At 60.5% G+C, this 57,261-nt stretch carries 57 protein-coding genes, 2 pseudogenes and 2 riboswitches (1 of these 61 only partly in view); of the genes and pseudogenes, 20 read left to right on the top strand and 39 right to left on the bottom strand.

Features of this window, described 5'->3' with window-relative positions; all coding sequences use genetic code 11:
- A protein-coding gene (locus tag CXY72_RS05995) for a hypothetical protein (RefSeq protein WP_146071086.1) crosses the window boundary here: on the top strand, positions 1-795 show its 3' portion. Its footprint begins 282 nt before the window's first position; the window shows 795 of its 1,077 coding nt (coding positions 283-1,077); the start codon falls outside the window, past its left edge; it ends in the stop codon at positions 793-795.
- A 32-nt stretch (positions 796-827) separates the two neighbouring features.
- Here the strand turns inward: CXY72_RS05995 and CXY72_RS05990 are convergent, their stop codons facing one another.
- From CXY72_RS05990 to CXY72_RS05930, 13 genes are all read right to left on the bottom strand, one after another.
- Positions 828-1,454 carry an HAD family hydrolase gene (locus CXY72_RS05990; RefSeq protein WP_158252501.1) on the bottom strand — a complete coding sequence of 209 codons (627 nt, stop codon included), beginning with the start codon at positions 1,452-1,454 and terminating at the stop codon, positions 828-830.
- A gap of 26 nt (positions 1,455-1,480) precedes the next feature.
- Positions 1,481-2,584: an ABC transporter ATP-binding protein gene (locus tag CXY72_RS05985; RefSeq protein ID WP_104126778.1), complete on the bottom strand. Its 1,104-nt coding sequence runs from the start codon at positions 2,582-2,584 to the stop codon at positions 1,481-1,483.
- Between the two features lie 4 nt (positions 2,585-2,588).
- Positions 2,589-3,893 (bottom strand): extracellular solute-binding protein, encoded by a 1,305-nt coding sequence (locus CXY72_RS05980; RefSeq protein WP_104126777.1) that lies wholly within the window; start codon positions 3,891-3,893, stop codon positions 2,589-2,591.
- An 87-nt stretch (positions 3,894-3,980) separates the two neighbouring features.
- Positions 3,981-4,802, bottom strand: coding sequence for a carbohydrate ABC transporter permease (locus CXY72_RS05975; protein WP_233197676.1), 822 nt, complete (start codon positions 4,800-4,802; stop codon positions 3,981-3,983).
- Entirely contained in the window at positions 4,799-5,728 is a 930-nt protein-coding gene (locus CXY72_RS05970; protein ID WP_233197675.1) for a carbohydrate ABC transporter permease, read from the bottom strand. Before CXY72_RS05970 ends, CXY72_RS05975 begins: the two co-directional genes overlap by 4 nt.
- On the bottom strand, positions 5,725-7,866 hold the full coding sequence (locus CXY72_RS05965; protein WP_104126776.1) for a PQQ-binding-like beta-propeller repeat protein: 2,142 nt from the start codon (positions 7,864-7,866) through the stop codon (positions 5,725-5,727). The genes CXY72_RS05970 and CXY72_RS05965 overlap by 4 nt, the downstream gene beginning before the upstream one ends.
- A gap of 83 nt (positions 7,867-7,949) precedes the next feature.
- Positions 7,950-8,837, bottom strand: coding sequence for a MurR/RpiR family transcriptional regulator (locus CXY72_RS05960; protein ID WP_199183967.1), 888 nt, complete (start codon positions 8,835-8,837; stop codon positions 7,950-7,952).
- 351 nt (positions 8,838-9,188) lie between these two features.
- Positions 9,189-9,500, bottom strand: coding sequence for a hypothetical protein (locus CXY72_RS05955; protein WP_104126775.1), 312 nt, complete (start codon positions 9,498-9,500; stop codon positions 9,189-9,191).
- 104 nt (positions 9,501-9,604) lie between these two features.
- Positions 9,605-10,258, bottom strand: coding sequence for a DedA family protein (locus tag CXY72_RS05950; RefSeq protein WP_158252500.1), 654 nt, complete (start codon positions 10,256-10,258; stop codon positions 9,605-9,607).
- 72 nt (positions 10,259-10,330) lie between these two features.
- Entirely contained in the window at positions 10,331-11,134 is an 804-nt protein-coding gene (locus CXY72_RS05945; protein ID WP_199183966.1) for a hypothetical protein, read from the bottom strand.
- A gap of 143 nt (positions 11,135-11,277) precedes the next feature.
- Positions 11,278-12,285, bottom strand: a complete 1,008-nt coding sequence (locus tag CXY72_RS05940) for a sensor histidine kinase KdpD (protein WP_104126772.1) — start codon at positions 12,283-12,285, stop codon at positions 11,278-11,280.
- A complete protein-coding gene (locus CXY72_RS05935) occupies positions 12,282-12,956 on the bottom strand; it encodes a response regulator transcription factor (RefSeq protein ID WP_104126771.1) in 675 nt (224 codons plus the stop codon). The genes CXY72_RS05940 and CXY72_RS05935 overlap by 4 nt, the downstream gene beginning before the upstream one ends.
- Complete coding sequence (locus CXY72_RS05930; RefSeq protein ID WP_104126770.1) at positions 12,940-13,659, bottom strand: phosphatase PAP2 family protein; 720 nt, start codon at positions 13,657-13,659, stop codon at positions 12,940-12,942. Before CXY72_RS05930 ends, CXY72_RS05935 begins: the two co-directional genes overlap by 17 nt.
- Positions 13,660-13,923: 264 nt before the next feature.
- Here CXY72_RS05930 and CXY72_RS05925 point away from each other — a divergent pair, with 264 nt between their 5' ends.
- A complete protein-coding gene (locus CXY72_RS05925) occupies positions 13,924-15,351 on the top strand; it encodes an amidase (protein WP_104126769.1) in 1,428 nt (475 codons plus the stop codon).
- A 16-nt stretch (positions 15,352-15,367) separates the two neighbouring features.
- Here CXY72_RS05925 and CXY72_RS05920 read toward each other — a convergent pair whose 3' ends face one another.
- Positions 15,368-16,327, bottom strand: coding sequence for an Lrp/AsnC family transcriptional regulator (locus tag CXY72_RS05920; protein WP_104126768.1), 960 nt, complete (start codon positions 16,325-16,327; stop codon positions 15,368-15,370).
- Positions 16,328-16,432: 105 nt separating this feature from the next.
- Here CXY72_RS05920 and CXY72_RS05915 point away from each other — a divergent pair, with 105 nt between their 5' ends.
- The 8 genes from CXY72_RS05915 to CXY72_RS05880 all read left to right on the top strand — a co-directional run bounded on the left by CXY72_RS05915 (position 16,433) and on the right by CXY72_RS05880 (position 24,032).
- The gene (locus tag CXY72_RS05915) at positions 16,433-17,188 is read left to right on the top strand and encodes a DUF5058 family protein (RefSeq protein WP_104126767.1); all 756 of its coding nucleotides are present in this window, start codon (positions 16,433-16,435) and stop codon (positions 17,186-17,188) included.
- Between the two features lie 22 nt (positions 17,189-17,210).
- Entirely contained in the window at positions 17,211-17,936 is a 726-nt protein-coding gene (locus CXY72_RS05910) for a hypothetical protein (RefSeq protein WP_104126766.1), read from the top strand.
- Entirely contained in the window at positions 17,933-19,171 is a 1,239-nt protein-coding gene (locus tag CXY72_RS05905) for an amidohydrolase (RefSeq protein ID WP_104126765.1), read from the top strand. The genes CXY72_RS05910 and CXY72_RS05905 overlap by 4 nt, the downstream gene beginning before the upstream one ends.
- Entirely contained in the window at positions 19,168-20,424 is a 1,257-nt protein-coding gene (locus CXY72_RS05900; protein ID WP_104126764.1) for a Zn-dependent hydrolase, read from the top strand. Before CXY72_RS05905 ends, CXY72_RS05900 begins: the two co-directional genes overlap by 4 nt.
- An 89-nt stretch (positions 20,425-20,513) precedes the next feature.
- On the top strand, positions 20,514-21,092 hold the full coding sequence (locus tag CXY72_RS05895; protein ID WP_104126763.1) for a carbonic anhydrase: 579 nt from the start codon (positions 20,514-20,516) through the stop codon (positions 21,090-21,092).
- 140 nt (positions 21,093-21,232) lie between these two features.
- A riboswitch (TPP riboswitch) is annotated at positions 21,233-21,342 on the top strand.
- A 39-nt stretch (positions 21,343-21,381) separates the two neighbouring features.
- Positions 21,382-22,443 carry an ABC transporter substrate-binding protein gene (locus tag CXY72_RS05890; RefSeq protein ID WP_104126762.1) on the top strand — a complete coding sequence of 354 codons (1,062 nt, stop codon included), beginning with the start codon at positions 21,382-21,384 and terminating at the stop codon, positions 22,441-22,443.
- The gene (locus tag CXY72_RS05885) at positions 22,433-23,245 is read left to right on the top strand and encodes an ABC transporter permease (protein WP_233197674.1); all 813 of its coding nucleotides are present in this window, start codon (positions 22,433-22,435) and stop codon (positions 23,243-23,245) included. The genes CXY72_RS05890 and CXY72_RS05885 overlap by 11 nt, the downstream gene beginning before the upstream one ends.
- Positions 23,238-24,032, top strand: a complete 795-nt coding sequence (locus CXY72_RS05880) for an ABC transporter ATP-binding protein (protein ID WP_104126760.1) — start codon at positions 23,238-23,240, stop codon at positions 24,030-24,032. Before CXY72_RS05885 ends, CXY72_RS05880 begins: the two co-directional genes overlap by 8 nt.
- Here CXY72_RS05880 and CXY72_RS05875 read toward each other — a convergent pair.
- The 4 genes and pseudogenes from CXY72_RS05875 to CXY72_RS05865 form a co-directional block, all read right to left on the bottom strand.
- Positions 24,029-25,345: an LLM class flavin-dependent oxidoreductase gene (locus tag CXY72_RS05875; protein ID WP_104126759.1), complete on the bottom strand. Its 1,317-nt coding sequence runs from the start codon at positions 25,343-25,345 to the stop codon at positions 24,029-24,031. The two genes, CXY72_RS05880 and CXY72_RS05875, sit on opposite strands and share 4 nt — an antisense overlap.
- A 13-nt stretch (positions 25,346-25,358) precedes the next feature.
- The gene (locus CXY72_RS05870; protein ID WP_104126758.1) at positions 25,359-26,123 is read right to left on the bottom strand and encodes a 3-oxoacyl-ACP reductase; all 765 of its coding nucleotides are present in this window, start codon (positions 26,121-26,123) and stop codon (positions 25,359-25,361) included.
- Positions 26,124-26,179: 56 nt separating this feature from the next.
- Positions 26,180-26,280, bottom strand: a riboswitch (TPP riboswitch).
- Positions 26,281-26,373: 93 nt separating this feature from the next.
- Positions 26,374-26,484 (bottom strand): annotated as a pseudogene (locus tag CXY72_RS20620) (Tn3 family transposase); the annotation flags it as partial.
- 33 nt (positions 26,485-26,517) lie between these two features.
- Positions 26,518-26,985 carry a MarR family winged helix-turn-helix transcriptional regulator gene (locus tag CXY72_RS05865; RefSeq protein ID WP_104126757.1) on the bottom strand — a complete coding sequence of 156 codons (468 nt, stop codon included), beginning with the start codon at positions 26,983-26,985 and terminating at the stop codon, positions 26,518-26,520.
- Between the two features lie 99 nt (positions 26,986-27,084).
- Here CXY72_RS05865 and CXY72_RS05860 point away from each other — a divergent pair, with 99 nt between their 5' ends.
- Positions 27,085-28,179 carry a substrate-binding domain-containing protein gene (locus tag CXY72_RS05860; protein WP_233197673.1) on the top strand — a complete coding sequence of 365 codons (1,095 nt, stop codon included), beginning with the start codon at positions 27,085-27,087 and terminating at the stop codon, positions 28,177-28,179.
- Between the two features lie 80 nt (positions 28,180-28,259).
- Here CXY72_RS05860 and fmdA (CXY72_RS05855) read toward each other — a convergent pair whose 3' ends face one another.
- The 9 genes from fmdA (CXY72_RS05855) to CXY72_RS05815 form a co-directional block, all read right to left on the bottom strand.
- The gene (gene fmdA / locus CXY72_RS05855) at positions 28,260-29,510 is read right to left on the bottom strand and encodes a formamidase (protein ID WP_104126756.1); all 1,251 of its coding nucleotides are present in this window, start codon (positions 29,508-29,510) and stop codon (positions 28,260-28,262) included.
- Between the two features lie 47 nt (positions 29,511-29,557).
- On the bottom strand, positions 29,558-29,842 hold the full coding sequence (locus tag CXY72_RS20615; protein ID WP_370446221.1) for an FmdB family zinc ribbon protein: 285 nt from the start codon (positions 29,840-29,842) through the stop codon (positions 29,558-29,560).
- 166 nt (positions 29,843-30,008) lie between these two features.
- Positions 30,009-31,265, bottom strand: coding sequence for a formamidase (fmdA, locus tag CXY72_RS05845; protein WP_104126755.1), 1,257 nt, complete (start codon positions 31,263-31,265; stop codon positions 30,009-30,011).
- 36 nt (positions 31,266-31,301) lie between these two features.
- Positions 31,302-31,592, bottom strand: a complete 291-nt coding sequence (locus CXY72_RS05840) for an FmdB family zinc ribbon protein (protein ID WP_104126754.1) — start codon at positions 31,590-31,592, stop codon at positions 31,302-31,304.
- 9 nt (positions 31,593-31,601) lie between these two features.
- A complete protein-coding gene (locus tag CXY72_RS05835) occupies positions 31,602-32,234 on the bottom strand; it encodes an AmiS/UreI family transporter (protein WP_104126753.1) in 633 nt (210 codons plus the stop codon).
- A gap of 434 nt (positions 32,235-32,668) precedes the next feature.
- Positions 32,669-33,580: a carbohydrate ABC transporter permease gene (locus CXY72_RS05830; protein ID WP_233197672.1), complete on the bottom strand. Its 912-nt coding sequence runs from the start codon at positions 33,578-33,580 to the stop codon at positions 32,669-32,671.
- A gap of 9 nt (positions 33,581-33,589) precedes the next feature.
- Positions 33,590-34,531 (bottom strand): carbohydrate ABC transporter permease, encoded by a 942-nt coding sequence (locus CXY72_RS05825; protein WP_104126752.1) that lies wholly within the window; start codon positions 34,529-34,531, stop codon positions 33,590-33,592.
- On the bottom strand, positions 34,531-35,835 hold the full coding sequence (locus tag CXY72_RS05820) for a sugar ABC transporter substrate-binding protein (RefSeq protein ID WP_104126751.1): 1,305 nt from the start codon (positions 35,833-35,835) through the stop codon (positions 34,531-34,533). The genes CXY72_RS05825 and CXY72_RS05820 overlap by 1 nt, the downstream gene beginning before the upstream one ends.
- 440 nt (positions 35,836-36,275) lie before the next feature.
- The gene (locus CXY72_RS05815) at positions 36,276-37,325 is read right to left on the bottom strand and encodes a tartrate dehydrogenase (protein ID WP_104126750.1); all 1,050 of its coding nucleotides are present in this window, start codon (positions 37,323-37,325) and stop codon (positions 36,276-36,278) included.
- Positions 37,326-37,438: 113 nt separating this feature from the next.
- Here CXY72_RS05815 and CXY72_RS05810 point away from each other — a divergent pair, with 113 nt between their 5' ends.
- On the top strand, positions 37,439-38,218 hold the full coding sequence (locus CXY72_RS05810) for an IclR family transcriptional regulator (RefSeq protein WP_104126749.1): 780 nt from the start codon (positions 37,439-37,441) through the stop codon (positions 38,216-38,218).
- Here CXY72_RS05810 and CXY72_RS05805 read toward each other — a convergent pair.
- The gene (locus CXY72_RS05805; protein ID WP_104126748.1) at positions 38,202-39,626 is read right to left on the bottom strand and encodes a GntP family permease; all 1,425 of its coding nucleotides are present in this window, start codon (positions 39,624-39,626) and stop codon (positions 38,202-38,204) included. The two genes, CXY72_RS05810 and CXY72_RS05805, sit on opposite strands and share 17 nt — an antisense overlap.
- A gap of 314 nt (positions 39,627-39,940) precedes the next feature.
- On the opposite strand from CXY72_RS05805, the gene CXY72_RS05800 reads away from it, so the two are divergent.
- The 3 genes and pseudogenes from CXY72_RS05800 (at position 39,941) to CXY72_RS05790 (ending at position 42,947) form a co-directional block, all read left to right on the top strand.
- Positions 39,941-40,642: an RNA polymerase sigma factor gene (locus CXY72_RS05800; protein WP_370446218.1), complete on the top strand. Its 702-nt coding sequence runs from the start codon at positions 39,941-39,943 to the stop codon at positions 40,640-40,642.
- Positions 40,639-41,184 (top strand): hypothetical protein, encoded by a 546-nt coding sequence (locus CXY72_RS05795; protein ID WP_158252498.1) that lies wholly within the window; start codon positions 40,639-40,641, stop codon positions 41,182-41,184. Before CXY72_RS05800 ends, CXY72_RS05795 begins: the two co-directional genes overlap by 4 nt.
- Before the next feature lie 672 nt (positions 41,185-41,856).
- Positions 41,857-42,947 (top strand): annotated as a pseudogene (locus tag CXY72_RS05790) (IS110 family transposase).
- Positions 42,948-43,080: 133 nt separating this feature from the next.
- Here CXY72_RS05790 and CXY72_RS05785 read toward each other — a convergent pair.
- From CXY72_RS05785 to CXY72_RS05765, 3 genes are all read right to left on the bottom strand, one after another.
- Entirely contained in the window at positions 43,081-44,082 is a 1,002-nt protein-coding gene (locus tag CXY72_RS05785) for an alcohol dehydrogenase catalytic domain-containing protein (RefSeq protein ID WP_104126793.1), read from the bottom strand.
- Between the two features lie 1,453 nt (positions 44,083-45,535).
- Complete coding sequence (locus tag CXY72_RS19205; protein ID WP_146071083.1) at positions 45,536-45,838, bottom strand: hypothetical protein; 303 nt, start codon at positions 45,836-45,838, stop codon at positions 45,536-45,538.
- A gap of 814 nt (positions 45,839-46,652) precedes the next feature.
- Positions 46,653-47,120 carry a VOC family protein gene (locus CXY72_RS05765; protein WP_104126744.1) on the bottom strand — a complete coding sequence of 156 codons (468 nt, stop codon included), beginning with the start codon at positions 47,118-47,120 and terminating at the stop codon, positions 46,653-46,655.
- On the opposite strand from CXY72_RS05765, the gene CXY72_RS20610 reads away from it, so the two are divergent.
- Positions 47,071-47,313: a MerR family DNA-binding transcriptional regulator gene (locus CXY72_RS20610; protein WP_370446217.1), complete on the top strand. Its 243-nt coding sequence runs from the start codon at positions 47,071-47,073 to the stop codon at positions 47,311-47,313. The genes CXY72_RS05765 and CXY72_RS20610 overlap by 50 nt on opposite strands.
- 378 nt (positions 47,314-47,691) lie before the next feature.
- On the opposite strand, the gene CXY72_RS05750 is transcribed toward CXY72_RS20610, so the two are convergent.
- The 6 genes from CXY72_RS05750 to CXY72_RS05720 form a co-directional block, all read right to left on the bottom strand.
- Positions 47,692-48,027: a winged helix-turn-helix domain-containing protein gene (locus CXY72_RS05750; protein WP_104126742.1), complete on the bottom strand. Its 336-nt coding sequence runs from the start codon at positions 48,025-48,027 to the stop codon at positions 47,692-47,694.
- Between the two features lie 252 nt (positions 48,028-48,279).
- Positions 48,280-48,459: a hypothetical protein gene (locus tag CXY72_RS05745; protein ID WP_146071082.1), complete on the bottom strand. Its 180-nt coding sequence runs from the start codon at positions 48,457-48,459 to the stop codon at positions 48,280-48,282.
- Positions 48,460-48,519: 60 nt separating this feature from the next.
- The gene (locus CXY72_RS05740) at positions 48,520-48,816 is read right to left on the bottom strand and encodes a DUF6578 domain-containing protein (RefSeq protein WP_370446220.1); all 297 of its coding nucleotides are present in this window, start codon (positions 48,814-48,816) and stop codon (positions 48,520-48,522) included.
- Between the two features lie 136 nt (positions 48,817-48,952).
- Positions 48,953-49,519 (bottom strand): MOSC domain-containing protein, encoded by a 567-nt coding sequence (locus CXY72_RS05735; RefSeq protein WP_255409256.1) that lies wholly within the window; start codon positions 49,517-49,519, stop codon positions 48,953-48,955.
- A gap of 1,081 nt (positions 49,520-50,600) precedes the next feature.
- Positions 50,601-51,062 carry a hypothetical protein gene (locus CXY72_RS05725; RefSeq protein ID WP_104126738.1) on the bottom strand — a complete coding sequence of 154 codons (462 nt, stop codon included), beginning with the start codon at positions 51,060-51,062 and terminating at the stop codon, positions 50,601-50,603.
- A gap of 424 nt (positions 51,063-51,486) precedes the next feature.
- Complete coding sequence (locus CXY72_RS05720; protein ID WP_104126737.1) at positions 51,487-51,819, bottom strand: hypothetical protein; 333 nt, start codon at positions 51,817-51,819, stop codon at positions 51,487-51,489.
- Between the two features lie 962 nt (positions 51,820-52,781).
- On the opposite strand from CXY72_RS05720, the gene CXY72_RS05715 reads away from it, so the two are divergent.
- Positions 52,782-54,389 (top strand): multicopper oxidase family protein, encoded by a 1,608-nt coding sequence (locus tag CXY72_RS05715; protein WP_104126736.1) that lies wholly within the window; start codon positions 52,782-52,784, stop codon positions 54,387-54,389.
- A gap of 347 nt (positions 54,390-54,736) precedes the next feature.
- Here the strand turns inward: CXY72_RS05715 and CXY72_RS20030 are convergent, their stop codons facing one another.
- Positions 54,737-54,877: a hypothetical protein gene (locus CXY72_RS20030; protein WP_233197671.1), complete on the bottom strand. Its 141-nt coding sequence runs from the start codon at positions 54,875-54,877 to the stop codon at positions 54,737-54,739.
- Between the two features lie 520 nt (positions 54,878-55,397).
- On the opposite strand from CXY72_RS20030, the gene CXY72_RS05705 reads away from it, so the two are divergent.
- From CXY72_RS05705 to CXY72_RS05695, 3 genes are read left to right on the top strand one after another with little or no spacing between them, the layout of a single operon-like run.
- Positions 55,398-55,724 (top strand): ATP-dependent DNA ligase, encoded by a 327-nt coding sequence (locus tag CXY72_RS05705; protein ID WP_104126735.1) that lies wholly within the window; start codon positions 55,398-55,400, stop codon positions 55,722-55,724.
- 38 nt (positions 55,725-55,762) lie between these two features.
- On the top strand, positions 55,763-56,269 hold the full coding sequence (locus CXY72_RS05700; protein WP_158252497.1) for a hypothetical protein: 507 nt from the start codon (positions 55,763-55,765) through the stop codon (positions 56,267-56,269).
- Entirely contained in the window at positions 56,266-56,544 is a 279-nt protein-coding gene (locus CXY72_RS05695; RefSeq protein ID WP_104126733.1) for a multicopper oxidase domain-containing protein, read from the top strand. The genes CXY72_RS05700 and CXY72_RS05695 overlap by 4 nt, the downstream gene beginning before the upstream one ends.
- 472 nt (positions 56,545-57,016) lie before the next feature.
- Here the strand turns inward: CXY72_RS05695 and CXY72_RS20025 are convergent.
- Positions 57,017-57,261: IS30 family transposase (locus tag CXY72_RS20025; RefSeq protein ID WP_233197670.1), on the bottom strand; the 245-nt coding region annotated here is incomplete at its 5' end.

Genomic DNA, 57,261 nt, shown 5'->3' with positions numbered 1-57,261 from the left:
ACCGGAGCACTGTGCGCAGCGTCGCTTGCGCTTCTGGCCATCGCGGGGAAAGGCGTGCAAAGCTACCTGCTCAACCTCGCGGCCCTTCTCGCCCCGCTGATCGCGATCATCCCGACACCTGTCTTGCCCAGTGAGGTTGGTCCAGCAGCACAGCTTGCGAACTGCCCCAGCACAACCGACTGCATTCCCGCCGATCAGCTTCCGTATGTCGCAACGGGATTTCAAATCTGGCTGATAATTTCTATTACCGTGATGATAGTTGCACTGGGATGGAACGTCTGGCACCACGTCAACAAGTCTCGCCGCGTACCGAACGCCTTTCGGGTGATCCTCGCACTCAGCTTCTTCGTCTGGATCTTGTACTTCGCGCTCTGGAATGTGCCGGGTCAGGATCTGTTTCGGCATTACGGACATGTCGCCGCGGCGGGTGCCTTTTTTATCCTCATCGCGACTGTGACCGTCATCGAAGCGTGGCGCCAGTGGGCAGACCGTGACAATCCGTCGCCGCCACCTCCACCAGCATTTTTTCACCGGAGAATGTACTCGTGCATCTACTTTGCCCTCGGCGTGATCATGTTCCTCGATATCTTCGTTGCGACGCTAATTCTGACAAAATCCATTCGGCCTGAAGATTGGCACATAGGCAACTCGGTATTCATCGTCGAAGTCGTCGCTCTCGCCGCTTTCGCGGTGTTTTGGCTCGTACAGACGGCCGAGCACTTCACAGACTCCGACGGATGGGAGTCCCTCTCTGACGCACGACGACGGGGTCGCGCGCTGAGGCAGGCACGGTAGCGGGATGGGCCCGCCCCGCACTTATGCCGAAGTTACTCGCGTCCGTAGTCGGTGTGCGCAACGAGAGCCATGATCTCGGCCAGCGACTCGACGATGTGTACGGCACCGGCTGTACGCAGCACCCGTTCAGAGGAGTAACCGCGCGAAACACCAATAGGTGTGTACCCTGCCGCGGAAGCAGCGACCATGTCATACTCCGTGTCGCCGATATAAAAGGCGCGCTTGCGACGTGCTCGATGCAGGACCAGTTGCGCCACCTTGTCGGCAACTTCTGCATCAACGACATCTAAGACCGCCAGCACAGACAACGATCTCTGGTCAAACTGCACTGCCGCAGCGGAAGCGGCAGATACAACGCCCAACCACGCCCCTGCCTCTGACAACGCCAGAAGAGCAGCATTCGTACCCGCGCGAAGACACGTCGAGGTCTGCGTCATGTGATGGTTCCACTCGGCTTCTGCGACAGCAAGGTCGAGTGGATGCACGCCGAGATCGTCGAACATATTCTTCATGGGCAGCCGAAATTTTCTGGAGAACTCATCTATGTCGAGAGTTCCCAGGTCTCGAGCCTCGAGCACTGAATTCAGCGACGCCCGGGCACGGTCGGCGTCCAGCACGACCGTGCCATTCCAGTCAAACATCACCATGGTGTCGGCCAACTCCAGTGTGTTCACGGTTGCGTCCATCACGCGAGTACCGATTGACGCAGGCTGACCCCGACCGACTCTGCCGTTCCAACGCGACGCCCGGTCTCTTGAGAGTAGGCGTGCACGAAGCGTGGAGCGCAGTGCACCGTAACCCGTGTGCCCGGGCTGGGAGTGTCTTCGACCTCGCAGCGAAAAGTAACGGCATGACCGGAGTCGCTAACCAACCGTACGATTCGATCTTTTCCTGTCGGTTCGACCAGACCGACAATTCCACTGATCGTCCACGCGCCGGAGTCAGCCGAGGGGGTCGTCAGTGTGAGGTGTTCTGCACGGACGCCGAGGGTGAGTGCGCCCGAAGCCCGGGCAGCAGAATGCCGGCCGAAAGCAGACTCGTCCGTCACCTCGTCGATTTTCAAAAGGTTCATCGGCGGCGATCCGATGAATGAGGCCACGAAGAGTGTCTGCGGTACCGCATAGAGCTCATCGGGTGTGCCGAGCTGTTCGATCTGTCCGAGGTTGATGACCGCGATCCGATCGGCCATCGCCATGGCATCGAGCTGATCATGAGTGACGTTGATGCCGGTGGCGCCGACGGAACGCAAAATGCTCGCAATTTCCAAACGAAGAACGGCATGGAGCTGCGCGTCCAGGCCGGAAAGTGGCTCGTCGAGCAGCACAATTCCGCTATGTCTCGCTAGCGCTCTGGCGAGAGCGATGCGCTGGCGCTGACCACCGGACATTTCTTTTGGTTTCCTGTCCAGCAGATGTTTGACCTGCATCCTGTCGGCCACATCGTTAGCCCGAGCATGAGCAACCTGCTTGGTAAGGCCCAGGCCATGGCGCAGGCCGAGCGTGATGTTCTCCAGAGATGAGAGGTGCGGATAGAGAGCGAAATGCTGGAACACGATAGCGGCATCTCGTCTATGCGGAGGAATTCCATTCTGAGCAACGCCATTGAACTCGACTGTTCCCTCGTCAGGGTCGTCCAGCCCGGCGATGATGTGCAGTAGCGTCGATTTGCCCGACCCGGACAGCCCGAGGATGGCGAAGTTCTCGCCATCCTCAATGGTCAGGTCGATCCCGTCGAGGGCTTTCACCTCGGCAAAGGATTTGTGAATTCCAAGAATCTTGACCGCGGTCATGTTGTTACTCGCTCACAATCTGGTTGATGTTCGTGACAGTCTCGTTCACTGTTTCCGTGGCGTCGGCACCCGACTGGAGCTTCTGAGTCATCAGTCGTACCGTGTCAAAAACCTCCATGGTGTCCTTTCCGGCGAACCCACCCCACGGCGTAAGGGGCTTATCGTAGCTCCACGCGTAGGTCAACTGCTTCGTCGCGGCGTCGCTGGCAAGGAGCGCGTCTCCCGCTTCGGTGTCGACGGGAATATAGCTGTACGACGTGCCGCTGGCGGCAGCGACGGCCTCCGGGGAGAGCAGTTCGGCGATCAAGGCATTCGAATACGCTGCCCGGCAGGCATCTTCGCTGAGGACGATCCAGCCGTTGCCGCCGGCGGGCAGGGCGCCTTCTTCCTCACCGACGCTGGGGAGATCGACCGGCATCCAGTCGAATGCGTCGCCGATGCCCTCCTGAATCGTGGCAATAGTTGAGGTCGTATAGACTAGGAACGCCGCATTGCCTCCGATAAACTGGGCAATGGCATCCTGATTGTTCACTACGCCAAGTTCAAGATTCTTGTTCTTGAGTGTGGGCCAAATGGAGAGTGCTTCGATGGCCTTCTCGGAGCCAAAGCCGGCGGTACCATCGGCGTTGACGTACGTTTCTCCCGAACCCTGGACCAAGGCTTGGCTAAACCATTCTGGAAGGCCGTCGGTTGGAATGCTCACCGACGGTTGCCCAGTATCGGCGGATACTTTTTCGGCGGCGGCGACGAGATCGTCGAGAGTTTCAATGTCTTTCGCTTCGCCCGCATCGGCAGAGTCCAGCGCGTCCTGATTGACCAGCAAGACCGTAGCGGAGATCTGGTTTGTCGCCAAATAGACCGTTCCATCGACCGTGCCAGCGCCAAGAAATTGGGTCTTGTAGGTCGGTCGCAACACCGACGCGTCGATTGGTGACGGAGAGTAGGTGTCAACCCAGAATTGCAGCTGGCCCAGTCCCGTCATGATGAGATCGGGGCGATTACCGACCGCGATGTCAGCCACAATAGTTTGGGTGAGCTCGTTGTAGTTAGACGTCGACGGCGGCGTAGCGTTGATGGTGAGGTCAGGATAAGTCTTCTGCAGATTCGCGACGGCAATAGCCATGGCCTCATTTGCCATCTGCCCGTAGGTGACAGTGATGGTGTTCTCTGCGGGGTTACAGTCGGCGATATTGGCTGCCGCAGCGACGGAAACTGCGGAAATCGAGGCCCCGGATGCCGCACATCCCGACAACAGGATAGAGCCAGCGGCAAGAGTACCGAGTGAGAGAGAAAGTCGTTTGGACGACATAACAAGAACTCCTATATGTATGAACTGCAGTTCGGAACTTCGGGAAAATCGGGGGAAGAATGATGCAGACCCTGATCTAGCGCGTGGTTATCCTGGAATCTCCGCTCCGCTCATGCCTTGAACGAACCGCCTCTGAGCGATGAGAAAGAGAACGATCACAGGTGCGGTCACGATTGCGGCACCTGCTGCAAGGGCGGAGTAGTCGAACCCAGCGTCAGCTTGCTGAAAGAGTGCAAGGGCGAGGGGTGGGGTGGCAAGGTCGGGGCTGCGGGCGATGAGGAGCGGCCACATGTAGTCGTTCCAGTGGGTGAAGACGGAGAAGACGCTGAAGGCGGCGATACCGGGTGCGGCCATGGGAACGACCACGTTTCGGAGAGTTCGGAAGTGCCCTAGCCCGTCGGTGCGTGCCGCGTCCATGAGGGAATCGGGAATGGCCATCATCTGCTGTCGGAGGAGAAAGATCCCGAACGCGCTGGTCATGTAGGGCAAAACGAGGCCGGGGAGAGAGTCGGCCAGGCCGACGCTGTTGATTCCGATGAAGATGGGAATCAGGCTGACCTGTCCCGGGACGAGTAAACAGCCGATAACGATCGCCAGGGCGACGCCTTTCCCGCGCATGCGAACTTTGGCGAGCACATAAGCGGCGGGAATGCAGGTGATGAGCTGGAGCGCCAGGATTGACAGTGTCATGACAGAACCGATCAGAATCGCTTGGCCAAGACTGGCTTCTGTCCAGGCTCGGGAGAAATTTGACCAATCAAAGCTCGTAGGGATGAGCGAGATGCCGTCAAAGAAGACCTCGTCGGCGGGAGAGACGGCCGTTCGCAGCATCCAGTAAAAGGGAAAGAGCGACACCAGAACGGCCAGGGAAATCACCAGCCATCGTGCGGCTCGAAACACGTAAATCATTTGTGACCTCCTGCGAGTACGCGACGTTGGATGAGTCCGATGCCGACGAGCACGACAAGTAGCAGGAAGGACAGCGCAGACGCTGCCCCGAGATCGAAGTAGCCAAAACCGAGTTTCCAGGTCATGGTGAGAATCGTTTCGCTGGACCCTTGCGGACCACCCTGCGTCATGACATTGATGGTGTCGAAAACCTGTATCGAGCCAAGTACCGCGACGACTGTGGCGAAGACTACGGTCGGTTTCATTATGGGCAGCGTGATGCGAGTGAGTTTTGTCCAGCCACGGATACCTTCGGCCCTGGTGGCCTCGTGGATCGTGCCAGGGACGGTGGCCAGCCCAGCGAAGAAGATCATCATGCTAAACGATGCGCTCCGCCACACGCCAACCATGGCCAAGGTCAGCAGCGATGTGCTCGTGTCGCCGAGCCAGTTGACCGCCCCCAATCCGGCGAACCCCAACACTTGGTTGATGAACCCGCCCTGGAAGGCAAAGAGCCAACGAAACACGACAGCCATGGCCACGAGGTTGGCCGTCATCGGCAGAAACAATGCGGTTCGCACGAAGGCGCGCCCTCGCACCACAGAATTTGCTAGCAGCGCCAGGCACAGACCAATCCCCAGGCTGGGCACGATCGTGATCACGGAATACACGAGGGTGTTTCCGATCGCCTGCAGCACGGCAGCATCGGTAAGGACATGTTCGTAGTTGGCCAGGCCCACCCAGGTCCACGCGCCGCCGGTCAGCGGCACCGAGAAGAAACTCGCCGCGAGCGACAATACGGCAGGAACGATCACAAAGGTACCGATACCGATTCCGGCTGGCAGAAGAAATAGTGCGGGAACAAGATTCGCCTGTGCACGCCGCAACGGCTGTGCAGGAAGGCGAGCAGCGGCGACAATTTTCTCGTCGCGCATGAGAGTCGTCATGACGCAATGTCCTTTGACAAAGCAAGCACGTTGCCATCGACGCCAACAGCAATGAGCCGGTCACCCGCGTCCACGAGACCTGCGGCGATCGGCGACGCGAGTTGGGTCTGCCCGATGACCCTGCCTTCAAGGTCGATCCGCCGAACGATACCGTCAAGTCCGGGCAGTACCAAGTGCTGCCCGACGAGGATTGGTGCTGCGATAACGGGGTGCGGGATTTTTGTATAGGACGCCATCGGGAAGGGGGCGGAACCTGTGATCGGCAGGTCCCATAACGTGTCGCCGGTTTCGCGCTCGAGTAGCCGCAGCCCCTGCCCCGTGACCGTAATGATGTATCCCGCATCCGTGATGACCGGCGTAGCCGGACTGAAACCGCCCGGGTGCGGCTGCGTCCACATCGTTGCGCCTGTTGCCCGATTCACGCGCGCGGTGCTGCCAAACGCCGGCATGAGTACCGTGTCAGTGTGTGGATCGTAGCTGGCCGTGCCCATGATGAGCATCCGCTTGAGCGCTAGGAAGGGATCCGTGCCATCCCAGCCGGCCCGGTTCCACACCGACTCGCCCGTTCGAGCGTTCAAACCGATGGGGTGCTCGGGCGTGGGCCAGAATCCCATGACCAACAGATCATCGATCAGCAGCGGGGCTGAGTGGTTCACGAGGTTGTGATGTGGCGAAAGGTCGGTGCGACGCCAGATCACTTCTCCGGTGCGGATGTCCACGGCTCGCAAGTCGGACTGGTCGCCGAGGTAGACCACTCCGTTGGCAACCGTTGGACTGCCCCAGGCAAACCGGCGCAGCGGATCGCTCGATGTCAAGGTCCAGATAACCTTTCCGGTGCTGCGATCAAACCCGGTCAGGTCGCCGCTCACTTCAGCAGCCACGACGACGTTCTCACTGGCGGCAGGCGTCGTCTTGACCGCCGAGGCCGTGTGTGCTCGCCAGACCAGCGCCCCGGTCGCCAGATCGAAAGCTTCCACTGTCCCGGCCGCACGATCCTCGATCTGACCGCCAGCAAGAACGAGGTCACCGTCAACACAGGCACGCTGCCGATGGCCGGCGCCGCCGAGTTCGGCCCGCCAGAGCACGGCTGAATTGTCAGACGGCGTGCTCGTTGGCGCAAAAGTAGACGTAGAAACATCGCCGAGGGCGTCGGGGACGGGGACGGTCAGCAGCGTCTGCGTCTTCAACGTGATATTTTCGCCGTCCCAGGTGACAAGGCGGTAAGCCGGCGGACTGTAGTCGAGGCTTGCGAAGAACGTGGTGGGGCTGTTTACGTGCAGCGTCCCGTCAACCTCGACAACTCTCGACGTGTGCCAGTGGCCCGAAAATGTTGCCTTGGGCAACCACGGCAGCTGCTCGATGATAGAGAAATTCGGCTGGTCATGGAACAGTAAAATCCACGGACTGCCCTCCGGCCGCAGCTGAAGGTCTGCCCGCACCCAGTCGTTCTGTACCTCGGGGTCGATGCCGAGCTCATGGGTGTGCCAATCGAGTGTGACCACATGCAGCCCCGCGACATCGAAGCTGTACCAACGTGGCCCGAAGTAGCGTTCGTACAGCTCGGGAGTTCCATCATTGGTGAGATAGTTGTTGCGGCTGATGATGGCGCCGTGGCGCCCGTTCATATGGTCGTGGTTTCCGGGAATGAGGTGCACGGGCACCGGGCTCGACGTCAGGACGTCGACGTACGCTTCGTATTCCTCGGTAACGCCGTGGTCGACGAGGTCACCCGTAACGAAGATACTCTGCGCATTCGGGGCAAACTCCGGTAGCCGGGTGAAGAAATCGCGGATTTGGCCGGGAAGGCTTCCTTCGCGGTAGAGGCCTGAGCGAATGGCATCCACTTCCGTCGCGTCCTGCGGGACCGTCATATGCGTGTCCGTGAGGTGCACAAACTCGTAAGGAAGAGACTGGGGCATCGACTGGAGTTCGAACCGAATCGGGGTTTCGTCGTTTGCCGGAACCGGGTACCACCACGGTGTCGCGGTATGGCCCGTTGGCCGGGTGATGACGACGAAGGAACCTTCATGGGGCAGGGCGAACAGGCCGGAGGCGTCGGTCTGGGTAACGTGATGCCCGTTGGTAACGGCAATGCCCTCGGCCGGTAGGCCCGAGCTGTAGACAACAATTCCGTGCACGGTAGATCCTTTACATAGTGTGATGTGGGCTGTTCGGGCTTCGGGTCGAGTTGGCAGGTAAGACTCTCCGCGACTGGACGGAGCTATATACGGTGCTCGATCAGCACATCCTCGGTCATGGCCAAGTGTGCTGAGCTGGTGCTGCTGCGCAGTGCCAGGGTGACAAAGAGAGCGTCCAGCACGGCGAAGTGCACGATTCGACTCGACATCGACTCAACGCGGTAAGCAGTTTCGGCGCTCCCCGCAACAAGGCTGAGGTCTGCCACCTCAGTCAACGGAGAATGCGAGAAGCTGGTCAGGGCGACGGTAGTCGCGCCTGAAAGTTTCGCTGCACGGGTGGTGGCGAGTGTTTCAAAGGTCGAGCCTGTGTGGCTGATAGCAAAGAAAACGTCACCGGTCCGAAGCATCCGGGCGCTGACATGCTGAGTGTGCACGTCGAGGGCAAATGTAGCGTCGATGCCGATCTGGGTGAGGCGATAGGCGGTGTCCAGTGCCAGCGGCGCAGACGTACCAACCGCCCCGAAGAGAACACGGCGGGCGCCAACTATCTGCTCGGCGATCGCTTCGAGCACACTCAGATCGAGAGTCTGCGCGGCCTGACCAACAGCTCTGGCAGTTGTGTCCATGACCTTGAGTGTGATTTCGGCGACCCCATCGCCCGGCTGGATTTCGCCGAGAACGCGACGTTCGCTCGGTATTGACTCGCTGGCGAGCGTGATTTTGAGTTCCTGAAAGCCGCGCAGCCCCAGAGTCGCGCAGAATCGTATGACCGTCGCGGGGCTGGTGTCGGCGCTCGCGGCCAGCTCGCTCACCGATAAGTGGATGACGCCAAAAGGGTCCCGCAGGACCGCATCAGCCACGCGCCGCTCGGCGGGGCTGAAATCGATCAGTCTGGCGCGGATACGTTCTGGTGTGTGGATGGACCCCGGGTTGAACGATGTTGCCAGCGCGGGAATTATTGTTTCGGTCACAACTGCGACGTTAGGGAAGCGGTATGAACGCGCCCCGGCCTCACGGTGAACTTTGAACGTTAATTTCTAATACTGCAGACGAATGAAAATTGATTTCGATGAGCGATGACCGGCATGCTGTTCACGGTCAATGCTCTTCGGAGGGCCATCCGTTCCCTAGGGCGTCAGTCCCTGCCGCTCTTTTAGACTTCGAACGGCAACCACGTGCCGAGGGTGCCGTGCAGGATGAGTGTCCGCACGGTCAATCGCCCGCACGTCAGTGATCTTTGCCGCGCCCAGCGTGTCACTCACAGGTTCAGCCGGTGACGCGGACAGACGCATCCGCAGCAGGGACGGGTGGGCTCTGAAACGTCATCGATGGGCCGCGAGGGCCGCTTCGATTTGTTGCTGGGTTGGAGATCCGGCCAGGCCGTTCGGTGTGAGGTAGATCCGGCAGGCGAGGTCGGTGGTGCGGCCATCCGTTGGAAAGAGATCGACACCGTCAACGAGGATCGTCGGGGATCCAGCGAACAGGACCTGTGCGGCCGTCTCGGCAGAATCGACCAGGGTGGATGTGATCAGTGTGTTCGAGGGCATCGCGTTGTCGACGGCGCGCTGCAGCCGAACGAGTGTCAGCTCCGAGTTCGGGCAGCCGGCAATGTGGAGCAGCTCAATTGTCGCCATGGTTTTTTCTTTCTCTGCACAGGGCCATCGAAATCCGTATCGCCGTGTCGCCCAATTCTCTCACCGCGCGCTCGAACCGCGCAGTGCCCCGCGCACCTTGGCGGTCACACGCGAGAATTCTGACGACGTGTGACGATGGCCCTGAGGAGAACGGGCACCACAGAGAGCACGACGATTCCGATCAGCACGAGATCGATGTAGCGTGCGGCAAAATCGGCGACGCCCGGAATATGAGCCAGCCCAAACCCGAGGAGCACGACCCCGGTCGTCCACAGCGCAGCGCCGAGGATATTGAACATCGTGAACACCCGCCTGGGCATCTTGCCCACGCCGGCGGCGACGGGAGCAAAAGTACGAACGACCGGCACGAAGCGGGCGATCGCGACGGCCGCCGGCCCGAACCTGTCAAAGAATTCCTGCGTTCGCGTTACACTTTTGCGGCTGAACAGGCCGGAATCACGGCGGTCGAAGATGCGCCGGCCCGTCGTGCGGCCGATGGTGTAACCGAGCTGGTCGCCCATCGCGGCCGAGAGTGCACTGGCCGGGATGACGACCCAGAGCGGCTGGCTGATCACCCCGCTGAAGGTGAGCACGCCGGTGAAGAACAGCAGGGTGTCGCCGGGCAGGAAGAACCCGACGAGCAAGCCGGTCTCCACGAACACGATCGCGCAGACCACGACGAGACCCCAGACGCCGGCGCTGGCGATCACCGACTGCGGATCCAGCAATCCGGAGGTGCGCAGTACGGTGACAGTCATAGTATTCATGCTGCAAGGACTTTCTTTGAATCATCTGAGGACAGGCCGAGCATCCGCTGTCGCACGCGGTGATTAGACCGTGGCTGTCAGACCTGCATCCGTGGTGCGTGCGCGGCGGGTGAGCACGATCACCAAGACAAGGATCACGGCCAGAAAGAGCACGCTGGTTCCCGTGGTCCCCAGCCCCAGCCCTCCGTCGGCGATGGGCTGGGAGAGAAGGTCGCCGGTGGATGCGCCCAGCGGACGGGTCAGGATATAGGCGATCCAGAAGGCGAGCACAGCGTTGAGGTGGAAGACGAAGTACGCCACGGCAACCACGGCGATGGCCGCGGCGAAGACGATCAGCGCCACGAGGAAGCCCAGATTGAGTCCCTCGGCGACGAGGTCGCCTGCCGCGGTGCCGAATGCGAACGTGAACAGTACGGCCAACCAGTAGAACGTCTCTCGCCGGGTCGTGAAGATGGAGTGGATGGAGAGAGTCTTCTCTGAAATGGCCCAGACAATGAAGGTTACGGCCAGCGCGATGGCGAAGACGACCGTCGTCACCCACAGGGGCACTCCGACGCTGTCGGTGAGGTTATCGGTGATCAGAGTACCGACGACGCTGATGAGCACCACGGCCAGCCAATAGACGGCCGGAGTGTATGTGTGTAATTTGAACTGAACGGCCAGCGCGGCAAGCAACAGAACTGCCATGATCACCGAAGTGATCGAAAGGCCCAACCCGAGGTCCACGTTGAGGAAGTCCGCAGCGGTCTCCCCCACAGTGGTCGCGAGCACCTTGATCACCCAAAAGATGAGCGTCACCGCGGGCACCTTGGTCAGGAGATGCCGCACGGGCGAAACGGTCGAGGAGAGCGTTGAGGTCGTGGACAAGTGTTCCTCCTTGGATGGGGTCGGTACCATCAGCGAACACGGCGGCGTCTAAGACTTCTCACAGAAATCAACAATCGTCGCCGGAGATCGACAAATTCTTAGTCTGTCGCTCGGTAGACGACTGGTGTCGGCCACAACGCGGATCAGGCCGACTTCGCCCGCGGAACGGTCAGGCAGATTGCTGTGCCCGCGGCAGTGCTATCGACGACGTGAACTGATCCGCCGTAGCGCACAACGATTTCGCGCACGAGGGACAGTCCAATTCCAAACCCGGTGCGGGACTCATCGCCGCCAGCATCCGGCGGGGCGGAGTGGGCAAACCGATCGAAAATTCGGGCGGGGTCGATGCCCTGGATACCAGGACCTTGATCGCGCACGGTGACCGCCACTGTCTTCTTGGTCACGGCCACGGCCACCGTGATGGCCGAGTCACGAGGAGCGAACCGCACAGCGTTATCCAGCAGGGCCACCACGCACCGGGTGATGCTGGATGCTGGCACTCGCACAGGCGCGGGCTGCGGCGCATCCAGTTCGATGATGACGTGTTTGTCGACGGCAATGAGCGCCATCGACTGCGCGGCGGCAGCCACGGCTGCGACCAGGTCAACGACGACCGCGTCCTGCACCGCAGCACCGCCGATTTCGGCCGATTCGAGCAGGTCGTTCACGATGTGAATGAGGTCTTTCGCATCACTGCGCAGCGCCGCGACGACCGAGGAAGACGGGTCGTCGGCGGGCAGGGTGCGTTGCAGAATCTGCAGGCGGGCATCGAGCACCGCGAGCGGGGTGCGGAGTTCGTGACTCGCGTCGGCGACGAACGACCGCTGGATACGCAGCACCTCCCCCAGGGGTTGCACAGCACGATGAGTGACCTGCCAACTCAACACGCCGGCCAGAACGATCAAGGCCACACCCAACACTGCAGCCGCGCGCAACAGCTTGACGGCGCTGACCTGCAGGTTGTCGGTATCGGGCACCGGTTCGAACAGCTCACCGGGTGATATTTCGGACAGGATGTAGACGAACACGGCAACGATGACCACCACGACGACGACAGCGCACGCGATGGCGATTCGGGTACCGACGAGCCGGGAGGCGCGACGGATGGCGAGGGTATCGCTGTCTGTGACGAAACGTTTACCGCGAGTCATGGTTGTCCCAGGCGGTAGCCCTCGCCGCGCACGGTGAGGACAATTTCAGGGTCTGTCTTGCGCCGGAGGTAATGCACGTACGTGTCCACCATTCCGGCGGTATCCGCAGCGCTGAAGGCGGTCTGCAGGATTTGCTGTCGGGAGAACGTGCGTTGCGGAGCATCCGCTAAAAGTTTGAGCAGCTCGTTCTCTTTGACCGTCAACAGAATGCGCCCATCGTATGGGGAATAGATCGTGCGACTGTCCGGGTAATACTCCCACCCACCGACCAGAAGCGTGCGGCCTTCGCCGGTGAATACCCGACGGATGGCTCGCAACCGGGCGAAAAGCTCATCGAATTCGAACGGCTTGACCAGGTAGTCGTTGGCGCCGATGTCGAGCCCGGCCACTTTGTCGCCCGTGGTTCCCAGCGCAGTCAGAATCAGGATGGGGGTGGTAATCAGCTTGCGGCGGAGGGCTTCAACGATTTTCAGCCCGTCGAGCCCTGGAAGACGCCGGTCGATGACCATTACCTCGTACTCCCCGGCGAGGCCGGCGGTCAGGCCGTGCGCACCGTCGGCGACGAGGGTGACGTCGTAGATTTCCGTGAGCACTTTCTTGATCATCGGGCCGAGTTGGGGATCGTCTTCGATCAGGAGCAGTCGGGTGCGCGGCTCACTCTCTGCGGCCATCCGTGACTCCTAGGTAAACAGATCCGGGGTGGAGGTCGGATCGACGTTTGGCCCAGTGTGACAGTGATAGCTGCCAGACCGCGTTCACCGGCGCCACGGCAGCGACCGAGTACACGATCGATGCGGCCACATCAGACGGATAGTGCACTCCCAGATACACCCGGGATGCTGCCGTGGCGAGCACCGCGACCACAGCCGCGCCCGTCACCAACGGATGCCGCCGGTGACCGGCCGTGACGATGACGACGCCAACCAGGAAGCAGGCGGCCAAGCTGGTATGACCGCCAAGAAAACTGAGTCCGCCCGGTTCGAGCAGCAAGATGTGCGGGAGCGACGGGATGTCGGGCCGTGCCCGGTGCACGAGCAACTTGATCACCTCGGTGCCCACGGAAGGAAGCAGCACCACCAGCAGGAGGCGGATGGCCACGCCGGGTCGCCGGGTCGCGACCAGCACCGACAAAGCTGTCAGCAGCACAAGGACCACTCCCACGGCCGGGTTGAACAGCCAGTCAATGCCAAGAGCCACCACGTCCAGTGGCGCGGTGTGAACGGCATTCACTTGCCGGAGCACATCCATCTCCTCTGCTGTCCACCCCGCCGAAGCACTCAGCACCAGCCCGCTGATGATGACGGCGAGGATGACTGCGGCTGCGGGAATAGCGGTCCGGGCGAACCGGCGGTGTGGTTTGAGATCTGTGCTCATCCTCTAGAGTCACCCTGGGCGTCACAGGACCTTCTAAGAATCGTTCCTGCCGCGCTTTCTCCGTCTCACCACCTCGAAGAGATAGAGCAGTTGGTGTTCCACATTTGACTCGGGCCGGCCTGTGATGACGAAATCAGTCAAAATCGTGGCCACCTCCGTCTAATCGGCTGTATTCACGGACTTCCGCTCACTATTACGGCTGCCGACCACGAGACTTCTACGCACCCGGGATATCCGGTCTACCGCCGAGGCAGGGGATAAACCGTGAGCGACCAGATTATCGAGCTGTCAGCATCTGCGCTTGCTCTGGCCATTCGCCGACGCGAGATCTCGGCCAACGAAGCCCTTGACGTGCACCTCGCCCAGATCGACCGGGTCAACCCTCGCATCAACGCCATCGTCACCCAGGACCGTGAGGCGGCCCGTCACCTCGCGGTCGCCGCCGACGCCCGCACCCTGAGCGGCGATGATCTGCCTCCCCTGCACGGCGTTCCGATGACGCATAAGGACACTCATTCCACCGCCGGCCTGCGCACGACCTTCGGGTCCCCGCTGTTCGCCGACCACGTGCCCGACCACGACGATCTGATTATCGACCGGCTCAAGGCCGCCGGAGTCGTTACCACTGGTAAATCCAACGTGCCGGAGTTCGCAGCCGGGTCGCACACCTTCAACGAGGTTTTCGGAACGACCACCAACCCGTACGACCCCTCGGTCAGCGCGGGCGGCAGCAGCGGAGGAGCCGCCGCCGCTCTGGCCGCACGCATCCAGTCCATTAGCGACGGCAGTGACATGGGCGGATCTCTGCGCATTCCCGCCTCCTTCTGCAATGTGGTGGGATTTCGGCCGTCGCTCGGCGTGATCCCCGTGCAGCCGAGCCTCAACGCTTGGAGCTGGCTTTCTCGCAGCGGTCCGCTGGCCCGGGAGGTGACCGACATTGCCCTGGCTATGTCGGTGCTCGCCGGGCCAGACGCCGACTCGCCGTACCCCAACCCGGTGCCGGCACGCCGGTTTCTGGAGCCCCTGCAGCGCGATCTCACCGGGCTCGTCATCGGCTGGTCCGACGATTTCGGTCTGGGCATTCCGGTGCAGAAAGAGGTTCTGCGCGTGCTGCACCAGCAACTGCAGGTGTTCGAAGACCTCGGCGCGACGGTGGAACAGGCGGCCCCTGACCTGCGTGACGCCGACGAGGTGTTCAGCACAGTGCGCGCGTTCGATTTTGCCTTGTCCTACGGCGATCTCGTGGCCCGGCATGGCGACAAAATCAAACCCGAGGTGCGCTGGAATGTCGAGCGCGGCCTAGCTCTGAACGGAGCCGACGTCGTCTCGGCCGCGCTGGCCCGCACCCGGTTGGCGCAGAAGACCCGCATCTTCTTCGCCCGCTACGACGTCTTCGCGAGCCCGGCTGCCCAGCTGCTTCCCTTCGATGCCGCCCTGCGGTATCCGACCGAGATCGACGGTAGGCCGTTTGACAACTACCTCGAGTGGATGCGCTCCGCCTGCGTCGTTTCTGCGACCGGGCTTCCCGCGCTGTGCGTGCCAGCGGGCTTCAGCGAGTCCGGTCTGCCGGTCGGATTGCAGCTGGTCATGGACCACGGGCAGGACGTCGAGCTGCTGCGGGTGGGCTACTGCTTCGAACAGGCCACGAGGTATGCGTGGCAGGCTCCCGATCTGCGGAACACAGGGAGCTGAGATGCGTCGGAGGCGTTCAGGTTCGCGCGGGCTGCAGTACTCGCCCACCACGTTTGAAAGCCTCGAGCAGCAGACTGACATCAATCGATTTGGTGTGAGCAACCCACGGCGCGGACGTCACGCAGGCATAGAGGGCGGCTTGGTCCTTCGCCGTGACATTCGCTACGATCTGGTAGTCGCCGGCGACCGCGGCTGCGTACCTCACCAGCGGCGAGGCCGCGAGGTCTCGGCCGACCGCCTCGACGTTCTTCGGGTCGCTGCGGATCCACAAAAACGCTTCGACGGGAAGGCCGACACTCGCCGGTTCAACGACCGCTCGAATGTAAACATGGTTGTTCTGCAGCAGCCATTCCGTGCGGCGGCGGGCCGTGGCGTTGGACACGCCAGTCAGGCGGGCCAACCGTTCGCAGGACACCCGCCCGTCTTGGCACAGCGCGTCCACGATCTCGTTGTCGACCCGGCTCAGCCGCCGCGGCTCCTGCAGACTCCACGTGTCGGTCGTTACACCGGCCCGCAGTGCATCCGCTTCGACCTCTGTCAGCAAGTCAGGCTGCCAGCCACGGATGGTGCGGAAGTAGTGCATCACGGGGTAGCTGACTGCGCGCACCAGGCCGACCGTACCGGGGATCTCGTCCGTGAGCAGCGCCGGCATCAGCGCGGCCTCGGTCAGCACTTCGGCCACACAATCTACGCCGCCGGTCATCGTGTAGGAGAAGGTCGAATCCCGACGCTGCGCCAGTGCGTTCGCGGTCGCGCGAGTGGTGCCCGGCGCGGTCTGCACGCGGATGATCACCGAGGTGGATTGTGGGCGGAGTCCGGCAACCTGCACCAGCCGGGCTTCGATCAGTTCACAGCCTCGGCGGGCGACAGTGCGCTCCGGTTCGCCGAGCACGTCGGCGATTTGGCTCCAAGATCTGCGCCCATCGAACTGCAGCGCGGCCGCGATCCGCCGCTCCAGGGGATCCAGTAGCCGCACAATCCACCTTTGCTCGTACGCCGTTCCTTGAAAAAACAAGGATTTCCTTAGCGCCGAACCTATCATCACGCACCGCCCCACTCGCATTCCAGCACTGGAGCATTTATGATTCCGTCCCTGCCCGGTGACCCTGGCTCAACCGACATCCTCACCATCGCCAACCTGCCAATTCTGTGGATCTTAGCTGTCGGCGTGTTTGCCGCCATCATTCTGCAAACGGTCCTATACGTACGTGCGGCCCGGATCGCCGCGCCGGCAGCCGGCATCAGCTCGGCCGAGCTGAAAACCTCTTTCCGCGCCGGCGCCGTGGCCGCAATTGGCCCCTCCCTCGCGGTAGTGCTCGTCAGCGTGGCCCTGCTCAGCCTGTTCGGAACCCCGGCTGTGCTGGTGCGCGTCGGTCTGGTCGGGTCGGCTGCCACCGAGACTGCTTCGGCCAGTATCGCCGCCGCCACTATGGGAGCAGCCCTTGGCGACGCGAGCTACACCCAGAGCGTGTTCGCCGTCGCATTTATGGCGATGAGCCTCTCCGGCGCCATGTGGATGATCGCCACCCTGGTGCTGACCCCGCTGCTCAGACGCGGCGACTCTCGGCTGCGCAGCGTGAACCCCGCCCTGATGGCCATCATTCCCGCTGCGGCGCTCCTCGGAGCGTTCGCGAGCCTCGGTATCGGAGAGCTCGGCAAAACTCCCGTGCACATCCTGACCGTTCTCACCTCGGCCGCGGTGATGGGGATGTGCCTGTTTATAGCGCACCGATTCAACGTGGCGTGGCTGCGCGAATGGGGTCTTGGCTTTTCCATCGTGATCGGCCTCTTCGTCGCATACACCCTGCACACCACCGGCCTCACGCCGGGCGCCTGACCCAACCTCAAGAAAGGCCAGCATGTCCTCCACAACAGTGATCTCCACGCCGTCCGCCGTTTTGGCGACCTTCGACCGCACGACGAGCCGTTGGGGTCGGCTCACCATGATCGCCGCACTGGTCATGTCGCTCGCCGCGCCGCTCTACCTGGTGCTGTTCGCCGATCTTGGCATCACGCAGACACAGGTCTGGATCGCCTTTCTGGCCGTTGCCGCGGTGTTCTCGGTGCTGTGGGTGGTCGAACCGATCACTTACTACCCGATCCTCGGTCCGGCAGCGATGTACCAGGCGTTCATGATCGGTAACATCGCTAACAAGCTGCTTCCCTCTGCACTGGTCGCCCAGGCCGCCATCGGCGCTAAGGCTGGCACCAAGCGCGGCGAATTCTCAGCCCTGATGGCCATCTGCGGCGCCGCGATGGTGCACGTGTTCTTCATGCTGGTGTTCGTCGGCCTGCTCGGCTCCTGGCTCGTCACCATCGTGCCAGCCGACGTCACCGACGTCGCGCGCCTGTACATCTTCCCCAGCATCATCGGCGGGGTCATCGTGCAGCTGGTGGTGTCCTTGAAACAACCGCGCGTCACGCTTATCGCCATCGGCACAGCCGGGTTCGTCTTCTTCGTGCTCGTGCCCGCCATCCCCGCCATCGCAAACCTCGCCACCGGAATTACCGTCGTCACCACCGCCGTTCTGGCCTGGTTCCTGCGCCGCAAGCCCCGCTCCGACTCCACGAAAGAGATCTCATGACCGTGACCCTCCTCCCGACTGATGACACCACGACCCGCACGATGCAGGAGCTGTACCGGCATCTGCACGCGCATCCGGAACTGTCCATGCAGGAGACCGAGACCTGTGCGTTCCTCACCCGGCGCCTTGACGACCTCGGGCTCGAGACCTTCCGCTGCGGCGGGACCGGCGTCGTCGGTATCCTGCGCAACGGCGCCGGTCCCACGGTCGCCTACCGCGCCGACACCGACGGTTTGCCGATCCAGGAAAAGACCGGACTCGACTATGCGAGCACCGCCCACGGCACCCTGGCTGACGGCACTGACGTGCCTATGATGCACGGATGTGGCCACGACACTCACATGACAGTCGCACTGACACTGGCCGAGCACCTCGTCACCCACCCGTCCTCTTGGGCGGGTACCGTGGTGTTCATCTTCCAACCCGGGGAAGAGACCGGGGCGGGAGCGGTAGCCATGCTCGCCGATGGACTGTGGGACCGCGCCCCTCGTCCCGAGATCGTCTACGGCCAGCACGTATGGCCCGGCCTTGCCGGCACCGTCGACATCAGCAGCGGCGTAGCGATGGCCATGGCCGATTCCTGGAAGGTGACCGTGCACGGCCACCAGGCCCACGGCTCCCAACCCGACCAGTCGATCGACCCGATCGTGCTCGGCGCTCACATGGTCGTGCGACTGCAGACCGTCGTGTCGCGAGAGGTGCACCCGATGAAGGCCGCCGTCGTCACGGTCGGCACCTTCCACGGTGGACTCAAGGAAAACATCATCCCCGCCACTGCCGAGTTCACCGTCAACGTGCGCACCTTTGACGTCGAGGTGCGCACCCGGGTGCTAGACGCGCTGCGCCGCATCATCGCGGCCGAAGCACAGGCATCTGGTGCCCCCGAACCCGTGATCGAGGTGCTCTCCACATTTCCCCGCTGCTACAACGACCCGGCGGCGACCCAACGGCTGATCACTGAGCTCGGCGGCGCCCTCGGAACGAACTGCGTCATCGAGGTGCCGCCGGTGATGGGCAGTGAGGACTTCGGACTGCTCGCCGAGGCTATCGGCGTGCCCTCGGTGTATTGGATGTTCGGTGGCTATTCCCAGCAGACTATCGACGCAACCGAATCCGTCGCCGGCAACCACTCCCCGCAGTTCGCCCCCGACTCCGAGCCGGCCTTGGCGGCGGGGCTCACCGCCGCCCTCACCGCCGTCCTGTCGCGGGTCGGCACGCCGGGCGGAGTCGCATGAACACCGCAACAGCCCGACTCTCGGTGAACGGATCCCGACTGGTCGCTGACCTCGAAGCCCTCGGCCGTATCGGCCGCGGACCGGGCAATGGCCTAAATCGCACGTCCTTCTCGGCTGCGGATGGCGAGGCCCGCGCATGGTTGCTCGGGCGCTGCGCCGAGGCCGGTCTCAGTGTGAAAGTGGACGGAATCGGCAACATCGTCATGTCGCCCGACTATGACGACCACACCGCCGGCCGGCCCGCCGTGTGGTCCGGGTCGCACATCGACACCGTGCCCGACGGGGGCGCATTCGACGGGGCGCTCGGCGTGCTTGCCGCGCTAGAATGCCTGCGCCGCATCCAAGAGGAACGCCCAGCTCTGGACCGACCGGTGCAGGCGGTCATGTTCACCGACGAGGAGGGTAACTATGCCCACCTGTTCGGGTCGAGCGCACTCGCGCGAGGATTTTCCCGCACCGAGCTGGAGTCGCTCACAGGTCGGGACGGCGACCGGTTCGCCGACACATTCGCAGCCGCCGGCGGCAACCTCGATGCGGCCACGGCGACCAAGTTAGAACCCGCCACGCTGCACGCCACGGTGGAGTTGCATATCGAGCAGGGACCGACGCTCGAGCAGCTCGGGCACGACATCGGCGTGGTCACCGTCATTGTGGCGCTCGGCGGCGGTGTGGTGTCGTTCCGGGGCCGGGCCGACCATGCCGGGACCACCCCGATGGACCAGCGCCGCAACGCCCTCACTGCCGCCGGCGCGCTGCTCGTGGCGTTGCCCGAAGTGGCTTCAAGCGTTAGCGAGCGCGCCGTCGTCACCTCGGGAATCGTGACGGTCGAGCCGGGGAGCGCCAACGTGATCCCCGGGCTGGCCCGGGTCACGGTGGATTTCCGGGAAGCTGAGGCGGATCTGGTGGACACGTTGCAGACAACCATCGTGGATGTGGCCCGGGAGATCGCCCTGCGCTACGCAGTCGCAGTGGAGTTCGATTTTGAGGTCACGATCCCACCGGTCCAGCTCGACGCCAACATCCAGGCAACCATCGCCACCGCGGCCGCCGCGCGTGGGTTGTTGTACAGCTCGCTGCCGTCCGGGGCCGGCCATGACTCGCAGAACATGGCTCAGCTGGCGCCGACGGGCATGATCTTCGTGCCGAGCATCGATGGACGCAGCCACTGCCCGGAGGAGAACACCACCTGGATCGACGTGGAGAACGGTGCGAACGTGCTGCTCGATACCCTGCTGTGCCTCGCCCGCGATTGACGATCCCGGCTCTCTCGTAGATTCGCTGAGTACGATCGACAAAAGTCGCTCAACCAGGGTCGTCTTTTTCGACTCTGGAGGATGCATCCGTGACCGTGCTCGAGGAAATCAAAGCAGCTAATGACGCCTACGCCCGATCATTCGGTGAGAAGTCCACACTCGCATTGCCGCCAGCGCGCGGCTTCGCCATCCTCACCTGCATGGATGCCCGCCTCGATCCTGCCAAGTACGCGGGTTTGACCGAGGGCGACGCGCACGTGATCCGCAACGCCGGTGGGCGCGCCTCTGACGATGCCATACGCTCCCTCGTCATTTCCTACAAGCTGCTGGGGACCAAAGAGTGGTTCGTCATTCACCACACCAACTGTGGAATGGAATTCTTCACCGACGACGTCATCCGGGGTCTCCTGGCCAACAGTTTGGAAACAGCAGCCTTGGGAGCGGGAGGGTTCTACGACGTCGGCACCGGACCGGGCTCCGCCGAGGGGAAGTACATTGACTGGCTGACCATCTCAGATCAGGCGTCCAGCGTGCTGGAGGACGTCGAACGGATCAAAGCGCATCCGCTCGTACCGGGAAATATCCCGATCTATGGCTATATCTACGACGTCGCATCCGGGCGCCTGATCGAGGTACCGGCGGCCACGGCAGCAGGATCGGCAGAGTAGCTGACATCACTGCGCCTGATCGACGTTCTGGTGGTGCCCTCGTCGGAGTCGTGGTGGTGATGTTCGAAGACGTGTTATGCACGCATTGAGTGTGAACCGACACTCTGTTCGTTCAGGCTTGACCGTTTCTTGGTTACACTTATCTTGAACACGGGAGTCCGGTGAGCCGGGCTGAGAGGAAGATTATCAATCTTCGACCGTCGAACCTGATCTGGATCATGCCAGCGCAGGGAGGCAATTTTCTCCCATCCCGTGCCCTGATATTTCTGCAATCAAGGAGGGCACGACAATGCAACTATCTCTATCCAAAAGTGCGCCGTCGCGGTGGGTGACGGTCGTCACGCTGGCTCTTGCCGCGGCGACAGCTCTGAGCGGCTGCGCCTCAGAGTCGGCGACCGGCACCGACTCGTCTACCGCGTTGACTCCGGTGGCCTTCGCCTTGGACTGGACACCGAATACTAATCACACAGGGCTGTATGTCGCTCTTGAGAAGGGCTACTTCACGCAGGCGGGGCTTGACGTGAGGGTGCTTCCCTACAGCCAGTCATCCCCCGACGCACTCATCAACGCCGGTTCAGCTGACTTCGGTATCAGCTTCCAGTACGCGGCCACCTTCGCGGCGGCAGCTGGTGTGCGTAACATCTCGGTGATGTCGGTGCTGCAGCATGACGCTACGGCGATCGGGGTCCTGGCCAGCCGCGACGACATTCGAAGCCCCAAGGACCTCGACGGTAAGACCCTCGGCATGGCAGATCCCACCGCAACTTTTCCCACCGAGGCTTCGGACGTGATCAAGAACGATGGTGGAACGGGCGAGTTCAGGAAAATCATGCTGGGCACCTCCGCCTATGAGGCCCTCTATGCCGGCAAAGTTGACTTCACCTCGGCATTCACCACCTGGGAGGGTATCGATGCCGCGCTTCGTGGCACCCCGATGAAGTTCTTCCCTCTGCAGGACTATGGCGTACCGGACCAATACTCGGTGATCGTCGAGGCAAACCGGGACTGGACGGCCAAGCACCCTGCCGCCACTGCTCAGTTCGTTCAGGCCCTGCAACAGGGGTACCAGTACGCCGCCGATAATCCAGATGCCGCGGCGAAGATTTTGATCGATGCCAATCCCGGCGTCTTCGAAAACACCGAACTCGTTTACCAAAGCCAGAAAAAACTGAGCGCGTCCTACCTCAAAGACGCCAACGGTCACGTGGGCACTCAGTCGGCAGACACCTGGCAGCAGCTGGCTGATTTCCTCTACGGTGCCGGCCTCTTGGCCGACGAAGACGGCAAACCGCTCACGGCATCGCTGGACACGTCGACATTGTTCACCGAGCAGTACCTCAGTGAAAAATAGCATCACCGTGAAGCTGGCTCCAGCGCCCCGAATGACGGTACTCTCGGCGCTCGCGCCTCCTGCCGCGACCCTGGCCGCGCTCGTGATCACCTGGCAGGTGGCGGTAACAGCAGGCGGAGTGCAGCCAGCGATCTTGCCCTCCCCGCAACGCATTCTTCAGCAGGGCTGGGAGGCCCGCACCACGATCTGGGAGAATACGCTCCCCACCCTGCAAGAAACCTTGCTCGGCTTCGCCGTCTCCCTGACCGTCGCTTGGACGCTGGCGATCCTGATCGATTTTTCGCCCGGGCTGCGGCGAGCACTGGTGCCACTGCTGGTGGCATCCCAAGCCATACCCATCATTGCGATCGCGCCGCTGATGGTCATCTGGTTCGGGTTCGGAATGCTGCCCAAAGTCATCGTCATCGCCCTGGTGACATTCTTTCCGGTCACGGTCGGACTGATTGACGGTTTCAACCGCACCGATCGGGACGCGATCAATCTGCTGCGCAGCATGGGGGCCAACCGGTGGAAGCAGTTCGTGTACGTGCGTCTTCCGTCGGCGCTTCCCTCGTTCTTCACAGCTCTCCGCATCGGAATCGCCTATGCCGTCACCGGTGCCATTTTTGCCGAGTATGTCGGCGCCGAGCGAGGCCTGGGCATTTATATGGCGATGATGAAGAACTCGTTTCGTACCGATCTTGTGTTGGCTGCCGTTGCGGTGACCGCGTTCGTGAGCGTGTGCCTGTTTCTGTTGACCTATGTCGCCGAACGGGCCATCATCCCCTGGCACTCGAAGGCACGTAGGAGCTGGCATGGTTGAGGCAACGCCCCCGAAGATCGAACTGCGCGGAATATGTAAGTCGTTTCTGCTCGGCCACGGGCAGGTACGGTCGGTCCTCGACGACGTCGCCTTCTCGGCGCAGCCGGGTGAATTCGTTGCCGTGATCGGTCCGAGCGGATGCGGCAAGAGCACCATGTTCAACATCATGGCCGGCCTGGAGACGGCCAGTTCCGGGGAGATCCTCGTCGACGGGGATGTCGTCACCGGTCAACATGAACACTTTGCGTACATGCCGCAAAAGGATTTGTTGTTCCCATGGCGCAGCATTCTGGAGAACACATCCCTCGGCCTCGAGGTTGCGGGAGAAACAAAGAAGATCGCCCGAGCACGGGCGGCCAGTCTCTTTGCGGCCTTCGGCCTGTCCGGTTTTGAAGATTCACATCCTTTCGAACTCTCCGGGGGCATGCGCCAGCGCGCGGCCTTGCTGCGCACCGTGGTGCAGGGCAGAGAGGTCCTGCTGTTGGACGAACCCTTCGGGGCTTTGGATTCCCTCACCCGCACGGACATGCAGTCCTGGTTGCAGGGGGTGTGGTCCCAAAACGCCTGGACTGCGGTGCTGATCACCCACGATATCCGTGAGGCGATTTACCTGGCCGATCGGGTGGTCGTTCTCAGTGCGCGGCCGGCATGCGTGCGGCTGAACCTGACCATCGACCTGCCGCGGCCGCGCGCGCTGTCGATGACCACCTCGGCAGAGTTCGCCGGATACGAACGCACGCTCCTGGCGACCCTGCACGAGGAAACCCGCTCGTCCAGAGCACCCTAAACGTCAGCGCCGACCGTGGGGCGTTGTAGCCCCAGGTGCCCACGCAAGGTATCGGCGGTATAGCGGGTGCGGAACAGGCCGCGCCTTTGCAACACAGGGATCACCCGGTCCACGAACTCGTCCAAGGATTCCGGCAGCAGCGGTGGCATGACATTGAAGCCGTCTGCGGCACCGGAATGAAACCACAGCTCGATTTGGTCGGCGATCTGCTCCGGCGTTCCGACCATGGTGCAATGCCCGCCGCCGGCGGCAAGCCGGCCCAGTAACTGTCTGACCGTGGGCTGCTCAGCCTGAATAATTCGTAGGATGGTCGCATACCGGCCCTGCGGCCCGGTGAAGCCGGCCAGCGGCAGCAGCGACGGCACCGGCGCATCCAAATCCCAGTTACTGCAATCCTGTTGCACGAACGTTCCCAGCTGCGCGAGCGACTGCTCGGTCGGCAGGAGGGCGTCGACCTCTGCCTGCTTTGCCTGAGCCTGCGCTTGTGTAGACCCTATATAAGTCACGAGACCGGGCATGATCAACACCGCATCCGGATCGCGGCCGGCAGCGGCAATGCGCTTCTTCACATCTTGGTAATACTCCTGCCCGCTGGCCAGGTCATATGCCACCGCATAGATTCCTTCGGCATAACGGGCGGCGAGCTCCCGGCCGGGGTCGGAGGCGCCGGCCTGGAACAATACCGGTCGACCTTGCGGCGGGCGCGGCACCGTCAGCGGGCCGTCTACTTGGAAGTGTTCGCCGGAGTGGCCGATCGCTCGCACCCGGGCCGGGTCAGCATAGAGACCTCCGCGGTCCAGGACCAGAGCATCGTCCTCCCATGAATCCCACAATTTCAGTGCCACCTCGATGAACTCCCCTGCCCGGCTGTAGCGCTGATCATGTGAGGGCAGCGCGTCCATTCCATGGTTGCGGGCTTCGGCGTCAAACATTGAAGTGACCACATTCCAGCCAATGCGCCCCTTACTGATGTGATCCAGGGATGCAAGCATGCGCGCAGCGTGGAAAGGCGTGTAAAAAGTGGCCGAGACGGTGCTGACCAGCCCGATCCGGCTCGTCGCCCGCGCCATCGCGGCTATCGCCGTCAACGGCTCAAGAAACCATCGCGGGCCGGTGCTCACATCATTGACGGCGTGCCCGTCGGCGAAGAACACGGCGTCAAAGAGGCCGCGTTCGGCGCTTTGGGCGAGCCGTTCGTAGAAACTGATGTTTCCCAACTCTTCTATGGGTGACTGCGGCCGCCGCCAAGCGGCACCGTGGTGGCCACAACCCATGAGGAATGCATTGAAGTGAAGCTGGCGCAGGGCAGACATGACCGGCGAGGCCCTAGTTCATCACCAGGCCGCCGTCGACCATCAGGTTCTGCCCGGTAACCGACCGCGCCCAGGGGGAGGCAAAAAAAAGTACCGCATCGGCAAATTCGGCTGGGGTTGTCACCCTGCGCAGTGGGGTGGACGTGGCGATGAAGTCGAACACGTCCTCGGGGGTGGCTGCGCTGGCATCCGTGGTGCGCAACAGCCCGCCGGAGACCATGTTCACCGCGATATTGTGCAGGCCAAGGTCTGAGGCGAGGGTGCGGGTCAGGGAGAGTAGTGCGGCCTTGGCTGCGGTGTAGTCGTGGTACGGCACCACCGGGTTTTGGAACAGGTTCGTGCCGATGTTGATAATGCGGCCAAAACCGGCCTCGCGCATTCCGGCCAGCGCCTGCTGGGTCGTGTTTAGGGCACCGCGGACGCTGCCCGAGAACTGCGCCTCAAACTCGTCCCAACTGATGTCGGCAGCGCCGGAGCGGGCATCGCCGTTGAAGCGGAAATCGGCCAACGCATTATTGACCACCGTCGTCACGGTGGAGCCGAAATGTGCCTGAGCCTGCGTGAATATTGCTGCGACCTGGGATCGGTCGGTGACGTCGGCCCGCACAGCAAAAGCGTGTTCAGGGCCGTAGTTGGCAGCCAGGGCCTCCGCCGCTGCGGCGCTGTTGCGATAGTTGATGACCACCCGGGCGCCCTGAGCCGCGAAAGCGTGCACAATGCTTGTACCCAAGCCGCGTGCACCGCCGGTGACCAGGACAATCTGTTCTGCTATTTGCATACTTTTCTTCACCTTAGGTAAGGCGAAAGGACGAGATCCGGCACCACTGCGGTACACGTAATTCTCCGTGACATCCCTTCGCTAGTTCGAACTAGATCAGGTTCAACGGGTGTCATCTCAGCCGACCGTCATCCAGTCGGCACCCCGTGTCGCTGGGACTGAGTATACGCAACCGCCCGGTACCGGTGAATTCGTATCCCGAACCTGAACTCATCAGCTACCGCGCTGGTCGACCTTGTCGATAGCACTATTCCTCGGAGGACCGGGCGCGGATCTCTCCAAAGCGGTCGAAGTACACAGCTCGCGCTGCAGTCCTTCGGGCCTCGCCCTTATTCACTCCCGCTGTGATTGTGCGGCGCAGGTTGGGATGGCGGAAACTAGTGAGAGGGCACCCCTAAATAGTTGCGCGGTTCCGGCCGTTTCCCTCGACGAGGTGCGCCAGCAGGCGGATGAGCTCTCGGTTCTCCTTCGGTGACAGATGGGAGGTCACCTCGGCCTCCGCCTCATGGATCAGAGGAAGCAGCTCTCGCACGACGGAGCGTCCCCGCTTGGAGAGATAAGCCAGCACTCGGCGGCGATCCGCGGAGTCGACGTTGCGATAACAGAGCGCCATCTCGATAAGTTGATCGACCACTCGCGTCAGCGTTGGCCCCGTGATATTCGTCGCGGCCGCCAACTCCGCCATCGGCGAAGCCGTGTGGTCGAAGAGATATGACAGTACGCGCCACTGGTCGAGGCTAATCCCGTGTTCTCGGAGTCGATGTTCGATGTGCCCCGTAAACAGCTGGTTTGCTTGAGAAACCAGCTGGATGTTCGGTCCGTCCACGGGTAGGTTCGCGCCGTCGGAGGGTGACGCTTGCATTTTCTTCCTTTCCAACCGGAATGAACAATGCACAATAGGCTACTTTTTACTCAAGACTAAGTCGAAGTAATCCATTTGCACGCGAACAAGGGTGTTCTCTTGGCAAAGTATAAGCGCCGACACAGACACCGACACAGCGCTCCGGTCCTCGATGACACGATACGAATCGGGTTGGCCGTTCCGCTGCAAGGGCCGGCAGGAATATTCGGGCCGTCGTGCGAGGCCATAGCCGAATTGTGTGTTTCCAAGCTGAACAAGACGGGGCTGCTCGGCCGTCGAGTGGAGATCGAGACCATCGATGCGGGGGCGCCGCCCCCGCAGATCGCCCAGACAGTGGCGAAGCTGATCGATCGTGGGCGTATTCAAGCACTGACGGGCTGGCACATCTCATCCGTAAGAAGTCATCTCGTTCCGGTTATGGCGGGCCGTATCCCCTATGTCTACACCTCCTTGTACGAGGGCGGGGAGCGTCGTCCCGGAGTCTTCTGTTCGGGAGAGACTCCCCCGATGCAGATCGCGCCCGCCCTGTCCTGGCTGCGCGATCAGCTCGGAGTGCGTCGCTGGTTCATCGTGGGAGATGACTATGTGTGGCCGCGTCGTTCGGCGACCGCGGCAATGAGCTACGCGAGGGCGCTGGGCTTGCAGGTGGTCGGCTCGCAGTTCGTTCAATTAGGTACGGAGGACTTCGCACCCCTGGTCAGGCGGCTCAGCCGTTCCGGAGCAGACGGCGTGCTCATGTTCCTGGTCGGGCAAGATGCCGTTGCTTTCAATCGCGCCTTCGCACGCGAACACATGCAGCACCGCGTCATCCGCTTTTCACCGCTGATGGAAGAGAACATGCTGATCGCGTCCGGCCCCGGTGCGATCGACGAGATGTACGTCTCCGCTGGCTATTTTCGCTCGCTGTCAACGGCAGGCTCGCTCGATCTCGTCGGCGAGTACACCGACAACTTTGGAGCGGATGCGCCTCCGCTGAACAACCAAGCTGAGTCCTGCTACGAGGGCATCACTGTTTTAGCGAGCCTGATTCGCGCCGCGCAGTGCCTCGACGTGCACTGCCTGACCGCGGTGTCGGAGGGGGTCGGTTACGACGGTCCACGGGGAGCCGTCGAGTTGAGGCGCGGCCATCTTCAGCAGAAGGTGCACTTGGCGCGGGCCACCGTGGCAGATTTCGACGTGATCACGACCCTCTGAGAGGGCCGCCATCACATCGAGCAGATGATACGGCGCCGATCCATCCGGTGTTGTGCGGGTTCGGCCTCGCGTCGATTCACTCAGGAGGAGGCGACGGCCACCTGTCCTCGGTCGGTGTAGACCGGTCCGTCACCGTTCGGACGCACATCGAAATCGAAGATCTCGGTCGGAAGGAACACCGAACAAGCCGCATTCGGTATGTCGACGACGCCACCGATGCGACCCTCGATGGGGGACGTGCCGAGGATCAGGTACGCCTGCTCTCCGGTGTAACCCCACTTGGTCAGGTATTCGATCGCGTTCAGACAGGCGTTGCGGTAGGCCTCCGTGGCGTCCATGTACAGGTTTGTGTTGTCACGGTGATCGACCGAGATCCCCACGAATGTCAGCCACTCAGAGTACAGCGGCGCGACGCGCCCCGGCATGAAGACTGGGTTCCTGTGGATGCCGAACTTCTCCATTCCTCCCTTGATGAGGTCGACGCGCATATCGATATAGCCACCCATTTCGATGGCACCACAAAAATTGATCTCGCCGTCGCCCTGGCTGAAGTGCAGGTCGCCGCCCGAGAGCAGCGCACCGTCAACGAAGACCGGGTAGAAGATCCTGCTGCCCCGCGAGAGGTTCTTGATGTCCATGTTGCCACCGTGCTCTCGGGGAGGAACGGTGCGCGCACCCTCTCTGGCGATGCGGTCGGCCACGTCTCCGCTTGCCGTGCCTGCGAGCGTTCCGCGGACCGTGGGTGGCAGTGCGAGTGCGGGAACACGATGCGGGTCGGTGTCGATCAGCGCCTGCTCGCGACGGTTCCAGCTCGCCAGCAGATCGGGTGAGGGGGCCGTGCCGAAGAGTCCGGGGTGCGCGATGCCGGTGTACTTCACCCCGGGAACGTGACGCGATGTGCAGGTTTGGCCACTGAAATCCCAGATGGCCTTGTAGGCCTCGGGGTAATAGTCGGTCAGGAACCCACCACCGTTGACCTTCGCGAAAATACCCGAGTAACCCCATCCTTCACCGCAGTTTTCACCGACGGTCTGCGGGACCGGACCGATATCGAGGATGTCGACAACGAGTAGATCGCCCGGCTCGGCCCCTTCGATTCTGATTGGTCCGGAAAGCATGTGGCAGGGGTCGAGGTCGACATGGCGAACATCGTCCGCTGAGTCGTTGTTGCCGATCTGACCGTCCGTCCACTCCTTGCACTCGATGCGGAACTCGGCACCGGGTTTGACGGTCGCCGCCGCAGGAATGTCGGGATGCCAACGGTTGTGACCGGGAACGGATTGCTGCGCCATGGGAAGGTTCTGATCGACGCTGAAAATGACTTCTGGCATGAGTAGTCCTTTGCTGAGTATCGAGTGAATGTGCTGGTGACGTGACGTCAGTTCGTGGGGAGTCGTGGATAGCGCGGGTCGCGAACCGGCCCGACCGACGCCCGTCTCGCGGAAGGTACCGAGTGGACGACCTCGGGCACTTCACTGCTTCGCCCGGCCTGACTGAAGGCATTGTCCAGTGCGCGTGAGCGAGACCCAAAATTAGGAGCAGTGAAGACCCGAGTCGCCTTCTGTCTACACTTCGGGCAGGACGTATCGGAGGTATTTCCGGTAAGGGAGAGATCGGCGTCGAACTCTCCGCAATCGGGACAGCGAAACGAGTAAAGGGGGATGATAATCTCCTTTCTTTCTATTTAGTTTATATTCATTTGGAAGTAAATGTCCATTGTGATGCTCGATCGGATGGAGCCGGGTCTGTGGTCGACCGGGAGTCGAGCCGATACGGCTGAAGAGCGGCGTCAGCCTCCTGCTGCTGCTCGCCGGATCACCCGGCGCATCTCACCGGTTGGCCGCTCGCGGTGCACCGATTCCCGGATTGACCTGGAACGGCCCGGCGGCTGACGGCTGCACATCAAAATCGAAGATCGATGTGGGGATGTATACCGTCGAGCAGGAGTTCGGAATGTCGACCACGCCCGACAACCGGCCTTCAATGGGTGCGGCGCCGAGCAGCAAGTAGACCTGTTCTGGCGAGTACCCGAACTTGGTGAGGTAGTCGATGGCGTGCAGGCAGGCCCGCTGGTAGGACAGGTGCGAGTCCAGATAGCGCTGTTCGCCGTCGAGCGTCACTGAGGTTCCGGAGAAGGCCAGCCACTGGCTGAACTGCGGTTCCACATTGCCCGGCATGAAGATGGCGTTCTCGCTCACCCCGTAGGTCTCCATACCGCCCTTGATGATGTCCACGCGCAGCTCGATGAAACCGCCCATCTCGATAGCCCCGCAGAATGTGATCTCTCCGTCGCCTTGAGAGAAGTGCAGGTCACCGAGTGAAAGGTTGGCGCCGTCCACGAACACCGGGTAGAAAATCCGGCTGCCCTTGGACAGGTTCTTGATGTCCTGGTTGCCCCCGTTTTCGCGTGGTGGTGCGGTGCGGGCGGCCTCTCCGGCTACCCGTGCGAACTCCGAGGGAGCGAGGGACCCCAGAACGGCGTGCTCGGCCTCCGGCGGAAGCGCAAGGGGCGGCACGCGGTGCGGGTTGGTGGCGATCAGGTCACCTTCTCGCTTGTTCCAGGTGGCCAGCAGCTTCGCTGACGGTGCCGTACCCATCAGCCCGGGATGGATGAGCCCGGTGAACGACACGTTCGGGATGTGTCGTGAGGTTGCGGTCTGACCGGTGAAATCCCAAATGGCCTTGTACGCGTCGGGAAACTGATCGGTGAGAAAACCGCCGCCGTTGTTCCGCGCGAAAATTCCGGTGTATCCCCAGCCCTGCCCGGCGAGCGGTCCGGTGTCTTCCATGGGGATGGGTCCCACATCGAGAATGTCCACTACCAGCAGGTCTCCCGGTTGGGCGCCTTCCACGGCGAACGGGCCGCTGAGCTTGTGCACGGTCAGCAGCGGCGCGTTGAGAATGTCGTCGGCCGAGTCATCGTTCACGATGGCGCCGTCGAACCATTCGCGGCAATCCACCCGAAACGACGTGCCGGGCTTCACTGTGGCGACCGGCGGGATTTCGGGATGCCAGCGGTTGTGCCCCACCTTCTCTTGGTCCTCAAATTTTTTCGAAGAATCTAGCGGAAACAGCAGCTCGGGCATCTTGTTCTCCTTCTTCGGGTGCGTGCGAACGTGTATTTACGGTCGGGGAAGCTTTTTATGCAACGGGTTTGACGTGTATTTCTGCGCGGGACCAGAACGCCGTCCGGGGGCGGGAGAGGTCACGACCGCGGGCTCGTGCGCGCTGCGCTTGGTGTCGTCTATCAATCGAAATGCAGCCGAACTGGCCGTCGAGATCCCCGGCGCGCTCATGCGGCGCCGGGCGGTGCAGGCGCACGTCGGGCAGGTCACCAAATCGGGCACAGAACGCATCTCAAAGACGAGGTCGAAGTCCGCGCAGTCGGGGCACCGGTACTCGTAGGTGGGCATGGTTCCCTTTCAGGTCACGATCAATGCGGGAGCAGATGCCGCAGGCGCCGCCGCGACTCTCGCCCGCCGTCCGATGACCATCGCCATCACGAGCGCGATCCCGCCAAGGGCTGCCATGCCGAGGGCCAGGGCAGTGTTCGATTCGTAGCGGCCCAGCAGCAGAAAAAAGGCCGGAATGGTGGCCGTGAGGTGGCTGATGAAAATCGCGAACCACCCAGTCGTGCGGGCCAAGGACTCTTTTCCCAGACCGAGCAGCAGGAAAAAGAAGAACCACAACACGGCCCAGATCCACCAGATCACGCCGAAAACCGCGTCGCCGAGCGTGAACTGAATGACGCCGATCACCAGTGCGCATGCCGACACGAACACGGAGAACCAACCGAGGCCTTCTCCGCTCACGCCGGTCACCTGCAGAATGCCGACATAAAGATACGTGAACCCAAAGAGATAAAGCCCCGCAGCCCCGAGGACGATCGCCGGATCGTTATTCGCTTGGATCAGAATGATCGTTGGCAACACGACCTGCATGCCACCGACAAAGAAATTGAGAATGGCAGCCGACTTGCCGGGAATCACGCCGATCAGCATGAGCCCGTTAATAAAAAGAATGACCCCCACGTACAGCAAGCCAACATTACTCATAATCGGCGCCCTTCAACCTCAGTCATCAACGGCTGCATGGCCCGAACGTAGCGGAACGGACAGGATGGTGTCAACGATCTTGGTGACGTATCCTGCAACGGCGGCGCGCTGAATGCAGTCGGCTAACGGTATTCGTAGAGCGCTAAAGGAATCCGAACAGTAGAACCCCGGCCCCACCACGGGAATGAGCCCGACGACATAAAGAGAGGACACCAGAACTACAGCGTCTTTCGCCTGAGGCACAGCGGATGGCGCAGCCACAGACCCAGTAACAGCGCAACGACCGCAGTCAACACGACGAACGGCAGCAAACTACCGAATACCGACTGACACGCGCACAGCGCAAGCGACGCAACCGTCACGATGCGTCTTTGCACGGCGGGCACCGCCCCCATGGTGCAGCCAGCGAGGCAGGCTGCAGAGATAGGTCAGCATCAACGAATACCGCTGCGGGCGAAGCCCTGCACGAAGTACCGCTGGAAGGACAGGAAAAGCGCGACCATCGGAAGGACTGAGATCAGCGCCAGGGCCATTGTGGCGTTGTAGTTGGGCGCCGTCTGGTTTTGGAGGTAGAGAAGTCCAATCGGGAGAGTGAAGAGCTGATTGTCATTCAATGCGATCAAGGGCCACGCGAAGTCGTTCCAGCTTCCCATCAGGGTGAGCAGGATGAGAACCGCGATCAGCGGCTTACTCAATGGCAGCACCACCTGCAGGAAAATGCGAATTTGCCCGCTGCCATCAATTTTCGCAGCCTCGATAATCTCGTCCGGAATTCCGATGAAGAACTGTCTGGCGAGGAATATCCCGAATGCCGCTGCGGCCCCTGGCAGGATCACACCCCAGTAGCTCCCGTAAATACCTAAGTCGGAAACCAGTCGGAATTGAGCAACCATGATCGCCTGGACGGGGATCATCATCGTCGCGAGGGTCAAGAGAAAGAGTACGTTTCGCCCGCGGAATCTCAATCGTGCGAATGCATAGCCGGCGAGCAGATTGACCACCACGGTGAGGAAGGTGATGAAAAGACCGATGACCACTGAGTTGCCGAACCAGGTGGCTACCGGGTACAGCTCGAACACTCTCTGGAAGTTTTCGGTGGTCCAGGCACTTGGCCAGAACCGGAGGGTGGGTTCGAACGCCTCCCCACGTGGTGAGAACGCCACGACGACCATCCAATACAGCGGGAAGACCATGATGATCGCGACCACGATGGCGATGATACTTCGCCATACGATTCCCTTGCGATCGCCGATCGCCGCGGCACTACTTCTGCTTTTCCGTCGAGGCTCGCGATCGCCGCTCATCGTTGTCGCCAATTTGTTTGGAATGGCTACCGTCTGTGTCATGGGATGTCCTTATCCGGCCTGGTCGCGCGTGCGACTCGTTTTCCACTGCACGAAGGTAAAAAGGAGCGTGATAATGAGGATGACAATACCGATCGCGGCGCCGTAGCCCTGTTCCCTGATCTGAAAGCCGTTGCGGTAGGCGTAGGTCACCAGCACGGAAGTGGAATTGCCCGGCCCGCCGCCAGTCATCACGAAGATGAGGTCAAAAACCTGGAACGAGGCGATCACGTTCATGATCAGCAAGAAAAACGTACTTGGACCGACTAGGGGTACGGTGATGGACCGAAGCTGCTGCCAGCGACTGGCGCCGTCGATGCGTGCCGCCTCATACAGTTGTGGCTCGATCCGCTGCAGACCGGCCAGATAGATGATCATGTTGAAGCCGATCCGCAGCCAGATCGCCACAATAACAACCGAGATCAACGCCGGCAAACCGTCGGACTGCCAAGCCACCGGATACAGGCCCACCGCAGAAAGCACCTTGTTGATGATGCCGTTTGATTGGTAAAAGATAATTCCCGCGATCATCCCCGAGGCAACCCCTGAAATAACCATCGGCAGCACGATAACCGTGCGAAAAACGCCACGCGCAGGCAGCACAGAATTCATCAGCACGGCCAGGCACAGGCCGCCGATCATCGTGATTGGCACGGTCAAAATGGTGAAGGCAATAGTATTCCCGAAGCTCTGCCAGAAAACTGGGTCGCTGACGAGCTTGGCGTAGTTCTTCAGACCAACCCACTCCGGGGAGCCGAATCCCCGACTGTCCTGAAACGACAACTGCAAAGCCCACAGGATGGGTAGGAACAGAAAAATTGCCATGAGGGTGAGGTTGGGCGCCAGAAAGCCCCAGCCGATGAGAGACTCCCGTAGGCGTGAGGCGCGCCGCGCCGCGCGCGGACGTGGCGACAAAGGAGCGCTGCCCCGTCCACGTGCGGTGAGCGACGTCATTACTTGCTGGCCTCTTCGATGGCACGGGTCAAGTTGGTCAGCGTGTCCCCCGTGGACTGGCCACCGACGAATGCAGCATCAAGCTGATCCTGCAGGGCTGTTGAGATCGCCGCCATCGTGGGCGAAGTCAGCTGCGTGACATCGCTGGGTTCGATGGTGCTGGCTTGTTCAACGAAGACGGGCATCACGTCGGGTCGCACAATGAACGTAACTGCATCTGCTGCCAGGTCTGTTCGGGTCGGGAGTTCATTGGTGGCTGCGCAAAACGCCGACATACTATCGGCCTGCACCATGAACGCAAGGAATTTTGCGGCAAGTTCCGGATTTTTCGTATCCTTTGTCGCGACTAGCGCGTTACCCCCAAGATCTGTAGCTCCGCGCTCATCACGCGGCATCGGAATTGCAGTCCAATTGAACTTGGCGAGGGTTTCCATGTCCGGCACCAAGAATGAACCAGCGAAAACCATCGCAGCAGTGCCCTCTTGGAAGGTGGTGTCCGCGTACACGGACGACTTCGTTGAACTCGTCGGAGGGACCCACTGGTTGTCATAAAAGCTCTTCGTGTAGTCAAGAGCCTTCTTACCAGCGGGCGAATCGATCGCCGGTGTCGTTCCATCCTTCTCGAAAAGGGCGCCGTTGGCCTGGAACACCCAACTCAACCATCGCGGAGCGCCTCCTAATTGCCAGTTATAGACGAAGGGATACTTATCTGCTGGCAACGCAGTCCGAAGTTGCTTCGCAGCATCCGAAAACTCGTTCCACGTCCACGCATCAGCCTGAGTCGTCGGCAGCGAGGCGACATCGATTCCGGCTTCCGACAACATGTCAGTGTTCACGAGAAGAGCAGAGACGTCGGTCTGATGAGGAACACCGTAAGGCTTATTCTCGAACGACACGGCCTGCCACATCGCAGGAATGAAATTATTTTGCTCATCCGCGAGATACGGACTCAGGTCAAGCAACTGGTCCTGGCTTGAATACACGCCCAGGTTTCCGTAGTCGACTCGAAAGATGTCGGGAGCATTTCCGGACGAAAGCTTGGCGTCAATCCCCGAAAACATCTGCGCATAGGGAACGACATTCAACTTGACTGTCACGCCGTCGTTCTCGGCCTCGAACTGCTTGATCAAGGTTTTGAAAGCGACTGCTTCGCTGTCTCCCGCCCACGTGGTGAAGGTCAGCTCGTTAGAGCCTGCTTCTCCCCCACCGCCTCCACCGCTCCCGAAACCAACACACCCAGAAAGAACGGTGACCGCCACGATTACCGCCCCCACTGCAAGCGAACGTTTTCTGTTGAGTTTCACGCTGTGATCCTTCCGTCATTGCAAGGCCGAGCAGACAAGCTCCACTGTGCCTCAGTTTTTCACGAATATGCAGGACCATGACTTTAATCATGAAGAACTTTCAATATCTGCCCGGTTCTGCTTGACACGTAAAACTTTTCTGCAGTCATCGATGCAAAATCAAGGCTGTGTTGCCGTCAGGCTGTCGGCGGCTGAACTGTCCCTCCTGGCGGTGCCACTACCGCACCAGACCGAGGACTGCGGCGCACGGCTGGGAAAGCAGATGCCGTTGACGCTGAAGCCGCGGCCCGGGTAGTCACCGCCGGCCGGACCTTGGCCACGCCGAAATCCAGTAGCGGTGCCGCCGAAGAACTACGCCAAATGCTGTTGCTGAAATCGATAGCAGTGAAGGGACGAACGACTGCGAGATTTCGACAAGCTCGGTCCGGCGGCTGCGCAGGTCAGAGGGCGGCGGCAACCTCGGCGGCGACAGTGTCGGTGGTTCCGGTGCCGCCGCAGTCGGGGGTGAGGCGCGCGGGCGTGGCCGTGACGGTGCCGAGCGCGCGCAGCAGGTCGGCTGCGGCGGCCTGCTCCCCCAGGTGTTGCAGCATCTGCGACACACTCCAAATGGTGGCGATCGGGTTGGCGATGCCCCGGCCCGCAATGTCGGGCGCCGATCCGTGCACAGGTTCGAACATCGACGGAAAACCGCCGTCAGGGTTGATATTGGCCGACGCGGCGAACCCGAGTCCGCCCTGAATGGCCGCTCCGATATCGGAGAGAATATCGCCAAACAGGTTGGACGCCACGACAACGTCCAGGGTCTCCGGGTGGGTTACGAATCGAGCCGCGATGGCATCGATGTGGTACCGCGTGACGATCACGTCTGGGTACTCGGCGGCGAGTTCGTCGGTCACGTCGTCCCAGAACACCATCGTGTGCTTTTGCGCGTTCGATTTGGTGACCGAAGCGAGTCGACCCGAGCGCGAACGCGCCTGCTCGAACCCATAGCGAAGGATGCGCTCGACTGCGGCCCTCGTAAAAATCGCCGTCTCAACCGCGACCTCGATTTTGGTGCCCTGATGCACTCGTCCGCCCGCACCGGAGTATTCGCCCTCGGTATTCTCTCGAATCACCAGAATATCGAACTCAGATTTGCGCAACGGCCCCGTAATGCCAGGGAGCAAGAGGTGCGGGCGCATATTCACGAAGAGATCGAATCCTTGACGGATGGGCAGCAGCAGCCCATGCAGCGATACCGAGTCCGGCACCAGTGCGGGCCACCCCACCGCCCCGAGAAGAACCGCATCGTGCCCACTCAGCTGCTCGAGGCCGTCCTCGGGCATCATCGATCCGGTCTCGAGGTAGCGCGCGCACGACCAATCGAAGGTCGATTGCCGCACCGCGAAACCATGCTTGTCAGCTACCGCCTGCAACGGCACGAGGGCGGCGGCCACGACGTCGATGCCGATGCCGTCACCGGGAATGAGCGCGAGTGAATACTCAGACATGGGTGACCTCCCCTACGGTGCCATTATCGGCGAGGGGCGCAATCCTGTCGTGTCGTGCATCGAACATGAGTTCTCCTTTAGTGGGGGGTTGGGGATACCGATAAACTCGCGGAATGGCAGGCAAAGTAGCGTCGAACAGTCCGTTGCTCGTGTTGGCGAAGATCAGTACCATCCTCGACGCGTTCACGTTTTCGACTCCGGAACAGTCGCTGGCCGATCTGCGCACCGCGACCGGGCTGCCGGCGTCGACGGTGCAACGCCTGGTCGCCAATCTCGTGCAGAGCGGGTTTCTCGACCGCCACGGCGACCAATTTCGCATCGGTCTGCGCATGGCGACCTGGGCGGGATCCGCTTTCCACGGTCTCGACGTGGGTGAGTTGGCGCAGCCCGTGCTCGCCGCCCTGCGCGATGAAACCGGTGAAACCGCGTGCCTGTTCATCTCCACGCGCGAGCTGCGTGTGTGCGTCGCGATGGCGGAGAGTCGGCACAGCGTGCGACGCGTGATCGCCCTCGGCGAGGTGACGCCGGTGAACGTCGGGTCTTCCGGCCGGGTGCTGCTGGCGTGGAACGACGAGCTCGCGACCCGGGTGTTCGAACATCCACTGCCCGCCTTGACGCAAGAGACGATTGTCGACGTCGAGGAGTTGCGCCGATCCCTCGTCACAGTGCGCGAGCGCGGCTGTGCGTACACCGTCGGTGAACGCACGTCGTCGGTGAGCAGTGTCGCCGCACCGGTGTTCCAACACGGCGGCTCGCTGTTCGGGGCCCTGAGCCTGCTCGGCCCGAGTTCACGAATGACACCGGAGGTCGTCATCCGCCTCACTCCGGCCGTGGTGGCGGCCGGCGCCCGTCTGAGCCAAGCACTCGGTTCGGCGATCACAGTACCAAACTGAGCAGCATCGTAAACCCGAGTGCGATCACGGAAGCGACGGATACCGCGAGCGTGCAGGTTTTGAACGTGCCACGGGTGGACTGGTTGAGCGAGCTCTGAAGCAGCCAGAACGTATTCGAGGTGACGTGCACGGCGAAGAGGGACCCGGCGGCGGCGGCAAGGGCCACGAGCACCGGAGAAACGTCGATCTCGCTCATAACGGAGGCGAGCAACCCCGCGGCGGTGATGGCCGAAATCGACACCGATCCGATAGCCATGTGAAGCACTGCGGCGACGACCCAAACAATCAGTAGCGGGGCGACAGTCGTGGTGGTGAACAGCGAGCCCAGAATCTCGCCGATGCCCGTCGATGCAACGGCCGCCGCAAGGGAACCTCCCGCGCCGGTGAGAATGAGGATCTGACCCGACTCCCGAAAGCCGCGGGAAACGGCCTTCTCGACTCGTTCGCCGCCGATGGTGAGCCGGGCGACGAGGCTCGTGCCGAGCAACCCGACCAGCAGTGCAAAGACCGGCTCGAAGAGGATGCCGATCGGGCCGAGGTCACCATCCGTTGCCTGCACAATCGCACCGGTGGCAACGAACAGCAGCGACACGATCATGGGCCCAAAGAGCAGCGCAAGAGCGGGCTCGCGGGTCGACTGCTGTACACGGGTCCGCGCGCGGGGCGGGGCGCCGACCGTTGCGATGACTGAGGTATAGCCTGTCGCCGGCCGGGTGGCATACTCATCGTCGGCGTCTTCGTCAGCCTCCGTGTCGATGATGGTCACGGATTCATCGCGCTCGGGATTCCAGAAACCACGGTCGTAGGCGAAATACATCACGAAGAGTGTCAGGAGGATCGTCGGCACGGTGACCACTATGCCGACAAGCAGCATCATGCCAAGCGGCACGCCGAGAAGCCCGGCAAGGGCGAGGGCGCCCACGCCCGGCACGATCATCACGATGCCGCATTCGAGTCCGACGGCGATGGCGGTGGCAACCCGCGCGGTGCCGGTGCGACCGAGGCGTGCCGCCATCCGTCGTCCTAAGGGTGCGCTCATGACGAGCAAAACGTCGATATAGATCGAGGGCAGCGCCACAGCGAGAGTCGTCGCGAACGCGTAGGGCGCTCGGCGGGCCCCGAAGATTCGCAAAAGCCCTTCCACCAGGCGCTGGATGGCCCCGGCTTCGCTCAAAATGGCACCGATGAGCACGCCCCACGCGATGAGCAGGCCGATCTCGGCCATGATCTCGCCGAATCCGCCGGTGACGATACTGGCCGATTCCGCCACATTCCCGCTGACGACGAGGGCGATCACACCGGCACCGATGACCAATGCCACAGCCGGGTTCAGGTGCACTTTGACGATCAACACAACCATTGCGACGATCACCCCAGCGGTCACCGCGATTACTACCCAGTCGTCCATAGCGCTTCTCCTCATCGTTGAGAACTCAGTATGTGAGTTGCAAACTCATATTATGGCTTTATTCCCATGCCGTCAAAGTCGCCTGTCGTCGAATGTCCCACCCAGGTGAAACCGACCGCCACGCAGTCGCCATCAACGATGAAGAGGTCAGCTCACGATACGGACTACGTAACACGCTCAAGGTTTCCGGCTTTGCTACATGGCCCTATCTCACGAAACGGAGTAACTACCACGGTAAGAGTCCGATATTCCTGATCACATCAAAGAAATCCATTGCCTCGTCGCAGGGTTGACACCCAGAAGGCGTGTGCGCGATGATCGCGGCAGTTACGCGGATAGCCCGCTTTCTGAAGTTCGGTTTGCACGCGGATTGGATGGAACCAATGCCTCCATGCCGGACATTGTTGAGTATGGACACCTTGGATTCCCAAGCCACAGACTCCGCGCTGTGGTCGCACGTCCGCGGCGGGAATGGACGCGCGTTTGGTGTCCTGTTTGACCGCCACCGCCACCGGGTTTTTGCTCACAGCCTTCGGCTGGTCCGCACACAGGCGGCGGCTGAGGATGTTACTGCGATGGTGTTCCTCGAAGCTTGGCGGTGCAGAACACGAGTTCGGTTCGTTGATGAGTCTATCCTCGGGTGGCTCCTGGTAACCACTCACAACGTGGCCCGGAATCAACTTCGGTCCGGTCTCCGACATCAGCGACTTCTCCGAAGGCTTCCACCGCCGGATTCTGTGCCTGACCACAGTGAAGCGGTGCTCGACGCGATCGTCCTCGGCTCCAGGGGGAACACGGTTCAGCGCGCCTTTGCGCACCTAAACTCCCGGGACCAAGAGATACTGCTGCTGTGTGTCCTGGAAGACCTGTCGATGACGGACGTCAGCCGGCTTCTTCGAATACCTTCGGGCACCGTCAAATCCCGGCTATTCCGCGCAAAGCGACACCTCGCTCTCGTCCTCACCGAGTACAACCCGATCCAACCATCCCCATCAGTTGCGGGAGAAAGCACATGATGAATAGCACGCCGAAGGAACCGCACTTCACTGCCAACCGCAGTGCGGCGATCCGAGCCCTCCTCGTAAACATCGCCGAACCAGGAACTCCAGAGAATCTGAGACTTCGTCGTGCTCGACGCGTTCGGATCGTCGTCCCCGCAGTCATTGCAACCCTCGTCTTGACTGCTGGTGCCGTCGTGGCCGTCCAAGCGCAGGTAACGAGGACCGATCACATCAATTGCTTCGCTCGAGCGGAGCTCAACATGTGGGGGGAATTCCCGGGCGCTCGGGTGACCAGCCTCGAGGGCACCATCGGCGACAGCGAAGGGGGTCCGGTGTCAATCACTGACGCCCTGGCCGCGTGTTCAGACCTCTGGGCCCAGCATGCCCTGGACGCAAGTATCGAGAGTGGGGTTCGTTCAGATCCCGTTGACCGATCATTTTCCTACCCTGTCCCCGACTCGCTCACGGTCTGTGTCATGTCCAATGGAATGGCCGCCGTGATCCCCGGCGCGTCCGACATCTGCGGTCGCCTCGGCCTGGCGGAACGAGCCAAGTAGAAACAAACAAATGCCATGATCGAAACTACCCGCGACGACGTGTTTTTTGGCGGCGTGTTAACGCCAACCGAAAATAGGGCCAATAGTGTTTCGGTCGGTGTAAACGCATCCGGAATTACGGACTCCCATGTGCGGGGATCCACCCGTACAGCAAAGGAATGGAGACTCCCAGGTCACGCGCAACGTGGTGGGCAAACGCCACGCGTTACCTAAGGTGCTGCGTGTTTCTAGGATTGCTGACCCTGCCCCGGAATGTTTGGCGAACGATCGTTACCGAACGCCACCACCATAACCTCTTAGCGCCAGATATTTGACGATTTTATAAATCGCCCCAACCTCGGCGCCGGATATTCTACGAATTCACAAGCTTGTGAGTCTTGGTTTGGCTGGTCTGTGACCGGCTGGCAGGGTTGGCATTGGTCGCTTTGCTCTGGTCGTGACTCATCACAAGCCTGGCCCCGTTGGGTGCCTTTGGGGTGAATCGTCCGTCCGGAGCGAAGCGGCTGGCGCCTTCCCGGCTCACACCGAAGGCTTGATTAGAAGATTGCCCAGCCCCTTGAGGGTTGTGGCCCGTCACAGGACCGCCTCGGAGTGACCTTCACAGGGGATGACGCTGGCCGCACCGCGGCCACAAGCATCTGCCCCGTTATGAGAAAGGAACCCTCGCCCGTGATGAGCACCGTCGCACATTTCTATCCGTTTGTCATTGGCGTGGATACCCACGCCCGCACCCATACCTATGCCGTACTTGCTGCCAACGGCGCGCACCTGGGAACCGAAGCGTTCCCCAACACCCACACGGGCAGAACCCGCGCGATCGCCTGGCCGTCCCGCCGCACTGGAGGAGACCTTGAAGCCCTCTGGGCCATCGAAGGGACCAGAAGCTACGGGGCCCTGCTCACCGGCACTGTCGCACGGGCCGGCTACCGCGTGGTGGAAGCACCCAGGGTCAGGGCTTACGCATCAGCACGTCGTGGGGTGGGGCAGGGAAGTCCGATCCGTTGGACGCTGCCGCGATCGCCGCATCAGTCCTCGTGCTCGAACAATCCCAGCTACGCAATCCCCGGCAGGATGACGGCATCCGTGCCGCATTGCGAGTCCTAGTCTCAGCGCGGGAGCAGATGACCATCGAGCGCACTGCGAAGGTCAACGCCCTCACCGCTCTCTTGCGCACCGTTGATCTCGGCGTCGACGCGCGCAGACCCCTCACCGATACCAAGATCACCGATATCTCCCACTGGCGCGTCCGCGATGAGCCCCTTGCCGTTGCCATTGCACGGGCCGAGGCTCTCCGACTCAGCAAGCGCATCGACGTGCTTGATTCCGAGCTCAAGGACAACAACATCCGTACCACCGAGCTCCTCGAAGCCAGCCCTGCGGCCCCCTTGCTCGAGGAGACAGGCATCGGTCCCGTCACCGCAGCCGTGGTTTACACGGCGTGGTCGCATCTGGGCCGAGTGCGTTCCGCGGCTGCCTTCGCTGCTCTCGCCGGAGTGAGACCGATTCCCGCGTCCTCGGGAAACACCACTCGGCACCGGCTAAACCGGGGCGGTGACAGACGCCTCAATAGAGCCCTACATTTGGCCACGGTCGTCAGAATGGTCCATGATCCTGCTACCCGCGCATACGCTGAACGCAGGAAGGCTGAGGGCAAGACCTCACGCGAGATCCGGCGGTGCCTCAAGCGATATCTCGCCCGCCATCTTTATCGCGCCCTGAATGCACTCCACGCTGCCACTGAAGCGATCCCAATCGCAGCTTGACAGATATAGAAGATTCACCCACATCCATCGCTGACAGCAACGGCCATTCCACCCTTGATCAGTCAGTCCAGGTATCGCTAAAAACGCCCGTGCCGCCTCACTGAGACCGACGGTAAAAGCGGCTACCAGTTCGTTAATCTACGGTTAGGACCACGCGGAATCGGGCGTCACCAGACATCATGCGGTCGAAGCCTTCAGCCGCCTTTTCAAGCGGATAGGTCTCGATCATCGGGCGAACGCCGGTCAGAGCGGCAAAACGGAGCGTGTCCTCTGAATCCTTCGCTGTTCCCGAGGCATGCCCGGCGACGGAACGACTACCGAGCACCAAGTCCACGGCACTCACAGCAAGGGGCTCCTGCGGGACGCCGACTACGATCAGCTGTCCCCTCGGTTCGAGTCCGGGGACAGTTACAGACATGGCGTGGGCATCGGTAACGGTGGCCAAGACAACGCGCGCGCCGCCAAGCTTCTTTAATTCCGCCGCGACATCGTTGATGGTGCTGTCGATGTAGTGGTGGGCACCAAGGTCGCGGGCGAATGCTTCCTTCTCGGCGCCGCGTGCGATCGCAACCGTCTCGAAACCCATCTTGGCCGCGAACTGGACCCCGAGGTGACCCAGACCGCCCAGTCCCAGGACAGCGACGACATCCCCGGCCCGAGCACCACTGTTACGCAAAGCATTGAACGTGGTCACTCCGGCGCACATCAGCGGAGCCGCATCCGTGAATGCGAGAGCGTCAGGTACGGTCGCAAGGGCATCGGCGGGGGCGAGCAGATACTCAGCGTAGCCGCCGTCCGCGGTCAGTCCGGTGACCTTTCCCACGATGCATGAAACAAAATCCCCGCGCCTGCATGGGGTGCATTTAAAGCAGGCTCCGCCAAACCATCCCACCCCCACACGCTGGCCCGCTGACCACTGCGAGACGCCCTCCCCAAGGGTCTCGACGGTCCCGGCAACCTCATGCCCGGGAACACGGGGATAGGACGAAGCCATGCCTGCGGCGGGCATGACATCGCTGTGGCACACACCATTGGCCGCGACCTTCACGAGCACGTGTCCGGGCAGAACGTCGGGAAGATCGTACTCGGCGAACTCCAAGGCAGTATTGGGAGCAGAAAATCGTACAACTTTCATGATGTCGAATCCTTTCATGATTACCGTTAGCGCCTCTGTTTACACGCACTCTGACGGCTCTTCCTGACAAACGGATGCTATCGCCGGTATTCCGGGAGACCTTCCAAAGGACGGAGGGCTGTAGTCCAGAATGGAACATTGGAGTAGGTGTCATTCTCAAAAACACCTTACGCTTAAGCTCGACAAGGGCAACTGCACTGTCTGCGAACCGACACCATTTTCTTATGCGCAAGCAGGGTTCCGCTTGCGCAGACATCCTCGCGGTAGATTCCCCGGCGACCGTCGTCCAGGCCATCGTGGATTACCGGGTGGATGAGCCGGCACACGGCTACTCCTGCAGAACTGGCCGGTCGGGATCGGTCCCGCACGACGCGCCCGCTCGTGACCGCTCGTGACCGCTCGTGACCGCTAGCGGATGGTTCCGGCTCGTGGAGGCCAGCCACCGCAGCATGTCGGAAACGCGGTAGCGGATCTTCCGGCCGACTCGAATGCCGGAGGGCGCACGGCAGTCGGTGCGCAGATTGTAGATCGCCTGCGCCTGCACGACGAGATAATCGGCAAGCTCACTTGTCGCTAGAACTGGCTCCAGGCCAAAGTGTCGTTCACTATCGATAACCCGTAAGTAACCGAGGTCACTCCAACGACACGGATTGGGTCGTGCACCTGCACTATCAAGAACCAGAGAAGGTAGGAAATTTTTGACTAAACGTATAGTGCATCAAGTCTTGCCCTCTCGGTACAGACAAAAAACCTTGATCAGGTCGATTTTACAGTAGGGCGGCCGGGACTTGAACCCGGGACCAACAGTTTGCGCCGCGCGCTCTTTCGACCGGACCAAATGCGGACTGATACCTCGTTTGATCTCGACTTATCTCGACCTGATCAGGAGGTTCTTGTATCAGATGTCTTCACCATTATCCCAACGTCTCGTCCCTTCTCGGTCGGTCTCGGGACAATAAACGTTGAATAGACGTGTGTGCCTCAAGTCCTCACTTACCGACTCTGTTTCCCGTGGGCGTCCATTGAGAAGATTCTTGAACCGTACAGTGTCGTTGGCAGTACGGCGTGCGCCTGCTCCATGGGGCTCTCTGAACAGACAACAGCGTCCGCGGCTTTGAGCGCTGAGGTGATGATCGACTACGAAGCGCGTACCTTCCACGCCTCGCCTTCGGCGTTCCGGTCATCGACACTGATGGCAGCACGGCCATATTCTCGGTTGCTGGCCACAGACATTTTGCCGTCACTACCGTGGCGCTTGAGTGACACCTTGCCACCGAACTCTTGGTACTTTTCATCCTTCGATTCGACGAGAGCCTGGCTCGACACGCAGCCGACGACTGGGGTATTCGAATGGGCGACGTTTCAGAAGACGGGTTTAAGTGAAACCGTCTTTCCCCGCGACAGGGTGAGTCCGTTTGGCTCGGAGGCACTTCGCCCTCAATCTAATCGCCAATTACCGTAATTGTCGCGAGTGGAAGGGTAAGCCGCCCAGAGGTGTAAAGCGTGTCGAACCATTGACGACTTTGTCGTAGTCGCGAATATTTCTGTAGTGATTTCGAACAGCAATCACGAGGTGGCATGCTTCGTGCATCATGCAGGCCTGAAAGAAGTCTTTTAAGAATTGATTGTTCGCATAGCCGCGCCCCGCTTCAACTTCGAGCACGGTTCCAGACTCGGGATGAAATGCATCAGCATCAAAGCTTTTCTGGACGACCCCGTTCTGCCCGTACAGCACAGGGAGCTTGATTTGGTCCACGTGGGCTTTTCCTCCCTCTACAAGGAAATTGCCAGCGCGAAGTCCGCTAGTGAGGACCGCCAGGACCGCGTCAGAACTGAGATTTGTCGATACCGAATCGATTGACTCAGATTCCGCTTCGAACACCGCGATGGCGACTCTCGTGGATGCCGGAGTTGGTCCGGACCTCGGAAATGTTTGTCATACGATCATGCGTTGGCTCCGAGAAACACGCAGCGATCCAAATTTTGACGCCTCCCAATGTCTTACAGCCGTCTTTGCCTACCGGAATGGTAGCGGTCGGTAAAAACACATGCTGCAAGTCACACCGAGAATCCGAAGGCTTTGGCCGACGATGCTCACATCCCTGCCCCTGACCAGGATGCGAGACGCGGTCTCCTATGTACCGGTGGGATTTGAACCCAAAGCCCCGCCCAGTCATAGCTTGGCGGAAGGCCCACTGCCCCGTAAATTCAACGGTTTTCGGTCACCACGACGCCTCGTGGATCATGCCGAATTTTTTCAAGTGTGGACATAATGTGGGCAAGCCCTTCAGCACCAGAGACAGCCTCCACTGAGTGCCCTAGGCTGAAGGCCTCAGCGGGAGGCGCTGGGCAGCAGCCTGACGCACCTCGTCAAACAACTCGCCGACTGATCACTCGACCACCGCGAAACAATTGGCCTTTCCCGAGCCGACTACGACACCCAGCACCCTGACCACGAGATTCACTAACCCCGAGCGCTCGGAGGAAAGCGTTCAACGGGATAGTCACCTCGACCGGGCCACGGCGGCCAGTGTTGGTTGGCAGATCGGTGGCGACCTTGCTCTTCGCCGTTATCGTGCATCGGCCGTCCCGAATCCGGCACGTTGTGCCCGTTCGGGCAATCCCTCGAGTTCCTCGAACACGGTTATCTGCAGCCCGGCGGGTGCTTCGAGTCGGGAATTGAGTGATCGCCACGGTGTCTCGCGTGGTTCGCCAATGATGGTCGCCCCGACCGCAGCCAATCTGGTGGTGACATCGCGCCCGTCGGTTACCTCGAATGCAAGTCGAATGCCGGGTCTTTGGCGTTCCCCGGTCTCGACCTGGTCAATCATCCGCTTTTGGGCTGGGTTTGAGATTTCCAGGGTGGCGCGGCCGGCATCCAGAATCGAGACGCGCGCGTCGCCGTCTCCTTCGAATGCAGCTTGTTCGGGCAATCCCAGCGTGTCACGGTAGAAGGCTATAGCGGCGTCGAAGTCCTCTGCCTCTACAATGACGCGAAGCTGGAGAACGTGGGCAGAATCGTTCTTGTGTGTACTCATGATCGCTACACTAAAACCTGACACTAATGTCAGGGGCAAACGGCTGATGAGAATTGGTGACTTGGCCCGAGCAACCGGCGCAAGCCCACGATCGCTCCGATACTACGAGGAGCAGCATCTGCGATCTTGGAATGTCTCGAGCAACGTTCTACCGCCGGACGCGAGCACTGGACCTCAACGCCGAGTCACCTGAAGCGTCCGAACGTGCCCGTATAGTCTCCGGCCTGCGGGACTGTGAGACGCGCAACAGACGACACCAGGACTGCTTCGCACCGACGTTGAGGTATCGCTAGAGATCTAGAGTTGTGCGGCCTCGGTATTCGTCCACGGAATGATTCTGCTAAGGAATGTCAGTGAAAGTCTTTTCGACCGACGCAAGCCGTGCGTCTAGAGAGCTGAGCTTTTCCAATAGCTCCCTGTTTATCGCTGAGTTGTCCTCTACGATCTTTCGGAGCTCGGCAGCGCCACCCAATTCCTCTGTTTTAGCCTTGGCTTTCAACACGGCAGATACGATTTCGGACGCTGCGTAGCTAACAATTCCAGCGATGGCGATCCAAGCAAACCAGGGCATTTATTCGCTACTTTCTTTAGTTGGGTGAATCTCAAGATCGGGGTGCGATACCACTACTGCGACTATTGCAGCGGGGCTGAGGATGATGGTGAATGGCAAAACTTCAAAGTACTTGAGGGCCTTGCCGTCATCGGAGAGTTCGAGGCGGCCGGTCAAATATCCAGCGGCTTCTAAACGCTGCAGGTGCACGTACAGCAGGGGTCTGGATATTCCGAGGTGCCGGGCCAGTTCACTTACGTGACGCGGCTCTCCCATGAGCGCGGCAATAATACGATAACGCTGTGGGTGAGCGATCGCGGTAACTCTGGCGACTTCGTCTTCTAGGGACAACGTCATGCTCCTTTCACCTGTCAGTACATCATGACACATGAAATCACAGAGACGTAATGACACGTCTCGTTTCACCGAAAGAGTTCACGCAGGACGGTTTTGAGCACGAGAGCGCCTTTCCGCGAAAACTTCACAAATTCCTAGGACAAAGCGCGGGCGCTCAGCTAGTCGCTTATCAGGTCTGAATGTAAGGCACATGCATCCGAGTCCTTCTGACCCTCAGAAGTTGTCCCGATCAGGGTTCCGCGAGCAGACACCTTATGTGTGCTCCTGGACGTCGACGAGCCAGCCCTTCACTGAGCGTCGGCGTTGCTCGGGCGGTGGAACAGCGAACTCTCCGACGTTAGGGAGCGGTTCGGCTTCTTCGTCGATGCGCAGCCGAACGCCCTGAGCCGGGGCCAACATCGCTGTATTCACAACGGGCTCGATCTCGATCATGTATCGAGAGGTCGAAGTTCTCAGGAACGCACCATTGCCAAAATCGCGGCCGACCATCGGCTACTCGTCGCCGTCCGCCGGCATGATCGATTCGGGCGGCGCGCCGTGGCCGGGCAGACGCAGCGACCGACGCTCGATGACGTCTTGCGTGACCGCGTGTACCGCGACGACCCTGCCGCGCACACGATCGGTGAACGCCTCCTCATGGTGCGACTCCATCGCGTCCACCGTGGCGATGAGTTCCGGTCCGAGCATGTCCGCGAGAGCAGCATGCGGCGTTCGCGTCTTGATACCGAAGTCGACCTCATCGCCGATGGCAAAAGCATCGCCGCAGCACGCCCATTCCCATTTCGTCAGTCACACGCGCGTCGTAATGTCCACGCTAGCAACTCACTCGCTGCGGCTCAGCCGACGCGTTAGGGCATCCGCTACCGAAACGGGATAGCTGTCCCACCCAAGGTTTCCCCTACGGATTTCACTGACCGGACCGCTCCTAAACCCGATCGAGCGCGTGGTGCGGCTTTTGCGGGAGAATGACCGTGATTTTTTCACCTGGTCGGACAATTCCAGAATGCAGCACGATTCCCATAATCCCGGCTTTGCGAACCACTCGTCCTTTGTCATCGTGTCCAACCATGGTCGTCAAAAGTCCAGGCTTGAAAGCATTGATCTGAGCACACGGATTTCTTAGTCCGGTGACTTCGACCAGCGCATCATGGCCGATCTGCAGCTGGGCACCGCGGGGCAGGGCTAAAACGTCGATTCCCGCGGTGGTCACGTTCTCGCCCATGTCCCCAGGTCGAAGATTGAACCCGGAGGCGGCAACCTCGGCGAATAGTTCAGAGTGAATGAGGTGCACTTGACGGAGGTTCGGTTGGCTGGGATCTGCGGCAACTCGCGAACGATGTTGAACAGTCTTCCCCATGTGAGCGTCTCCTGCGACACCAAGCCCCTCCAGCAGCGTGACGGTCTCACACGATCGTTTCGTAAAGCCATGTGCGGAATTGCGGCTCACAGACAAAACGACGGCGGACAGTGTTGGCACCATAAAACCCATCATTCAAGCTGGACTCAAGGGCGCTCGGCATCGAGGTAGAACTCGAAGAGATCAGTCGAGAGTCACCCGTGGCGCATCCGCAAAATTCCACCTGAATAGCGTGAGATTCCAAAACCCAGGGCGCTTGCGAGAAGGATCGATAAGGCCAGTCGCTCCGAGACCCTCCAGTGTTATCTCCGCCAGCCCCTCCGCCCATTCTTCGGTGCAGACTTCTGTTCCAATCATCGTGTACCCCCCAATCAAGGCCGCCTTCGGTGCGATCATCGTGCCCCAGGCCGGAACCCTCGGTCGGGCACTTTCCGTGGCCGCCAAAGGTCGCGCTGATCGGGTCGTTGCCATTGACGAGAACACGGCGGTTGTCACAACGATCCACGACCCTTCCAGCATGAGGGTCGTCGGGGGTGGCAATGCGTGGACGTTCGAAGCATCTGATGGACAAGTCACAAGTTCGATTCGGGGGGCGAATTAATCCCGCCTAGTGGCGGTAATTTTTCCGACGAGCTGCGCGCTTATAGGGGGTTGGCCCATTCAACCCATCGTCGCGACGACCGGTTGAATTCGCCCAACGGTCATGGCGACGATGATGACAACGGTAAGCAATGCGACAGAGACCCCGAACTATGTCGAAACGGCGGATGCAAACGAGGCGACCGCGGCTTCGAAACGATCGAATCTGAAAACTTGTCGTGGGTCTTTTAGGTTGAGGACTTCAAAATTCGAAGCACATTTCTCAATGTAACCAAGAACCTTCGCTGGCGACCTCTCGTGGCAACGCCGATCGCCCACACGCCACTCGTGATCGGACAGATTGCGGACTTCAAGATCGTCGGCTGCGCATGGTGCCTGTTGGGGATACGATGCTAAAGCCCCTTCGTTGCTAGTGATGCGGGCCGGCCACACCCCGCCCAATTCGTCAATGTTGCGAGTAGTACTTGTCATTACGGCTCTTTTTCATTTGGAAGGTGAGGCCTGCGCGCGGAACGCGGCCGGAACGGAGCGAAGCGGTCAGCTTTTCGTGGTGAGTTTCATCCGGCCTGCAACCGGACGCTCGGCCCCCTCTGCTGGGCTGCCAGAATCAGCAAGATCAGGGGGAACGCTGCAGTGACCAACTGCAAGACACGCTGCTGCGCCTGCGCGGACGCCAGTTCCGCTGGCGAATTGAGGACGGCTCGGTAATGCCCGGGGCACCCTCGCCCACGTGCGCGGCCATCCGGCCGCCGAAAAAACCCGCATAGACGGAATATCCAATGGCGACGAGGGGAATGAGTTTCACCGTGGTATTCACCCGCTGTTCCGGCTGGCCAGCAAGACGGGCCGTGTTACCCAAATCAACACCGCACCGCCGATACCGACTGCGACAAATGCTGCCATTTGCACGTGAACCCAATGCTTTCAACCCCGTCGTAGCCACAGCAATACGTTCCGTCGAACCCTTCACGGTTGCAGCCGCACCATTCAGCTCGACCGCGCCCATCAGCAAACCACCGAACCAGGCGGCCGACCCGACGTCAACCAGGCTTCGAACGAGAGTATTGCGTTGCGGCATGTGCTCCTCAGAATCGTCGGTGTGTGTAACGCAGTCACCAATGAGACGTTTCCTCGTCCACAAATGTCATGAAAATTCAGAAAAAACACCCCAAAGTTTTTCGTGGCAATGCCGTGGTGTGCACGTGGAGGTCGCTGAGTGTCGAAGCAGTGTCACAGAACCCGCACTATCGCCATCGCAAAAGATGTGCCCGTGAAACGCAAGTACGCAGGACGCCAAGTCGGTACCCCGCGGTTGGTGCCAGAACTCGCCGTCCATCGGCGCCCGATTCGTCGTAACACAGCCTCGAATCAACTCCGAGGTCGGGGCTGCCTTCCGACCAATTTCAGCGGTCGCACCTCCCGAATCCGGCTTCTGAACCAACTTTGAATCGGATTCAGCACGGCACTGCCACCGCGGCGCCCTAGCCTGAAAAACGAACGGCCTAACGGGTCTCAAGGGTATCCAGGTGGGGGAAGTTTTTGCCGCGCTGCGAGGTGACAGTCCAGGCAGTGGAAAGCACGATGAATTTCGTTGAACCCGCCTGGTCGTTAAGTTCGGCGGCATGCCTCCATATGAAGATCCATATTTTTGCCATGACCTCATCGACCGACAACGGGTTCACACACTTGTACAGACAGATTGCATAGGTGTCGGCGACGAAGGCGTCATATAAGGAGCTGAAGGCGAGTGCATCGCCCGCGGCCACACGCTCCAGTAGCAGATGACCGCCGATACTACTTGTCGGGAAACGTGGCTCCGTCTCGGCGGAGGTCACGATGCGGGCTCGAACGATCGAATGGCAAGTGTACGCACAGCGCTCCCTCGACGTGGTGAGTGAATCCACTGACGAGGTCTAGGGCAGCGCTTAAAATCTATGTGATCTCATTGGGATATGTCAAGACAATTGATGGATAAGAAATCTGTCACGTAGCTGTCGAGATAACGTCAATGACCACTGCGCCTGAGAAGCTACGGTTTTAGCATCCGCGGAACATGATTAATTCACGTCGCTTTGGCTTGCACGCTGATCTTTTGCACCACGCAAACCGTCTGACAAACTATGTAACGAGTTCTAGAATCCTGGGCGATACGGTCGAAATGTTATGCAATCGTTGTATTGACCGCTTGAAACTGTTGGTAATACTGGTTTTCTTCTCGGTCGGCGTTGATAGCACCGGGGCCGGCTGGTGGCAGTAAGTTCGTTTCTTCAATTGCTGCTCGTAGTCGTAGTGGTCATTGTTCTTTCCACCAGCAGGACGGAGCTCCGCACACCGCTGGGAGTATCTGTGGTCGTTGCTGACGGGGGCGTGGCGCGCATTATCGACGGGAACTCATTGGTGGGTCACGGTTAGATGCTGGCTGAGCCTACACCGGAGTTGCGTGGAAAGATTCCCCAGTAATCCACCGGGTGAGGGTGGTAGCTAAGGTGACGATGCTGGAGCCTCAGGGCTTGAAATTTGCCGCTGAGCAGTACTCGATCGAGGGTTTGGGCCAAGCTATTCCCACGGCACCACGGTCATCCCGGCCAGGCAGACCGCCGTACAGGGCGAAACCATCCGAGCCACCTGGTTATTTGAATTTCATGATGAAGCTATTGCCTTGGCACCAGAGAACAGCCATAATGCCTGAATTTCTCCCGGCTTCAGACGTCACACTTCTGTAAGAAAAGATCCATAGCCTCCCGCCTCGATGCGTTATACCGTGCCCAATCCAACAGCATAAAAAAGGATTAGCATCATGACTATTTCACGGCGACAGGTTTTGTTACTAGGTGGTGTAGGCGCGGTGGGAGTGGGTTTGTTGACACTTCCCCTGCGGAAGGCGGAAGCAGGAGCCGCTAGCGCTCTTGATCCAAGTGAATTGCCCAGGCCCTTTCAAACACCATTCGTGCAGGCGCCTATATTGCGACCGGATCGAACGGGTGTTGATCCCGTTGACGGGGCGCCCGTGCAGTATTACACCGTCGCGGAGATGGCGGCCAGTGCCACTATTCTTCCCCGATTAAAGACCCCGATTCTTGGTTATAACGGTATTTTCCCTGGCCCCACCATCAGCGTCGATCAAGGGACGAAGGCTGTTCTGCGCGTGCGTAATCAGTTACCCGCCAAGCACCCGCTCGACGGTCATCCGTTGTTCACGTCCACGCACCTGCATGGATCGGCCTCGCTGCCGCAATATGACGGCTACGCAAACGACATTACGAATCCGGGATTTCGCAAGGACTACTTGTACCCGAATTTTCAAGCGGCCCGCTCTGTGTGGTATCACGATCATGCGGTGCACAACACCGCGCTCAACGTCTACTCGGGCCTAGCCGCGCAGTACCACATGCACGATCCGCTCGAACGAGCGCTCCTTCCCCAAGGAGAATTCGACGTAGCCCTGACCATCAATGACGCCATGTTCGCCGTCGACGGATCACTTGGTTATGACAGTAACGACCACTCTGGTCTCTGGGGTGACGTGATTTTGGTCAACGGCAGGCCGTGGCCGGTCATGAAAGTCAAGAAGCGCGTATACCGGTTCCGCGTCCTCAACGCTTGCCTTTCTCGATCACTGCGTCCGACCCTCAGCACGGGCGATCCTGTGACGATGGTCGCCACCGACGGCGGGCTGATGCCGGTATCCCAGTCCGTGGCGAGCTGGCGCCACGCCCCGGCCGAGCGCTATGAAATCCTGATCGATTTCCGTAAATACACGCCAGGCCAACGGATCGAGCTGCGCAACCTGTCGAACAAAAACAATGTCGACTACGAATTCACGAAGTCGATCATGGCTTTCGACGTCGTTCCGGACCCGGTGAACACGAACGATCCCACCTGGAATACAATTCCCGTGCAACTGGCCCCCTGCGAGGTCATGTCGCTCAAGCCTTCCGCAGCGACGGTCCAGCGCTCCTTCCGGGTCAACCGCAATAACGGTTTGTGGACCGTGAACGGCAACACCTGGGAGCAAGTCGTTGCCAGCAACTTCCGTGAAGTGTTGGCGAATCCAGAACTGAACGCGGTTGAGGTGTGGGAATTTGCCAACAACGCCGGCGGCTGGTTTCACCCCATGCACCTACACCTGATCGACTTTCAAATTCTCAGCCGAAACGGTCGGGCTCCATTCGCATATGAGAAGGGTCCGAAAGACGTTGTCTACGTCGGCGAGAATGAAAACGTGAAGCTCCTGATGAAGTTCGGGCCACATCGTGGACGGTACATGATTCACTGTCACAACACCGTGCATGAAGATCACGACATGATGGTTCAGTATCGGGTTGGACCCGAGGACGCAGTTGATACCGTCACGAATAATCCGATAACGGCGGCCCCAGCACAATGGGACAACGGATTAGCCTGACCGGGCTGGAAGTCGGGCAGAGGCTGAAGGTTGGCTACTGTGGTGTGAGCGCAACTCTGTCGCGACCACATCACCCCTAACCAGCGCATCAGGGTCAAATGGACAGGGCGTTCTTGAAAAAAGTGGTCTTCTTCGTCCAGGAAGCGGGGCGCGCAGAGCAGGACTGGAGGGTCTTCTGCGCGCCTGCGTTCGCGCTACATCTTTTCATCAGAGGGACCCCCGGCCGCTTAGGCATTCGCTTGCGAGGCATTGAGGAAGGATGAAGCACCGAATACGCTTCGGACAGTCACTGTCCTTGGCCACAACACGGATTAGGTCGTTGAGATCAAAGCCGTCGCGGTCTGGGCTTAGGTCAGCACCGCCGCTTGCGGCTGCCGATTCTCAGCGCTGATCATCCAGGCGCACTGCTCTAACTTCTTAATGAAAAGGTGCAAAATATCCGCGCTGGTGGGATTTTCCTCGTAGACGTCATCATGCACGGCCCGCATGGTGCTTCCATGAGGTTCAGACGTTCCGTGATGAAGTTGACCGCGTCCGTGGTGAGAACCTTGCTGGCGAAAAAGCTCAGCAAGTAGGTGGTCGCGGCGACGGTTTCAATGCGTCCGTCGGGCTGCAGGTCAAGGGCTCGAAAGCGTTCAGCCGATTGTTCAGACGATTTCATCGACCTGCAGATGCAGCGCGATCAGGTCGACAAGAATCGAATGCAAATTCGTGCCAGGTGTCTCAGAGATGTGCGCGGTGTCTTTTCATGTTGCGCGGATGGGTCTTATCGTGCGATGTGACCGCCAAGCACGCGCCTGACACCAGGATCGGCCGCCCAGCATGTCAACCCGGAAAAAGTAAGCCCAAAATTGGGGCGAAAACATTCTTATTTGGAGGTTTTGCTGAGTTGGTCTCGTTATTATCTAGTAACACACTGCGTAAACCCGAACGCACGGGGGAGAAATTTTTAGTTCATGCGATCCGGCTTGCGCTTGTCAACGACGATGACCGATCAAGGGCAGGATCTTGGGTAAATTTACGTACGATTCGAGTATCACCGTCGATTTCGAGGATCGGTTGCTCGCGCATATTCAGATCGTGATCGGAACCAAGCTGCGACGCGGAGAAGCGTTCTACTTCTCGTGGCGTGACGACTCTTTCGTCGGGGCAGGCCGCAGCACTGTCTGGGTGCATCCGAGTATTTCTCTTTCCTATAGATACTTCGGCAGTAAGAGCCCGGTGGTCAACCGCGACTGGATCGAAATACTGTTACAGTCAGCCAATTCGGCTCATGGGCTGCAGACCCTCGCCGAGCCACGGCCGCGCGCACTATTGCGGCCGGTTCCGGCATAACGGGCGTCATCGCTTGGGTGCGGGACCGGACCGAATCTTTGAGGGTACTTGCCCATCTGTTCAATGGTCGTGCCGCGCAGGATACTGAAATATTCCAAAGCCGGCCGGGCAACCGTATTCGTTTGCGGATCATCAATGCGGCCGGAGACACTGCTTACCGGGTCGGTGTGCCGGGGCACAAGATAGCCCTGACGCACAAGGATGGGTTCCCAGTACAGCACCAGGATGTCGACGCGGTTGTCCTTGGCATGGGCGAACGGATCGATGCGATCCTCACCGGTCAGGACGGATACACGCCACTTCTGGCCATTTCCGAAGAGAAGGACGGCCGCGCCTGCGGCCTCATCAGAACCGGCCGCGGCACCGCCCCCGTCGCTGCCACGCTTCCGTCAACCCTGGACAGAATAGTCACCGACGGAGGCCGTCTCACAGCAGATGATTCCGTGCTCCCTTCCAGCAAAAAGCCTGATCGCATCCACACGAGGCGTCTAACGGGCAGCATGGAAACTACGGCTGGAGCACCAATGGGCGCCGTTTCGACGTGAAGAAACCGTTTGCGGACGCCTTTGATATCATTCTGGATGAACGCGTCCAGGTCAAGATGGTGAACGACACCACCATGTGGCACCCCACGCACCTGCACGGGTACAGCTTCCAACTGACCAATAACGACGCACGCAAAGACACCGTCATCGTCCGCCCGAAAGAAACCGCCACGTTTGAATTTGACGCCGACAACCCCGGACAGTGGATCGCCCACCGCCACAACGCATACCACGCCGAACGCGGCATGATCGGATTGTTCTCCTACGTGAAGTAGCCTCACTGTACGAAGGGTGAAATCGTCAGCGATGTCTTCTGCATCGCGAAGTGAACCGCCAGACGGTGTCAACGACCGCGAGATCACCGTGGCTGAGTACTTCGATTAGTTCAACCAGCGACGCCTCGGCGGTAAGCTTGGCCACATTCCACCCATCGAAGCCGAAGGCAACGACACCCCACCGATTGTCACCACCCAGATGCAACGGGCCGCACCGAACCTTTATTAAACCAGGGGCGAGACAGTGCGCGAAACAGGCTGCGCACTTGGTCCGGATCGGAGACGAGGATTCCCGTGACCTCGTTGATGGAGCTGGTGCAGGCCTGCGTCGCTGAGCTGCGAGCGGCGCGGAGCACGCGGAGGCATTCGACAGCGTTGTCCTTGCCTTTCACCGTTGATTCCGGCTTATTTTTCAACCGTTGCTGACAAGTGTGAACGCCGACTGAAAATGGGGCCATTTGTGCCGACAGTTTCAAGCGGTCAATGCAACGATTGCGGCGTTGAAGACCTCGTGAGGAGTCTGCCGCTTTAAAGCTCTACGGGGGCGATTGTTGAGTTCGGTCACGATCTCCGCAAGTCGCGTGGTGTCGGTCAGGTTGAGATCGGTGCTCTTGGGGAGGTATTGACGAAGAAGTCCGTTGGTGTTTTCGTTGGTGCCGCGTTGCCAGGGCGAGTACGCGTCGCAGAAGAACACGGGAATCCCGGTCGCTGTGGTGA

It is taken from the genome of Cryobacterium sp. Y57, from assembly GCF_002929505.1.
In the GTDB taxonomy this organism is placed as follows: Bacteria; Actinomycetota; Actinomycetes; order Actinomycetales; family Microbacteriaceae; genus Cryobacterium.
The sequence above is the reverse complement of the archived record's forward strand: the minus strand, read 5'-3'. Positions and strand labels throughout refer to the sequence as shown.

Bases quoted from the DNA above. Each gene is read 5' to 3' on its own strand.
- CXY72_RS05985 (WP_104126778.1), bottom strand. From the start codon at position 2,584: ATGACCGCGGTCAAGATTCTTGGAATTCACAAATCCTTTGCCGAGGTG.
- CXY72_RS05980 (WP_104126777.1), bottom strand. From the start codon at position 3,893: ATGTCGTCCAAACGACTTTCTCTCTCACTCGGTACTCTTGCCGCTGGC.
- CXY72_RS05975 (WP_233197676.1), bottom strand. From the start codon at position 4,802: ATGATTTACGTGTTTCGAGCCGCACGATGGCTGGTGATTTCCCTGGCC.
- CXY72_RS05970 (WP_233197675.1), bottom strand. From the start codon at position 5,728: ATGACGACTCTCATGCGCGACGAGAAAATTGTCGCCGCTGCTCGCCTT.
- CXY72_RS05955 (WP_104126775.1), bottom strand. From the start codon at position 9,500: ATGGCGACAATTGAGCTGCTCCACATTGCCGGCTGCCCGAACTCGGAG.
- CXY72_RS05950 (WP_158252500.1), bottom strand. From the start codon at position 10,258: ATGACTGTCACCGTACTGCGCACCTCCGGATTGCTGGATCCGCAGTCG.
- CXY72_RS05940 (WP_104126772.1), bottom strand. From the start codon at position 12,285: ATGACTCGCGGTAAACGTTTCGTCACAGACAGCGATACCCTCGCCATC.
- CXY72_RS05935 (WP_104126771.1), bottom strand. From the start codon at position 12,956: ATGGCCGCAGAGAGTGAGCCGCGCACCCGACTGCTCCTGATCGAAGAC.
- CXY72_RS05930 (WP_104126770.1), bottom strand. From the start codon at position 13,659: ATGAGCACAGATCTCAAACCACACCGCCGGTTCGCCCGGACCGCTATT.
- CXY72_RS05915 (WP_104126767.1), top strand. From the start codon at position 16,433: ATGATTCCGTCCCTGCCCGGTGACCCTGGCTCAACCGACATCCTCACC.
- CXY72_RS05910 (WP_104126766.1), top strand. From the start codon at position 17,211: ATGTCCTCCACAACAGTGATCTCCACGCCGTCCGCCGTTTTGGCGACC.
- CXY72_RS05905 (WP_104126765.1), top strand. From the start codon at position 17,933: ATGACCGTGACCCTCCTCCCGACTGATGACACCACGACCCGCACGATG.
- CXY72_RS05900 (WP_104126764.1), top strand. From the start codon at position 19,168: ATGAACACCGCAACAGCCCGACTCTCGGTGAACGGATCCCGACTGGTC.
- CXY72_RS05890 (WP_104126762.1), top strand. From the start codon at position 21,382: ATGCAACTATCTCTATCCAAAAGTGCGCCGTCGCGGTGGGTGACGGTC.
- CXY72_RS05880 (WP_104126760.1), top strand. From the start codon at position 23,238: ATGGTTGAGGCAACGCCCCCGAAGATCGAACTGCGCGGAATATGTAAG.
- CXY72_RS05875 (WP_104126759.1), bottom strand. From the start codon at position 25,345: ATGTCTGCCCTGCGCCAGCTTCACTTCAATGCATTCCTCATGGGTTGT.
- CXY72_RS05870 (WP_104126758.1), bottom strand. From the start codon at position 26,123: ATGCAAATAGCAGAACAGATTGTCCTGGTCACCGGCGGTGCACGCGGC.
- CXY72_RS05865 (WP_104126757.1), bottom strand. From the start codon at position 26,985: ATGCAAGCGTCACCCTCCGACGGCGCGAACCTACCCGTGGACGGACCG.
- fmdA (WP_104126756.1), bottom strand. From the start codon at position 29,510: ATGCCAGAAGTCATTTTCAGCGTCGATCAGAACCTTCCCATGGCGCAG.
- fmdA (WP_104126755.1), bottom strand. From the start codon at position 31,265: ATGCCCGAGCTGCTGTTTCCGCTAGATTCTTCGAAAAAATTTGAGGAC.
- CXY72_RS05840 (WP_104126754.1), bottom strand. From the start codon at position 31,592: ATGCCCACCTACGAGTACCGGTGCCCCGACTGCGCGGACTTCGACCTC.
- CXY72_RS05835 (WP_104126753.1), bottom strand. From the start codon at position 32,234: ATGAGTAATGTTGGCTTGCTGTACGTGGGGGTCATTCTTTTTATTAAC.
- CXY72_RS05830 (WP_233197672.1), bottom strand. From the start codon at position 33,580: ATGACACAGACGGTAGCCATTCCAAACAAATTGGCGACAACGATGAGC.
- CXY72_RS05825 (WP_104126752.1), bottom strand. From the start codon at position 34,531: ATGACGTCGCTCACCGCACGTGGACGGGGCAGCGCTCCTTTGTCGCCA.
- CXY72_RS05815 (WP_104126750.1), bottom strand. From the start codon at position 37,325: ATGTCTGAGTATTCACTCGCGCTCATTCCCGGTGACGGCATCGGCATC.
- CXY72_RS05810 (WP_104126749.1), top strand. From the start codon at position 37,439: ATGGCAGGCAAAGTAGCGTCGAACAGTCCGTTGCTCGTGTTGGCGAAG.
- CXY72_RS05805 (WP_104126748.1), bottom strand. From the start codon at position 39,626: ATGGACGACTGGGTAGTAATCGCGGTGACCGCTGGGGTGATCGTCGCA.
- CXY72_RS05800 (WP_370446218.1), top strand. From the start codon at position 39,941: ATGATCGCGGCAGTTACGCGGATAGCCCGCTTTCTGAAGTTCGGTTTG.
- CXY72_RS05795 (WP_158252498.1), top strand. From the start codon at position 40,639: ATGATGAATAGCACGCCGAAGGAACCGCACTTCACTGCCAACCGCAGT.
- CXY72_RS05785 (WP_104126793.1), bottom strand. From the start codon at position 44,082: ATGAAAGTTGTACGATTTTCTGCTCCCAATACTGCCTTGGAGTTCGCC.
- CXY72_RS20610 (WP_370446217.1), top strand. From the start codon at position 47,071: ATGACGCGAAGCTGGAGAACGTGGGCAGAATCGTTCTTGTGTGTACTC.
- CXY72_RS05765 (WP_104126744.1), bottom strand. From the start codon at position 47,120: ATGAGTACACACAAGAACGATTCTGCCCACGTTCTCCAGCTTCGCGTC.
- CXY72_RS05750 (WP_104126742.1), bottom strand. From the start codon at position 48,027: ATGACGTTGTCCCTAGAAGACGAAGTCGCCAGAGTTACCGCGATCGCT.
- CXY72_RS05745 (WP_146071082.1), bottom strand. From the start codon at position 48,459: ATGATCGAGATCGAGCCCGTTGTGAATACAGCGATGTTGGCCCCGGCT.
- CXY72_RS05735 (WP_255409256.1), bottom strand. From the start codon at position 49,519: ATGATGGGTTTTATGGTGCCAACACTGTCCGCCGTCGTTTTGTCTGTG.
- CXY72_RS05725 (WP_104126738.1), bottom strand. From the start codon at position 51,062: ATGCCGCAACGCAATACTCTCGTTCGAAGCCTGGTTGACGTCGGGTCG.
- CXY72_RS05715 (WP_104126736.1), top strand. From the start codon at position 52,782: ATGACTATTTCACGGCGACAGGTTTTGTTACTAGGTGGTGTAGGCGCG.
- CXY72_RS20030 (WP_233197671.1), bottom strand. From the start codon at position 54,877: ATGCGGGCCGTGCATGATGACGTCTACGAGGAAAATCCCACCAGCGCG.